The organism is Amycolatopsis sp. NPDC049868 (assembly GCF_044461365.1).
Taxonomy (GTDB): Bacteria; Actinomycetota; Actinomycetes; order Mycobacteriales; family Pseudonocardiaceae; genus Amycolatopsis.
In genome coordinates this window covers 1-57280 of the sequence record NZ_JBITKV010000003.1, presented here as the reverse complement: position 1 = coordinate 57280, position 57280 = coordinate 1, and the positions used below count along the sequence as shown (strand labels likewise).

General features: G+C 68.4%; 50 protein-coding genes and 1 tRNA gene (1 of these 51 cut by a window edge). 21 read left to right on the top strand and 30 right to left on the bottom strand.

Annotation, left to right across the window (positions count from 1 at the left end; genetic code table 11):
- Positions 1 to 952: the 3' portion of a copper resistance D family protein gene (locus tag ACIBTM_RS13640; protein ID WP_395876841.1), read on the top strand. It extends 80 nt beyond the left edge of the window; only the last 952 of its 1032 coding nucleotides appear in the window; its start codon lies beyond the left edge, outside the window; it ends in the stop codon at positions 950 to 952.
- Here ACIBTM_RS13640 and ACIBTM_RS13635 read toward each other — a convergent pair.
- Positions 949 to 1515: a dihydrofolate reductase family protein gene (locus tag ACIBTM_RS13635; protein WP_395876840.1), complete on the bottom strand. Its 567-nt coding sequence runs from the start codon at positions 1513 to 1515 to the stop codon at positions 949 to 951. The two genes, ACIBTM_RS13640 and ACIBTM_RS13635, sit on opposite strands and share 4 nt — an antisense overlap.
- 280 nt (positions 1516 to 1795) lie before the next feature.
- Here ACIBTM_RS13635 and ACIBTM_RS13630 point away from each other — a divergent pair, with 280 nt between their 5' ends.
- Complete coding sequence (locus ACIBTM_RS13630) at positions 1796 to 3805, top strand: tetratricopeptide repeat protein (protein ID WP_395876839.1); 2010 nt, start codon at positions 1796 to 1798, stop codon at positions 3803 to 3805.
- 212 nt (positions 3806 to 4017) lie between these two features.
- Here the strand turns inward: ACIBTM_RS13630 and ACIBTM_RS13625 are convergent, their stop codons facing one another.
- Both ACIBTM_RS13625 and ACIBTM_RS13620 read right to left on the bottom strand, forming a co-directional pair.
- Entirely contained in the window at positions 4018 to 4956 is a 939-nt protein-coding gene (locus tag ACIBTM_RS13625; RefSeq protein WP_395876838.1) for a phosphotransferase family protein, read from the bottom strand.
- Positions 4916 to 6328 carry a tetratricopeptide repeat protein gene (locus ACIBTM_RS13620; protein WP_395876837.1) on the bottom strand — a complete coding sequence of 471 codons (1413 nt, stop codon included), beginning with the start codon at positions 6326 to 6328 and terminating at the stop codon, positions 4916 to 4918. Before ACIBTM_RS13620 ends, ACIBTM_RS13625 begins: the two co-directional genes overlap by 41 nt.
- Positions 6329 to 6646: 318 nt before the next feature.
- On the opposite strand from ACIBTM_RS13620, the gene ACIBTM_RS13615 reads away from it, so the two are divergent.
- Together ACIBTM_RS13615 and ACIBTM_RS13610 are read left to right on the top strand one after the other, a co-directional pair.
- Positions 6647 to 7021 (top strand): hypothetical protein, encoded by a 375-nt coding sequence (locus ACIBTM_RS13615; protein ID WP_016330535.1) that lies wholly within the window; start codon positions 6647 to 6649, stop codon positions 7019 to 7021.
- A gap of 13 nt (positions 7022 to 7034) precedes the next feature.
- On the top strand, positions 7035 to 7460 hold the full coding sequence (locus ACIBTM_RS13610) for a hypothetical protein (RefSeq protein ID WP_037333828.1): 426 nt from the start codon (positions 7035 to 7037) through the stop codon (positions 7458 to 7460).
- A 312-nt stretch (positions 7461 to 7772) separates the two neighbouring features.
- Here ACIBTM_RS13610 and ACIBTM_RS13605 read toward each other — a convergent pair whose 3' ends face one another.
- Both ACIBTM_RS13605 and ACIBTM_RS13600 read right to left on the bottom strand, forming a co-directional pair.
- On the bottom strand, positions 7773 to 9029 hold the full coding sequence (locus ACIBTM_RS13605; protein ID WP_395876836.1) for an MFS transporter: 1257 nt from the start codon (positions 9027 to 9029) through the stop codon (positions 7773 to 7775).
- Complete coding sequence (locus ACIBTM_RS13600; protein WP_395876835.1) at positions 9022 to 10344, bottom strand: GH1 family beta-glucosidase; 1323 nt, start codon at positions 10342 to 10344, stop codon at positions 9022 to 9024. Before ACIBTM_RS13600 ends, ACIBTM_RS13605 begins: the two co-directional genes overlap by 8 nt.
- Positions 10345 to 10470: 126 nt before the next feature.
- Between ACIBTM_RS13600 and ACIBTM_RS13595 the strand changes: the two genes are divergently transcribed.
- A complete protein-coding gene (locus tag ACIBTM_RS13595) occupies positions 10471 to 11115 on the top strand; it encodes a TetR/AcrR family transcriptional regulator (protein WP_016330531.1) in 645 nt (214 codons plus the stop codon).
- Between the two features lie 377 nt (positions 11116 to 11492).
- Here the strand turns inward: ACIBTM_RS13595 and ACIBTM_RS13590 are convergent, their stop codons facing one another.
- Complete coding sequence (locus ACIBTM_RS13590) at positions 11493 to 12677, bottom strand: amino acid deaminase/aldolase (RefSeq protein ID WP_395876834.1); 1185 nt, start codon at positions 12675 to 12677, stop codon at positions 11493 to 11495.
- Positions 12678 to 12780: 103 nt separating this feature from the next.
- On the opposite strand from ACIBTM_RS13590, the gene ACIBTM_RS13585 reads away from it, so the two are divergent.
- Positions 12781 to 14085 (top strand): D-arabinono-1,4-lactone oxidase, encoded by a 1305-nt coding sequence (locus tag ACIBTM_RS13585; RefSeq protein WP_395876833.1) that lies wholly within the window; start codon positions 12781 to 12783, stop codon positions 14083 to 14085.
- On the opposite strand, the gene ACIBTM_RS13580 is transcribed toward ACIBTM_RS13585, so the two are convergent.
- The 5 genes from ACIBTM_RS13580 to ACIBTM_RS13560 all read right to left on the bottom strand — a co-directional run bounded on the left by ACIBTM_RS13580 (position 14082) and on the right by ACIBTM_RS13560 (position 21220).
- Positions 14082 to 15029, bottom strand: a complete 948-nt coding sequence (locus ACIBTM_RS13580) for a ribose-phosphate diphosphokinase (RefSeq protein ID WP_395876832.1) — start codon at positions 15027 to 15029, stop codon at positions 14082 to 14084. The genes ACIBTM_RS13585 and ACIBTM_RS13580 overlap by 4 nt on opposite strands.
- 50 nt (positions 15030 to 15079) lie before the next feature.
- Entirely contained in the window at positions 15080 to 15730 is a 651-nt protein-coding gene (locus ACIBTM_RS13575; RefSeq protein WP_395876831.1) for an NAD(P)H-binding protein, read from the bottom strand.
- A 19-nt stretch (positions 15731 to 15749) separates the two neighbouring features.
- A complete protein-coding gene (locus ACIBTM_RS13570; protein ID WP_395876830.1) occupies positions 15750 to 16400 on the bottom strand; it encodes a hypothetical protein in 651 nt (216 codons plus the stop codon).
- A 351-nt stretch (positions 16401 to 16751) separates the two neighbouring features.
- Positions 16752 to 19019 (bottom strand): serine/threonine-protein kinase, encoded by a 2268-nt coding sequence (locus ACIBTM_RS13565; protein ID WP_395876829.1) that lies wholly within the window; start codon positions 19017 to 19019, stop codon positions 16752 to 16754.
- Positions 19010 to 21220: a serine/threonine-protein kinase gene (locus ACIBTM_RS13560; protein ID WP_395876828.1), complete on the bottom strand. Its 2211-nt coding sequence runs from the start codon at positions 21218 to 21220 to the stop codon at positions 19010 to 19012. The genes ACIBTM_RS13565 and ACIBTM_RS13560 overlap by 10 nt, the downstream gene beginning before the upstream one ends.
- A gap of 118 nt (positions 21221 to 21338) precedes the next feature.
- On the opposite strand from ACIBTM_RS13560, the gene ACIBTM_RS13555 reads away from it, so the two are divergent.
- The 4 genes from ACIBTM_RS13555 (at position 21339) to ACIBTM_RS13540 (ending at position 25094) form a co-directional block, all read left to right on the top strand.
- Positions 21339 to 22409, top strand: a complete 1071-nt coding sequence (locus tag ACIBTM_RS13555; RefSeq protein WP_037333861.1) for a CoA ester lyase — start codon at positions 21339 to 21341, stop codon at positions 22407 to 22409.
- The gene (locus ACIBTM_RS13550; protein ID WP_395876827.1) at positions 22406 to 23260 is read left to right on the top strand and encodes an HpcH/HpaI aldolase/citrate lyase family protein; all 855 of its coding nucleotides are present in this window, start codon (positions 22406 to 22408) and stop codon (positions 23258 to 23260) included. Before ACIBTM_RS13555 ends, ACIBTM_RS13550 begins: the two co-directional genes overlap by 4 nt.
- A gap of 66 nt (positions 23261 to 23326) precedes the next feature.
- Positions 23327 to 24439, top strand: coding sequence for an AAA family ATPase (locus ACIBTM_RS13545; protein ID WP_395876826.1), 1113 nt, complete (start codon positions 23327 to 23329; stop codon positions 24437 to 24439).
- Positions 24432 to 25094: a DUF4276 family protein gene (locus ACIBTM_RS13540; protein WP_395876825.1), complete on the top strand. Its 663-nt coding sequence runs from the start codon at positions 24432 to 24434 to the stop codon at positions 25092 to 25094. The genes ACIBTM_RS13545 and ACIBTM_RS13540 overlap by 8 nt, the downstream gene beginning before the upstream one ends.
- Before the next feature lie 5 nt (positions 25095 to 25099).
- On the opposite strand, the gene ACIBTM_RS13535 is transcribed toward ACIBTM_RS13540, so the two are convergent.
- The 8 genes from ACIBTM_RS13535 to ACIBTM_RS13500 are packed head-to-tail and all read right to left on the bottom strand — an operon-like array spanning position 25100 to position 33422.
- Positions 25100 to 26497: an amidase gene (locus ACIBTM_RS13535; RefSeq protein ID WP_395876824.1), complete on the bottom strand. Its 1398-nt coding sequence runs from the start codon at positions 26495 to 26497 to the stop codon at positions 25100 to 25102.
- 11 nt (positions 26498 to 26508) lie between these two features.
- Complete coding sequence (locus ACIBTM_RS13530) at positions 26509 to 27267, bottom strand: SDR family NAD(P)-dependent oxidoreductase (RefSeq protein ID WP_395876823.1); 759 nt, start codon at positions 27265 to 27267, stop codon at positions 26509 to 26511.
- Positions 27264 to 28685 (bottom strand): aldehyde dehydrogenase family protein, encoded by a 1422-nt coding sequence (locus ACIBTM_RS13525; RefSeq protein ID WP_395876822.1) that lies wholly within the window; start codon positions 28683 to 28685, stop codon positions 27264 to 27266. The genes ACIBTM_RS13530 and ACIBTM_RS13525 overlap by 4 nt, the downstream gene beginning before the upstream one ends.
- Positions 28678 to 29448, bottom strand: a complete 771-nt coding sequence (locus ACIBTM_RS13520) for an ATP-binding cassette domain-containing protein (RefSeq protein ID WP_360957471.1) — start codon at positions 29446 to 29448, stop codon at positions 28678 to 28680. The genes ACIBTM_RS13525 and ACIBTM_RS13520 overlap by 8 nt, the downstream gene beginning before the upstream one ends.
- The gene (locus ACIBTM_RS13515) at positions 29445 to 30182 is read right to left on the bottom strand and encodes an ATP-binding cassette domain-containing protein (protein WP_395876821.1); all 738 of its coding nucleotides are present in this window, start codon (positions 30180 to 30182) and stop codon (positions 29445 to 29447) included. The genes ACIBTM_RS13520 and ACIBTM_RS13515 overlap by 4 nt, the downstream gene beginning before the upstream one ends.
- The gene (locus tag ACIBTM_RS13510; RefSeq protein ID WP_395876820.1) at positions 30179 to 30991 is read right to left on the bottom strand and encodes an ABC transporter permease; all 813 of its coding nucleotides are present in this window, start codon (positions 30989 to 30991) and stop codon (positions 30179 to 30181) included. The genes ACIBTM_RS13515 and ACIBTM_RS13510 overlap by 4 nt, the downstream gene beginning before the upstream one ends.
- Positions 30991 to 31935, bottom strand: a complete 945-nt coding sequence (locus ACIBTM_RS13505) for an ABC transporter permease (protein WP_395876819.1) — start codon at positions 31933 to 31935, stop codon at positions 30991 to 30993. The genes ACIBTM_RS13510 and ACIBTM_RS13505 overlap by 1 nt, the downstream gene beginning before the upstream one ends.
- Positions 31932 to 33422 (bottom strand): ABC transporter substrate-binding protein, encoded by a 1491-nt coding sequence (locus ACIBTM_RS13500; protein WP_395876818.1) that lies wholly within the window; start codon positions 33420 to 33422, stop codon positions 31932 to 31934. The genes ACIBTM_RS13505 and ACIBTM_RS13500 overlap by 4 nt, the downstream gene beginning before the upstream one ends.
- A 60-nt stretch (positions 33423 to 33482) precedes the next feature.
- On the opposite strand from ACIBTM_RS13500, the gene ACIBTM_RS13495 reads away from it, so the two are divergent.
- Both ACIBTM_RS13495 and ACIBTM_RS13490 read left to right on the top strand, forming a co-directional pair.
- Positions 33483 to 34226 carry a FadR/GntR family transcriptional regulator gene (locus ACIBTM_RS13495; protein WP_395876817.1) on the top strand — a complete coding sequence of 248 codons (744 nt, stop codon included), beginning with the start codon at positions 33483 to 33485 and terminating at the stop codon, positions 34224 to 34226.
- 21 nt (positions 34227 to 34247) lie between these two features.
- A complete protein-coding gene (locus ACIBTM_RS13490) occupies positions 34248 to 35303 on the top strand; it encodes a patatin-like phospholipase family protein (RefSeq protein WP_395876816.1) in 1056 nt (351 codons plus the stop codon).
- Positions 35304 to 35375: 72 nt separating this feature from the next.
- Here the strand turns inward: ACIBTM_RS13490 and ACIBTM_RS13485 are convergent, their stop codons facing one another.
- The 6 genes from ACIBTM_RS13485 to ACIBTM_RS13460 form a co-directional block, all read right to left on the bottom strand.
- Entirely contained in the window at positions 35376 to 35972 is a 597-nt protein-coding gene (locus ACIBTM_RS13485; protein WP_395876815.1) for a class F sortase, read from the bottom strand.
- Between the two features lie 4 nt (positions 35973 to 35976).
- Complete coding sequence (locus ACIBTM_RS13480) at positions 35977 to 36654, bottom strand: hypothetical protein (RefSeq protein ID WP_395876814.1); 678 nt, start codon at positions 36652 to 36654, stop codon at positions 35977 to 35979.
- Between the two features lie 439 nt (positions 36655 to 37093).
- Positions 37094 to 37426: a hypothetical protein gene (locus tag ACIBTM_RS13475; protein ID WP_395876813.1), complete on the bottom strand. Its 333-nt coding sequence runs from the start codon at positions 37424 to 37426 to the stop codon at positions 37094 to 37096.
- Positions 37427 to 37435: 9 nt separating this feature from the next.
- A complete protein-coding gene (locus ACIBTM_RS13470; RefSeq protein ID WP_395876812.1) occupies positions 37436 to 38476 on the bottom strand; it encodes a trans-sulfuration enzyme family protein in 1041 nt (346 codons plus the stop codon).
- Positions 38477 to 38547: 71 nt separating this feature from the next.
- Complete coding sequence (locus ACIBTM_RS13465) at positions 38548 to 39366, bottom strand: hypothetical protein (protein ID WP_395876811.1); 819 nt, start codon at positions 39364 to 39366, stop codon at positions 38548 to 38550.
- A gap of 54 nt (positions 39367 to 39420) precedes the next feature.
- Positions 39421 to 42657: a penicillin acylase family protein gene (locus ACIBTM_RS13460; protein WP_395876810.1), complete on the bottom strand. Its 3237-nt coding sequence runs from the start codon at positions 42655 to 42657 to the stop codon at positions 39421 to 39423.
- A 141-nt stretch (positions 42658 to 42798) separates the two neighbouring features.
- Here ACIBTM_RS13460 and ACIBTM_RS13455 point away from each other — a divergent pair, with 141 nt between their 5' ends.
- Positions 42799 to 43173, top strand: a complete 375-nt coding sequence (locus tag ACIBTM_RS13455) for an FKBP-type peptidyl-prolyl cis-trans isomerase (RefSeq protein ID WP_395876809.1) — start codon at positions 42799 to 42801, stop codon at positions 43171 to 43173.
- Positions 43174 to 43362: 189 nt separating this feature from the next.
- Here the strand turns inward: ACIBTM_RS13455 and ACIBTM_RS13450 are convergent.
- Positions 43363 to 43445 (bottom strand) — tRNA-Leu (locus ACIBTM_RS13450).
- Between the two features lie 129 nt (positions 43446 to 43574).
- On the opposite strand from ACIBTM_RS13450, the gene ACIBTM_RS13445 reads away from it, so the two are divergent.
- The 7 genes from ACIBTM_RS13445 to pknB all read left to right on the top strand — a co-directional run bounded on the left by ACIBTM_RS13445 (position 43575) and on the right by pknB (position 53036).
- The gene (locus ACIBTM_RS13445; protein WP_395876808.1) at positions 43575 to 44831 is read left to right on the top strand and encodes a DUF3662 and FHA domain-containing protein; all 1257 of its coding nucleotides are present in this window, start codon (positions 43575 to 43577) and stop codon (positions 44829 to 44831) included.
- 160 nt (positions 44832 to 44991) lie between these two features.
- Positions 44992 to 45459, top strand: a complete 468-nt coding sequence (locus tag ACIBTM_RS13440) for an FHA domain-containing protein (protein WP_007030429.1) — start codon at positions 44992 to 44994, stop codon at positions 45457 to 45459.
- Entirely contained in the window at positions 45456 to 46829 is a 1374-nt protein-coding gene (locus ACIBTM_RS13435; RefSeq protein ID WP_395876807.1) for a PP2C family protein-serine/threonine phosphatase, read from the top strand. The genes ACIBTM_RS13440 and ACIBTM_RS13435 overlap by 4 nt, the downstream gene beginning before the upstream one ends.
- Positions 46829 to 48307, top strand: a complete 1479-nt coding sequence (locus ACIBTM_RS13430) for an FtsW/RodA/SpoVE family cell cycle protein (protein ID WP_395876806.1) — start codon at positions 46829 to 46831, stop codon at positions 48305 to 48307. Before ACIBTM_RS13435 ends, ACIBTM_RS13430 begins: the two co-directional genes overlap by 1 nt.
- Positions 48304 to 49767 (top strand): peptidoglycan D,D-transpeptidase FtsI family protein, encoded by a 1464-nt coding sequence (locus tag ACIBTM_RS13425; RefSeq protein ID WP_395876805.1) that lies wholly within the window; start codon positions 48304 to 48306, stop codon positions 49765 to 49767. Before ACIBTM_RS13430 ends, ACIBTM_RS13425 begins: the two co-directional genes overlap by 4 nt.
- Before the next feature lie 3 nt (positions 49768 to 49770).
- Positions 49771 to 51078, top strand: a complete 1308-nt coding sequence (locus ACIBTM_RS13420; protein ID WP_395876804.1) for a protein kinase — start codon at positions 49771 to 49773, stop codon at positions 51076 to 51078.
- On the top strand, positions 51075 to 53036 hold the full coding sequence (pknB, locus tag ACIBTM_RS13415; RefSeq protein WP_395876803.1) for a Stk1 family PASTA domain-containing Ser/Thr kinase: 1962 nt from the start codon (positions 51075 to 51077) through the stop codon (positions 53034 to 53036). Before ACIBTM_RS13420 ends, pknB begins: the two co-directional genes overlap by 4 nt.
- A 51-nt stretch (positions 53037 to 53087) precedes the next feature.
- Here the strand turns inward: pknB and ACIBTM_RS13410 are convergent, their stop codons facing one another.
- From ACIBTM_RS13410 to ACIBTM_RS13395, 4 genes are read right to left on the bottom strand one after another with little or no spacing between them, the layout of a single operon-like run.
- Complete coding sequence (locus tag ACIBTM_RS13410) at positions 53088 to 53627, bottom strand: AAA family ATPase (protein ID WP_395876802.1); 540 nt, start codon at positions 53625 to 53627, stop codon at positions 53088 to 53090.
- Positions 53627 to 54271, bottom strand: a complete 645-nt coding sequence (locus tag ACIBTM_RS13405; RefSeq protein ID WP_395876801.1) for a hypothetical protein — start codon at positions 54269 to 54271, stop codon at positions 53627 to 53629. Before ACIBTM_RS13405 ends, ACIBTM_RS13410 begins: the two co-directional genes overlap by 1 nt.
- The gene (locus tag ACIBTM_RS13400) at positions 54259 to 55071 is read right to left on the bottom strand and encodes an ABC transporter ATP-binding protein (RefSeq protein ID WP_395876800.1); all 813 of its coding nucleotides are present in this window, start codon (positions 55069 to 55071) and stop codon (positions 54259 to 54261) included. The genes ACIBTM_RS13405 and ACIBTM_RS13400 overlap by 13 nt, the downstream gene beginning before the upstream one ends.
- The gene (locus tag ACIBTM_RS13395) at positions 55068 to 55712 is read right to left on the bottom strand and encodes an aminodeoxychorismate/anthranilate synthase component II (RefSeq protein WP_395876799.1); all 645 of its coding nucleotides are present in this window, start codon (positions 55710 to 55712) and stop codon (positions 55068 to 55070) included. Before ACIBTM_RS13395 ends, ACIBTM_RS13400 begins: the two co-directional genes overlap by 4 nt.
- Before the next feature lie 111 nt (positions 55713 to 55823).
- On the opposite strand from ACIBTM_RS13395, the gene ACIBTM_RS13390 reads away from it, so the two are divergent.
- Positions 55824 to 57143: an FAD-dependent oxidoreductase gene (locus ACIBTM_RS13390; protein WP_395878050.1), complete on the top strand. Its 1320-nt coding sequence runs from the start codon at positions 55824 to 55826 to the stop codon at positions 57141 to 57143.
- Positions 57144 to 57280 lie beyond the last annotated feature (137 nt).

The following is a 57280-nucleotide window of genomic DNA, read 5'->3' as shown; positions in this document are numbered from 1 at the left end:
GATCGGTGTCGCGCTGACGGCGACCGCCCCGGTGCCCGGGGTCGCGCAGGTCAGCGAGGTGGTCTCGGTCTCGATCCCGATCGTGCGGGTACTGCTGGACATCTCGGCGGTGGCGACGATCGGGCTGGCGCTGCTTTCGGTACTGGTCGGCTACGACCGGCCGAAGCTCTCCGAGCCGATCATGCGGGTCGCGCGGCCCGCGAGCGTCGCGGCCGCGCTGGTCTGGGCGACCACCGCGCTCGTCGCGCTGATCCTGCAGACCGCCGAATACCGGCCGGGGTCCAGCACGCTGTCGATTTCGGACGTCGGGAGCTACATCGCCGACGTCGGCGCCGGGAAGGCGCTGCTGATCGTCGCGGTACTGGCCCTGCTGCACGCGGGGCTCGGGATCCTCGCGCTGAAGCACGGCGAGAAGGTGCCGGCCGAGGTCCGCGTCGGGCTGGGACTGTTCGCGCTGCTTCCGCTGCCGGTCACCGGGCACGCGTCGAACTGGAACTACCACGACTACACGATGATCTCGATGGAACTGCACGTGATGAGCGCCGTCGCCTGGACCGGCGGGCTCGGCGCGATGGCGGTGCTGCTCGTCGGGAACCGGACACTGCTGGCGCACGCGCTGCCGCGGTTCTCCAAACTGGCGACGCTGTGCCTGATCCTCGGCGCGGCGACCGGGCTGTTCAACGGGCTGATCGAGATCTCGCTCAACCCGTCGCTCGGCTTCTGGGAAGGCGTCTTCACCACGCCGTACGGGCAGTTGGTGCTGTTGAAGCTGTTGTGCACCGGTGTGATCGCGGGCCTCGGCGCGTACACGCGCTGGAAGCTGATGCCGCGGATCGTGCGGCACAACCGCACGGCACTGGCCGCGTGGGCGACGCTGGAACTGACGGTGATGGGGCTCGCGTTCGGCTTCGCCGTCGTCCTCACGCGAGCCCCGGTCGTCCCGACGACCTAGTTCTCCACCGCGTACCGCAGGATCACCACGCCATTCTCGAACGCGGTGGCCTCGATCGGCTTCAAGTCCCGCCGGTCCTCGAACAGGCGCGTCCCCTTGCCGCGCGACACCGGACTGACCATCAGCCGGAACTCGTCGACGAGACCGGCGTCCAGCAGCGACCGCATGAGCGTCAGGCTGCCCCACAGCCAGAGGTCCTTGCCGCTCCGTTCCTTGAGTTCGCGGACGGTGGCGGCCGCGTCGCGCGTCACGGTCGCGGCGGGGAAGCCGCCCCAAGGTGCGTCGTCCAGCTTCGACGAGGCGACGACCTTGGTGAGGTTGTTGACCTTCTCGCCGTATTCGCCCTGCTCTTCGGCGTGGGGCCAGTAGTCCTTGGCCATGGCGTAGGTGTTCGCGCCGAGGATCATCGTGTCGACCGAATCGACGAGCCCCATCACGCTCGCCTTGAACGCCGGCTCGGTCTTCTCGGAGAAGGGCTCTCCCGACACGAAGCTCAGCCCGCCGTCCTCCTCCGCGACGATGCCGTCGACCGTGACCCACTGCTGAACGATGAGCTTGCGCATGACTTGTCCTCCCGGCAGGTGCGGCCACTCCGGCCGCGATCGCCCCGGGGACGAAGCCGCCGAGGCGATCTGTACATCCCTCGCTCGACTTTCTCGGGAGCTGTTACACACCTTGCTCCATACGGCCGCATTTGACCGGTTTCGCTGTCCTCCCCGGAGCTCCACCGGGATGCTCTACGCGTTCGCTGGGGTTAACCCGAAGAGGGGATGGTTGATGGGCGGCCCGTTGCCGGGTGAAAGTGAAGTCAGCACGCCACAGGTACCGCGGCAGCGATCGGCGGTGAGGCTCACCAGGCAGGTGAGTTCGGGCCCGCGCCAGCTACCGCCCGCGCCGGCGCATTTCACCAACCGCACCACCGAACTCGCGCTGCTCGAACAACTGCTGACCCAGCACGACACCGACGGACCGGCCGTGCAGCTGATCAGCGGCCAGGGCGGCATCGGGAAGACCGCGCTGGCCACCGCGTGGGGCCGTCACCTCGGTGACCGTTTCCCGGACGGGCACCTCTGGGCGGACCTCGGCGGGTTCAGCACGAACGGACCGCTCTCGGTGAGCGAAGCGCTCGGCCGGTTCCTCCGCGCGCTGGGTGTTCCGCCGGAGGGGCTGCCCGCGGACGTCGAGGAGCTCACCGCCCTGTACCGCACGACGACCGCCGAACGGGCGTTGCTCGTGCTGCTGGACAACGCGGGATCGACCGAACAGGTACTGCCGCTGCTGCCCGCCGGCGGGGGAAGCCTCGTGATCGTGACTTCGCGGCGCCGTCTCGGCAGGCTCCAGACCGAGCATCGGGCGCGGCTGGTCGAGCTGGCCCCGTTCGGTTCCGTGCACAGCGCCGAACTGCTGAGCCGCGCGGTCGGCGCGGAGCGGGTCGGCGCCGAAGCCGCGCGGGCGCGGGACATCGCCGAGCTGTGCGGCGGCCTGCCGATCGCCCTCACCACGGTCAGCGCGAAGCTGGCCGGACGGCCGAAGATGTCGCTGGAGAAGATCGCCACCGAACTGGGGAAGGAATATCGTCGACTGGCCACGCTGTCGACGAAAGAGGCGCAATCGGTGGAAGCCAGCTTCAACCTCTCCTATGACGAGCTTCCCTCCGACGCGGCCGCGCTGTACGCGGCGCTCGGGCTCCACCCCGGCCCTGATTTCGGGGCCGGCGTGGCGGCCGCGTCGATCGCCGTCCGCGAAGAGGTCGCGGAAGACCTGCTGGACCAGCTCGTCGACGTCGGGCTCCTGATCGACCGCGGCGACGACCGGTACACCTTCCACGACCTCGCGCGGCTGCACGCCAAGGAGAAGACGGCGGGCAACGAGTACGACCGCGACATCGCGGTGCGCCGCATGCTCGAGTGGTACCTCTTCACCGCGTCGAAGACCACCGTCATGACGGTCCCCGACCAGGACCCGATCCCGTACCGCTACGAGTACCGGCCACCATCGCCGATGTCGTTCGCTTCCCCCGACGAGGAACTCGCCTGGCTGGAACTGGAACGCGAGAACCTCATCGCCGCCGTCAAAACCGCCGAGACGTGGCAGCTGCCCGAACTGGGCTGGCAGCTCGCCGCCGCGATGTGGCCGCTCTTCCTGCTGCGCAAGCACTATCCGGACTTCCTCGAGGTGAGCCAGGCCGGCGTGCGCTGCGCGCGGGCGTGGGGCAACGCGTCGGCGGAGGCGTTGATGCACAACCGCAGCGGCGCCGCCTGCCGCGGCACCGGCCGCTACGACGAAGCCGTCTCGCACTACGAAGCGGGACGCGAAGCCGCGCGACAGGCCGGGAACGAGGTCGTCGAGATCCGGTCGGTGGAAGGCCTCGGCCTGGTCGCGCTGGCGCAGGGAAGGCTCGACGACGCGGTGCGGTGGTTCACCGAAGACCACCGGCTGAGCGAACGCCAGAACCGCACGCACGACGTCGGGCTCGCGCTGATCAACCTCGGCTCGGCCCAGCTCAAGGCCGGACGGCCGGAACCCGCGATCGAACACCTCACCCGCGCTCGCGAGGTACTGGCCGCCGACCCCTACAACGTGGCCCGCGCCCGGACCGATCTCGGCCGCGCCCTCACCGCGACGGGGGATCTCGCGGCCGCCCGCGCCGAACTCGAAGCGTCGCTGGGCACCATGGAGGCCAGCGGGTCGAGGTTCGAGGTGGCCAGGGCCCTGTCCGCGTTCGGCGAGGTCGCGGAGGCGGAAGGGAAACCCGACGAGGCGAGGCGGTACTACGACCGCGCGTTGCCCATCCTCGTCGGCCTCGGCCGACCGGAGGCTGACGCTCTGCGCACACGGCTGGAACAGCTGTGACCCCACGGCACCGATCGGTACCCGGCTACCGAGTGAACTCGCCGAGTCGAATGACTCAGCGTAGCTGCAACTTGCACATTTGGGGGAGCATTGGGCCAGGAGAAGTGATTAGTCCGGGCGAATTCGTCACCGTTTGATCGACGAATTCGGACAAGCGACGAACGGTCATTCGCCGTCGGCGAATGCACGTGCAGATGGCTTTCCCGGGTGAGTCAGCGATACCGGTTCCAGCGGGCCCCGGTACGCCCGTTCCGAAGATCGTTCAATCGTTTTCGCAGCTCATCCCGCACGCTGGGATGACTCCGGAGAATGGGAAGAACACTAGTCGTGAGCTTCAGTTCACGGATCGCGCGCAGTACCGAGAAGCCGGACCACGTGGTCACGTCGAATCCGTACCGCTGCGCGAACACGCGATAGCGGGCCGGTGGATCACCGAACCGTTCATGGCCGACGGCGAGTGGCGTCAGATCCCATTCCGGCGGCCCGACACAGGACGAATCGAAATCGCACAGCACCGGCCCGTCCGGCCCGGGGATCACGTTCCCGGTATGCGCGTCCCCGTGGACGAGGCCCCTGGGCAGGGGGAAGTCGAGGTCCGCGAGCGCGGCTTCGACCTCGGCGCAGCGGTCGAGCAGGAACCGCCGGTCGCCCTCGTCCAGCTCCTCCGCGTCCGAAACCCGGGCGCGGACCGCGGCGAACGGCGCCCATTCGGCGAGCCCCTCGGGCGGCGGGAGCGCGTGGACGCGGCGCAGCAGCGCGGCGAGGTCGGCCGACTTCGCCTTCCGGCCGGTCTCGGGCACCTTCCACCAGACCGTCACGAGGTGTTCGCCGACCGGCAGCGGCTGGTCGAAGCCCGGAACGAGGCGGATGGCCGGCACTGAGTGCCGTTCGAAGTGCCTCGCGACCTGCACGACCGTGCCGACGCGATGCCGCAGGCGGGTGGAACCGACGATCCGGACGACGAACGGCGCGCTCGCCAGCTCGTAGACGGCGTTGTTGGTGAACCTCAGCAGGCGGGCGCCTTCGGCGTCCACGCCCAGCAGATCGCACGTCCGCCCGAGGGCGTCGCGCAGGATGTCGGGCGTGAACCGGCCGCCCGGACCGATCGGCTCAGGCGGCGTAGAAGGAGTTGAGGCGATCGGCGAGGTCACGGGCGTCCGCGTTGTTCCGGCGGCGCTCCGCCTCGACCTGCAGTGGCCGCATCCGGTCCTTCACCCGCTCCGACTTGATGCCCTCGGCACAGTCGACGGCCTTCGAGCCCACCTTGGCGCCGTGGTCGAGATCGCCTTCGAGCAGGTGGTTCGTGGCCAGGGCGCTGAGCATGAACGTCTTGCTGCGGGCCATGTCGTCGGTGTAGGACTCGACGGCCTTCGTCAGCGCCGGGATCGCGTACTTGGTGTGCTCGGCGTTCTTCGCCGCGAGCACGGTGTGCACGGTGCCGATCATGGCGTAGACGTCGGTCTCGGTGAAGAACTTGACCCAGGATTCGGCCTCGGCCAGGTTGGCGCGGGCGAACTCGTCCTTGCTCCGGCCGAGCAGCTTCACGGCCTGTTCCTCGTTGCCCATCATCGCGTAGGCCCAGGCCTCGTTGGCGCAGAGCACGGCGACCGCCAGCTCCGAACCCGATTCCTGGGCGGCGATCTGGCCGAGCTGGAACAGTTTCAGCGCGTCGTTGGGCGCGTCCTGGTGCAGGTAGACGCGGCCCATCCGGTAGAGGACGTTGGCGACCAGCGGATGGTTGTCACCCTGTTTGGCCAGGTCCAGCGCGTTCGCGAAATGTCCGCGCGCGGAATCCATGAGGCCGGTGTCGAAGGAGGTCCAGCCGGCCAGGCTGTGCAGGTCGGCGAGGGCGACGTACAGGCGGTTCTTGACCATCTCGGTGCCGTTGGACTCGAGCATCTGCTGTCCCCAGGACAGCTGCGCGACCACGGCGTCGCGGCAGAAACCGCCGCCGTACTGGTAATCGAGGGACCGGAGTGCTCTGGTCGCGGCTTCCACCTGCCGGACGTCGGTCATGCCGATCCGCCCGGGGGCGGGCGTCTTCGCGGGCCCTGCCGACCACGTACCCGATTCCGGACCGAACACCGCCGCACCCATCGTGACCTGGGCGGCGTGCGCGAGGAACCTCCGTCGCTTCACGGACTCGTCCTCCTCCGCCTGCTGGCCGTCGGCAGCGCCGACGACCTTTATCGCTGTCGCCTCGTCATAGGCGAGACCCATGTATCCCCTGGGGACACCAAGGCCGTCAGCGATGCGGGTGAGCACGTCGTACGCCATCACCTGGCGACCTTTGAGGATCTCGGACACCTCGGACTGCGACTGGCCGGTCATCGCGGCGATCTGGCGCTGCGAAACACCGTGCTTGCGCAACAGCCGGTACACGGAGGAGATCTCCCGTGTGGCCAGTGCGGCTCGCATCTCCGGCTGCTCCCAGGCATCCGGCGGCACGGGGTGACTCTGGCGACCCGAACCGCTTGCAGCGTCCGAGCCGGCGACAGTGCCGCCACCGATACTGGCGTCCATTGCGCCCCCTCACAGTTCCGTTGGGGTCGAGAAACAGCGTAGGCACACCTATTCAACCGTGCGAAACACCGGATCGCCCGTCGTGATCGGCCCGGCAGAAGTCGTTTGACCGCTTACCGTGAAACCTCGTCCGGTCACCGCTATGACGGCGGTTCGACCTTCTATCGCACTCGGTTTCACATCACTGTAGTTGTCAGATCTCCGTGACCGACCGGCCACCGGCCGCGATCACAGAGAGCTACCAAGTCTCCGAACCCCCTACAGGTGCGGACACGCGGATACGAAGACGACGTGGAACGAGAGAGCGGAGAAGAGCCAGTGGAGTTCGTGGACTCGATCGCAACAGGCTCCATCACCGCGGGACGGCCCGGTATGGCCACGCGCCACCTGCGTGCGGCCGGCCCCGCCGGTCAGCAGACGGTCGCGGTCGCCCCCGGCGCGAACCGTCCGGTCTCCCCTTCCGCCCCGGTCGACCCCCGTACCGCGAGCGTGCGCCGCTACGAAGGCGGACAGCTGGTCTGGCGGGTGCAGTGCGGCGATCTCATCAGCCGTGAACGCGCCGTCACCGTGTTCGTCGAAGACAACCAGGTGGTTCTCGTCTCGCCGCCAGGAGAGACCGCGCGCCTGACGTCCGGCCAGCTCGGACAGCTCAGGGCAGCGCTCAACGAAGCCGCCAAAATGGCGGAAAGGTAACGGTGAGTTCTCCGTGGATCAGGTCCTAGGGCAAGTCCTCCGCAACGCGGTTTGGGAACGCCTCGACATGCTCTCCGATCTCGCGAACCGGGCCGACGCGCAGTCGCTCGTCTCGGTCGCCCGCTCGGAGCTCCCCCGGCTGGCCGAAGGGTGGCGCGCGATGCTCCAGGCGCACGAGCCCGACGAGCGCGGGGACTGCCCCACCTGCTCGACCCGTTGGCACAAGTGCAAGGCCCCCTGTTCGGTATGGCAGGTCGCGCACGAGCACCTGGTCGCCGGCGGCCTCGCCCCCCAGCAGATCGCGGCCACCCAGGACCACCGGCGCGAAAGCCGCCGCCGCGTCCCCGGGCAGAGCCGCGGCGTGAGCCCCGCCGAAACCACCGGCAGGCACGCGCTGGTCAACCCGCGTCGTGCCGCCATCGGCGGCGTGCACGCTTGAGAAGCCAGGCGAGTGAACGGCGGTCCGAGCAGCCCCCTCGGCAACCACGCCACGATCTCGCCTTCGCCGGCGGCGGTTCACGCGTACCCCCGAACGCGATGAACCGCTCTCGGTAATCACTCCGGTCCCCACCGCGATTAATCGAAAAATATCGGCAGAACACCTAGCGAAGGCAGTAATCGGTCGCTAGGTTGATGATCACAAACGCAGCGCGATACCTGCCCCGGAACGCGCTGTCATCCCCCGAACCCCGCGGGCCGGTGCCGTTGCACTCCCCTCCCCCGACCGGCACCGGTCCGCGGTCTCCAACCTTCAGCTGACGCCCTTCACCCGCGTGACGAGTACCGCGGCGATGACGGTGGACAGCGCCGAAGCCGCGAAGAGGCTCGGATATCCGCCCAGATAGGCCAGGATCGGCGCGGTCAGCATCGGCGCCACCACCTGTGGCAGCGAGTTCGCGATGTTGATGACCCCGAGGTCCTTCGCCCGGTCCTGCGCGGCGGGCAGCACCTGCGTGAGCATCGCGAGCGCGACGGCCATGTACGCGCCGAAACCGACTCCCAGCAGCGGTGACGCCGCGAGCGCGGCGGTCCAGTTCTGCCAGACGACCAGCAGCAGGGCGGCGACGGCCATCACCGCCGACGCCGCGAGGACGTACGGCTTCCGGCGTCCCGTCTTGTCGGAGAAGTGCCCGGCGATGAGCGCGCCGACGATGAGCGCCGCGCCGTAGAGGCCCATCATGATCAGCAGTCCGGTGTCCGGGTCTTCGTAGTGCACCGCGTCCTTGAGGAAGAACAGCAGGTACAGCGTCCCGAAGGCGTTGCCGAGCCCGATCATGAAGTGGCAGCCCCACGCCCAGGCGAAATCCGGATGCCTGCGCGGGGAGATCCACAGATTCGCGAGCACGTCCCGGATACGGGCGGACGGCCGGAACGCGACCGGCAGCCGCGCGTCCGGCGTGCGCAGGACGAACGCCGCCGCGCCCGCCAGCACGATGGCCGCGCACACCGCGTATCCCAGCGGGAGCCCGGCGAGGTCGAGCATCACCACGACCACCACCGCGCCGAGCACGGTCCCGAGCATCTGCGCGATGCCGACCAGCCCGCCGACCTGAGCGCGCTGCGGCACGGGCACCCGGTCGGCGATCGCCGAGACCAGCATGGCGAGCATTCCGTTCAAACCCGCCTGGACCAGGCACCAGCCGAGCACCATGACCGCGACGTTCGGCGCGAAGGCGAGGACGAGCAGTCCGGCCGCGGCGACCGCCGCACCGGCGGCCGTCCAGGGATGACGACGGCCGCGGGCGTGGCAGGTGCGGTCCGAGAGCAGGCCGACGACCGGGTTGGCGATCAGCGCGACGACCGCACCGATACCGGTGACCAGGCTGAACACCGCTTCCTTGTTGGCGGCGTCCAGCAGTTCGGCCTGTTTGGGCAGGAGGACCTGGATGGGCGCGTAGATTCCCAGCCAGAGCGCGATGTTCGCGAAGAACAGCAGGCTCATCCACCCCGCGCGGACCCTGGCGGCCGGCTCGGCGAGCGCCTCGGGCAGGTCCCGGACCTCACTCATGGCGGATCAGTTCCCGGTACCAGCCGAAGGAGTCCTTCGGCGTGCGCTTCTGCGTCTCGTAGTCGATGTGCACCAGACCGAAGCGCGGCTGGTAGCCCTTCGACCATTCGAAGTTGTCCATCAGCGACCAGACGAAGTACCCGCGGACGTCGACACCGGCGTCCATCGCTTCGCGCACCGCGACCAGATGGCTGTCGAGGAAGTCGATGCGTTCCTGGTCGTGGACGTGGCCGTCTTCGGCGACGACGTCGTCGAAACTGCAGCCGTTTTCGGTGATGTAGACGGGCGGGAGGTGCTCCCGGTAGCGCTCGTGGAAGCCGACGAGCAGCTCGCGCAGCCCGTGCGGAACGATGGGCGAATCGTTGGTGGTCATGGGATATCCCTCGATCGCGCGAAGCTCGAAGGGCAGCGGATTGCCTTCGCCGGGCGCGGCGACGCCCTGCGGCTCGTAGTAGTTCACCCCGTAGAAGTCGAGGGGCTGCGCGATGGTCGGCAGATCGTCGGCGAAATCCGACGGGAGATGCGCGACGACTTGTTCGGGATATCGGCCGAGCAGCACCGGATCCGCGTAAGTGCGATTGATGAGAGCGTCGATCCATTCGCCCGCGGCCTTGTCCTCCGGTGAATCGGAGGCGGGCCAGATCGGCGAATGATTGTTGGCCGTACCGACACCGCGGGCACCGGCCGCGCGCAACGCTTGGACCGCGAGACCGTGCGCGAGATTCTGGTAGTGCGCGGTGGGCAGGGCGTCGAGAAGGAGCGTCTTGCCGGGCGCGTACTCGCCGATGGCGTAGCCGAAGATCGACATGACCATGGGCTCGTTGAGCGGGATCCACATTTTCACCCGATCGGAGAACCGCTCGCCCACGATGGCGGCGTACTCCCCGAACCGTTCGGCGGTGTCGCGAGCGAGCCAGCCGCCCTTGTCTTCGAGCGCCTGCGGGAGGTCCCAATGGAAGAGCGTCCCGGTCGGCGCGATGCCCGCGGCGCAGACCTCGTCGAGCAATTTGTCATAGAAGGCAAGGCCTTCGGCGTTGGGCTTGCCTTCGCCGCCGGGCTGGATCCTGGGCCAGGCGAAGGACATGCGGTAGGCACCGACGCCGAGTTCGGCCATCAACGCGATGTCCTCGGAGTAGCGGTGGAAGTGATCGGCCGCTACCTTGGCGTGCTCAGCCCGCGCGATCTTTCCCTCCGTTTCGGTGAACGTGTCCCAAATGGACTGTCCCCGGCCGCCTTCCCCGGTCGCCCCCTCGATCTGGAAGGCGGAGGTCGAAACACCCCACAGGAATTCGGACGGGAAGGTCGGATTCTCCACCGGCGGCACACCTTTCCTCTTCAGACACGGCCGAACATGAAAAGTTCTCAGATACTATGCCTTCACTCGACCGGGGGGAACCCTGTCGGCACGATAAAGTCGCAGATCAGCGAAGGAGGAGCCCGAGTGTCCGACATCCAGGCCGCGAAACCGCAAGCGGAGACGACTCCGCTCCGGCGGCAGCCCGTTCAGCAGCGCAGCGCCAAGCGGGTGGAGCAGATGCTCGACGCCAGCGCCCAGCTGATCGACGAACTCGGTTACGACGCGTTGACGACCACACTGATCGCGAAGCGCGCAGGGGTGGCCGTCGGTTCGCTGTACCAGTTCTTCCCCGACAAGCGGGCCGTGGTGCAGGCGCTGACGCAGCGGAACCTCGAACGGTTCGTCGCGTCGGTGTCGGAAACCCTGAACGAGCTCGCGCCCGAGCACTGGTGGGACGTCGTGGACTCGATCCTCGACATCTACTTGGCGATGCACCGCGAGGTCCCCGGCTTCTCGAAGGTCCACTTCGGTGACGTCGTGGACAGACAGCTCCTCGACGAGACGCGCGACAACAACGCGGTCATCGTCGACGCGCTCACCGACGTGCTTTCCGCGCGGATCCAGTCGCCGCCGGACGACATCCGGTTCGCGCTGACGATCGCGAACGAGACCGCCGACGCGCTGCTGAAGCTGGCGTTCCGCCGTGACCCGCGAGGGGACGAGCGGATCGTGGCGGAGGCGAAGTCGGTGGTGAAGGGTTACCTGGCGAGCAAGTTCGGGGAAGCCTGAGGTTTGTTCTGCCCACGTCCATCCATTGTGGACTCCCGGTGGCGCTTCCCGAGCGGCTTGGTGATGTCCTGAAGGCCCCCTTTGAGACGTTGAATGTCTCAAAGGGGGCCTTCAGGACACCGCCGGTTCCCCGCTGCTCCATTCGTGTCCGCCAGCGCCCGAACCCGCCGTCCCACCAGTCACACGATTCCCAGCAACCACGCCCACAAGCCCGCCGACCTGGCCTTATCCGGTTGTCCACATAAGTTGTCCACACCCACCCACAGTTGTGGACAACCTGCCCCCTCACCCCTCCGAACCCGATTCCCCGACACCCCCTCCCGATACGCTGGTGCAGGGCACGCCCCCAGGGACGGGTGGGGGTGGGGTCGCGGGGCTCAGCCGAAGTTTTGGGATTCGCCTCGGTAGGTGGGGACGGTCCGGTCGACGCGGTCGCCGACGACGACGTGGTAGTGCGTGAAGCGTTCGGCCAATTCGCCGGCCTTCGCGTGGCGCAGCCAGACGCGGTCGCCGAGCCGCAGGTGGCGGGCCGCTTCGCCGGAGACGGGGGTTTGGACTTCGCCGGCGCCTTCGAATCCGAGTAGCGAGAGACCTTCTGGCAGGTAGGGCGTCGGAAGTCGCGAAGACTCCGCGGGGCCTGAAGCGATGTAGCCGCCGGAGAAGAGCGTCGCGACCTTCGGCGCCGGACGGCGGACCACGGGGAGCGCGAACAGCGCGGCCGGGCGCGGCGAGAAGTGCGCGTAGCCGTCGAAGAGCGTCGGCCCGATCAGGCCGGAGCCCGCCGCGATTTCGGTGACGGCCGCTTCGGCACCGGTCGATTCCACACTGCCGCTGCCGCCGCCGTTGACGAACTCCAGATCCGCCAGCGCGCGGACGGCCCGAACGGCGGCCGCGCGGCGCTTCGCGATTTCCACAATGGACTTTCGCTGCATCCAGCCGACGAGCGAGTTCTTGACGCCGCCGCCCGCCGCGTCGCCGAGCCCGGCGATCTGGCCTTCGTAAGCCATCATCCCGACAAGCCGGAAACCCTTGCGGGACAAGATGGTCCGAGCCAGGTCCGCGGCCTGCCGCGGACTGAACACCGGCGAACGCCGGGTGCCGACGTGCACTCCGGGCAGTGGCCGCCACGAAGCGTCGAGCTCCAGGCAGACCCGGATTTCGGGGTGCCCCTGTCCCAGCGCGGCATCGACCAGGTCGAGATGTTCGGGCGAGTCGACCATGATCGAGATCGCCGCCCGCGCGCGGTCGTTCGCCGCCAGCCTCCGCAGTGCTCCGTGGTCGGCGGTCGGGTACGCCACCACGATGTCCTCGGACGTCCCCTGCTCGACATGCCAGACGGCTTCGGCGAGCGAGTAGCACATGAGGCCTTCGAAACCGGGCCGCGCGAGGACCCGTTCGAGCAGATACCGGCAGCGCACGGATTTGCTGACCACGCGGATCGGCTTGCCGTTCGCCCGCCGAAGCAGGTCGGCGCCGTTCGCGTCGAACGCATCCAAGTCGACAATCGCGAACGGAGGATCCAGGTCCTTCGTCGCCAAGTCGTACACCGTCGCACTGGTCACCCGAACTAAGGTACGACAGAAGGGCTTGAAACGCGAATACTATTCACTTACTGTTTCGGCACTCGGACAGCTCAAGGGCAGCAGCTCACGAAACGGGTGGCTCATGACACGGTGGAGCAACTGGGCCGGCACCGCGACGGCGTCGCCGCTGCGCGTGCACCGGCCGCGTGACACGGACGCGATCGCCGAGGCGATCGGCCGGTCCACCGCGGACGGACGGCGCCTGCGCCCGCTCGGCAGCGGCCACTCGTTCACCGCGATCGCCGCCGCGAACTCGGACGCCATGGACCTGACCGGCTGGACCGGAATCGCGTCGGCCGACGTCGCGAAAGGCCTGGTCACGGTCCGTTCGGGGACCACGCTCAAGCAGCTCAACGCCGAACTCGACGCACTGGGCCTGGCGATGACCAACCTCGGCGACATCGACGCGCAGACCGTCGCGGGCGCGATCTCCACTGGTACCCACGGCACCGGGGCCCGGCTCGGCGGGCTCGCCACCCAGATCGCCGCGCTCGAACTCGTACTCGCCGACGGCACCGTGGTCACCTGTTCGGCGGACGAACGCCCCGACCTCTTCGCCGCGGCGAGGGTCGGGCTGGGCGCGCTCGGCGTCATCAGCACGGTCACCCTGCAGTGCGAACCGTCGTTCCTGCTCTCCGCCCAGGAGCGGCCGGAACCACTCGAACAGGTCCTCGAAGGCTTCGACCGGTTCGCCGACGAGAACGACCACTTCGAGTTCTACTGGTTCCCCTACGGCAAGAACGCCCTGGTCAAGCGCAACAACCGGCTTCCCGCGGGTAGCGAACGCCGGCCGCTGAGCAAGCTGAAGGAGTTCGTCGACTACGAGGTCACGGAGAACGTCGCGTTCGGCGGACTGTGCCGTCTCGGCCGCGCGGTGCCGAAGCTCGTGCAGCCGCTCGGCCGGTTCGCCTCGAACATCCTCTCCGCCCGCGAGTACAGCGACACGTCGCATCGCGTCTTCGTCACCCATCGCGGTGTGCGGTTCGTCGAGTCGGAGTTCGCGATCCCGCGCGAAGCGCTGCACGACGTCTTCTCCGAACTCCGCGCGTTCGTCCCGAAGCTGGAGAACCCGGTCGCGTTCCCGGTCGAGGTGCGCGTCGCCGCGGCGGACGACATCTGGCTCTCGACCGCGAACGGCCGCGACTCGGCCTACATCGCGATCCACCAGTTCGTCGGCATGCCCTACCGGGAGTACTTCGCCGGATTCGCGTCGATCGTCGGCGAGGTCGGCGGCCGCCCGCACTGGGGCAAGATGCACGACCTCGACGCCGCGACGCTGCGCTCGCGGTACCCGCGCTTCGACGACTTCCTGCGGGTCCGCAAGGAGGTGGACCCGGCCGGGGTCTTCACGAACACGTACCTCGACCGGGTCCTCGGCACTCCCTAAGCTGTTTCAAACAGCGCGCTGACCGACTCTCCGTTGTGGATCCGGCGCATCGCCTCCGCCAGCGCGGGCGCGATCGACAGGACCCGCAGCTTCGGGCTCTGCTCCTCCGGCGGGATGGGCACCGTGTTCGTGCAGACGACCTCCAGCACGTCGGGCTGGCTGCCGATCCGCTCGAGCGCGCCGCTGGAGAAGAGGCCGTGCGTGCAGGCGACGCGGATCGAACGCGGCTTCAGTTCCCGGAGTTTGCCGAGCAGTTCGATCACCGTGCTGCCCTTGGCGATCTCGTCGTCGAGGACGATCACGTCGCGGCCGGTGATCTCGCCGATCACAGAGCTGATCTCGACCCTGTCATCGGCGAAGCGCTGCTTCGCGCCCGCTGCGACCTGAACGCCGAGCAGGCGGGCGAAATGCGCGGCCTCCTTGGCGTTGCCGAGATCCGGCGAGACCACGGTGGTCGCGGACAGGTCGTACTGGCGGAAATGCTTCGCCAGTTCCTGCAACGCGTGCAGGTGATCGACCGGGACGCTGAAGAACCCATGGACCTGCGGCGAGTGCAGTGTCATCGCGAGGACGCGATCGGCGCCGGCGGTCGCCATCAGGTCGGCGACGAGACGGCCGCCGATCGAGATCCGCGGCGCGTCCTTCTTGTCCGACCGGGCATACGAATAGTGCGGCATGACGACGGTGATCCGCTTCGCCGAAGCACCCCGCGCGGCGTCCAGCATCAGCAGCAGCTCGACGAGATGTTCCTGCACCGGCCGCACCAACGGCTGGATCAGGAAGACGTCGCGCTCGCGGCAGTTCGCTTCGAGCTGGACTTCGAGACAGTCGTTGGCGAACCGCTGCACCTTCACCGGATACAGGGGAACACCGAGATGGGCGCAGATCTCTTCGGCGAGCTCGGGATGTGCGCTGCCACTGAAGACCGCGATGTCCTCGCGCAAGGACCTTCTCCGTTCAGTCAAAAGACGGATTACGTCCACACACTAGAGTTTCACAGAGCGGAAACGGCCTGAGAGATAGGAGTATCACCCGCGATCGTGGTGAGGATACGTCCCGCCGTCGACGGATCGTCGAGCAGCGCGACGAGGACCGCGGCGACGTCCTGACGGGGAATGGGGCCACGCTCGGTGGATTCGGCGATCAGGATCTTGCCGGTGCCCTCGTCGTTGGTGAGCTGCCCCGGCCTCAGGATCGTCCAATCGAGATCGCGGGCACGCAGATCGTCCTCGGCCGCTTTCTTGGCTTTGAGGTACATCCGGAAATCGTCCGGTACGTCCGCGGTCTCCCAAACGTCGGCGTTGATGGAGCCGACCTGGATATGCCGCCGCACGCCCGCCTGCTCGGAAGCCGCCGCGAAGAGTGCCGCGGCCGCCCTGTCCACAGTGTCCTTACGGGCCGTCCCGCTGCCGGGCCCGGCGCCTGCCGCGAAGATGGCGGCGTCGGCGCCGTCGAGCACCTTGGCGACGGCGTCCACATCGGACTTTTCCAGATCGAGGACGACCGCTTCGGCACCAGCCGCTTCGAGATCGGCTACGTGGCCGGGGTTCCGTACGATCCCCACCGCCTGATCACCGCGCGCGGAGAGCAGTTTCTCCAGCTTCAGCGCGATCTGTCCGTGTCCACCCGCAATGACTACTCGCATGGACCCGACCGTAGCGCGTTCAGTCCACTTCGGCAGGAAGCTCGGTCTCCCGAAGCAGCTGGTCGTAGACGATCTCGTTGACCAGGCGCGAGACCGGGTCCTCGTCGAGGATCATGCGCTCGCTGTGGCCCTCGAGGTCGAGGTCGGCCACGGCGTTGGGGTCGGCGGTGACGATGCCGAGCCCGTACGCGCGGGCGCGCGGCAGGCAGTTGCCGACGTAGTCTTCCGTCAGTACGGCTGGCGATGGGAGCACCATCGCGGCCTCGCCGTAACGTGCGAACGGAACCGCGGAGGCCATCGCGGTGCGCCAGTGCCGGGCGACCGCGAGGACGCCGATGATCTCGGCGGCCGGCGCGGGTGCGGTCGCGGCCAGCTCTGGCCATGTCCAGGTGTCGACGGTGGCGCGATCGACGACGGGACCCATGCCCATCGCGATGCGCTCCGCGTGCACGTCGGTACGGAGCCGGGCGACCACGCAGATCTTGCGGCCGAGCACGGTGGTCTCCGGCAAGACGATGCCGTTCCAGCCGAGCAGGGCCGCCGCCTTGCGCGAAAGCTCCCCGACGCTCGCGGGCAGTTCGATCGGCGGCACCACCCGGCTCGGCAGTGACCGGCTGCGCTTCGCGCCACCGGCGACCGTCGAGCTCTCCATGTTCGGTGTAGCCGCCACGTTCCGCCTCCTTCGAACCTGGTTTCCCTAGGGCTCGTCATCCCGTGCCACCTCGGTGGAAGCGGCACATGACCTGTCTAACAGGGCGGGGAGGCGGCGGCGCCGGACAACGGGAGTGGCTGCGATCGGCGGCGCCTTGTCATCGGTGACCGGTCGGTAGGCGGTCATCGGACTTCAGTCCGACCGTGCCGCCAACCGAGTGAGGGAGAGGTAAGTGGTGTTACCCGGCGTCTCCGAACGGTCACGAGTACGGACTGATCGCCACCGAACATCGGCGTGGCAAGCGAAGTAGTGCGTTAGGCCATTCAGCCCAATGAATACTTATTCCACTTTGGACCTTCGCAGGTCAGGTCAAGAGATCGTCGCGGTACGAAGAAGTTCTTCGACGCCCGGCGTCCGCCACTCGTCCATCACCACGATTTGCCTGTCCGCAAGGAACCAGATCCGCTGAGTCACTCGCGCCTCGCCGCTTCCGCCCGTCTGTCCACGAGGAACACACTGGATCGTCCACTCCTCGTAGGTCGCCGTCGCGCCGCCGACCGGTGCGGTGGCGGAAGCCGTCCGCGCGGCGTCACCCTCTTGGCGGAGGTCCTTCCGCCCGGCGGCGTTGCAGGCCCGTCCGCCCGCGCTGCGCCGGTAGAACTCCCCCGGCCGGTACGGCGGCTGCTCGGCGGACCGCTGGGTGTTGTCCGTGAGGAGGACGTACTTGCAGTTGAAGTACTTCTTCGGATCCGGACAGCCTGGCCCGACGAGCACCTTCTCCAGCCCCTGCGAGACCACGGACCAGTCCTGCGGCAGATGCAGGGTGAGCGCGCCCGCCGAAACGTCGGTGACACCCTGCGCGGGCGGAGCGGACGACGTGCCTTTGAGCACCTTTCCGCTGGTCACGCCGTCGACAAGGGCGGGGTTCAGCAGATCGGCGACTTTGTCGTAGGGCAGTGTGAGGTCCTGGACGCTGCAGGCGGTGGTGAAGCCCAGGTCGGTCATGTTCGCCGTGACCTCGAGGGCGGTCGGCGCGAACGCGAGCCACACCTTCGGGTCTCCGGTGAGGTCGGCTGCCTGGAGCGGCCGGTACGGGAAAATTGTGCTCGGAGGGCCGCACTGCTCCTTGTCAGGCCAGAGCCGCTCGGTCAGTTCTCGCAGGCCCTCGTCGGTGAACTTCCCGGGGGCGAACAGTTCGGCCGGCGTGAGCGCCTTGCCCTCCTTGAGGTCGATCGTCACCGTCGCGCGGCCGTGCCCCCAGGTCGGATGCGGTTTGTTCACGAGGTCGCTGGTGTAGCGGACGGAGAGGTACCGCTCGTTCTCCGAGCGGATGTCGGCCTTGGTGGTCAGCGTGTACGGGCCGCGTTCCGGCTCCAGCTTGGCGGCGCCGGGGCCGGTTTTGCGGTTCCAAGCGTCGATCGGCGCCATCAGCGCGTCGTTGACCCGTTTGAGCCAGGCTTGATCGGGCGAACCGGTCACCACCGGGTGGTCGCCGGTGTAGGCGAGGGTCGTGCCGGGCACCGTCCCGGACTCGGTCTTCATGGCGACCTTGAGCGCGACGGCCTGCTGCGTGGTCGGCGGCGGCGGTGACGGGGTGCTCGCGTCGGAGAAGACGACCACCGAACCGACCACGGCGGCCGTCGCCGCGATGACCCCGGCGGTGATCTTCAGCCCGACCGCGATCCCGCCGGTCGACGCGGCCGCCGCACCCGTTCCGGCGGCGGCGACGCCGGGCGCGGCCGCCGTACCGGCGCTGAGCAGGACCAACGGCGTCGCCGCGGCGAGCACGCCCGCCGCCTTCGCCAGCCGTGACCAGCCCTTGCGTTCCCATTCGTCGCCGTACCCAGCGCGGGCGACGCGTTCCAGCTCGCTGACGAACACGAGCGCGTCGACCGGTCGTTTGGACGGGTCCTTCGCCATGCCCAGCGCGACGATCTCGTGCACCGGCTGGGGGACTTCACCGAACGGGATGGGCGCGTGTTCGTGCAGCGTGCGCAGCACTTCGGTCTGCTCGGCCTCGTACGGCCGGTGCCCGGCGACGCAGTGGAAGAACACGCAGGTCGCGGCATAGACGTCGGTCGCGGGAGTGGCCTGCCCGCCGGACCACTGCTCGGGCGCCATGTACGCGGGCGTGCCGACGGACGGGCCGCGTTCACCCGCCAGGACGGCCGTGCCGAAGTCGACCAGCTTGCTCTCGCCGGTGTCGGCGACGAGGACGTTGGCCGGTTTGTAGTCCCGGTGGACGACGTTGGCGGAGTGCGCCGCGGCGAGCCCGAGCAGCGATCCCTTCAGGACGGCGAGGGCGGCTTCGGGTTCGAGAGCGCCTTCGGCCTGGAGCACGGAACGCAGGGAGACGCCGTTGATCGCCTCCATGACGATCGCCGCACCCTGCGGCGTCTCGAAGAACTCGTACAGCTTCACGACATGCGGACTCGACACCCGGTGCAGCGCCAGCGCCTCCTGGCGGAACGCGTCGAGATAGGCGGGCTCGGCGGCGAAGCGGGAGAAGAGGTACTTGATCGCGACGACGTGACCGGTGTTCTCCTGGCGCGCGAGCACCACTCGGCCGAAGGTGCCGGTGCCCAGCTGCTCCAGCTCTGTGAAGCCGGGCAGTCTCCACTCGTCGCTTAGTTCCACTTTGCCTCTTCCAGGATCTTGTCGAGGCCTGGAGTGTTCCACTCGTCCACGATCACGAGCTGCGTTTTCGGCAGGAACCAGACCCGCTGAGTGACGCTACCGCCACCAGAACACGTGAGCCTCCACTCTTCGTAGGCCGCCTTCTTCGTCCCGATCGAACGAAGTTCCTTCGTCTGGAGGACAGGCGCCCCTTGGGTCTCCCCCGGTGCCCCGAGGGAGTGACACGGACGCGGGCCGTTGGACCGGTTGTAGGGCTTGCCCGGTTCATACGCCGGCGTGGCCGGATCGACCCGCGAGTTGTCGCTGAAGACCACGCCCGCGCAATGGAACGGCTGCGTGCACTGGTCGGCGGTCACCAGGTAGCGCTCGATGGGGTCACCGGAGAGCAGCCGCCAGTTTTCCGGTGTGGTGATGGTGAAGGCGCCGACGTTGTCCTCTTTGGACCGTTTGCCCTGCGTACCGCCGAGCAGATACGCGACCGCGGGACTCAGCAGGCCGCGCAGCCGTTCGTAGGGCACGGTGACGGTCGTCGGATTGCAGACCATCGGGTAGCCGAGCGCGAAGGCGGCGACGCGGAACTCCATCCCGTTCGCCGCGGGCGCCGCCTGCACGATCGCCCCGTCCTGGGTGTACCGGTCCGACATCGCTCCCGCGGGAAGGTGCTCCGGTTCCGACGGCGGCGTGGCGAGGCACTCGCCCGGTTTGGCCGAGGCGTACATCCGGTCTTCCACCATCCGCATCCGCCCGGCGTTGCCGTCGACGTCGTCGAACAGGTCGGCCGTCGGGATCACGTCGCCGTCGGACAGGTCGATCACGAGGGTCCGGACGGCGTAGCCGCCGTGGTTCCCGAGCTGGACCGTTTCGACCGAACGTTCGTAGACGACCGAGATCAGCTTGTCGTCCTGGCGCAGGACCTCGGCGGTGGTGGACATATGCGGGATGTCGCCGTCGGGTTCCTTCTCCGGCGGCTCGCCCGGCGGCCAGATGTTCGTGAGCCAGCCGTCGATCGGCGCCATCAGCGCCTTGTTGACCCGCTCCTCCACGGCCTTGTCCTTCAGCCCGCTGATCCGGACGTATTTCCCGTTGAAGTCGAAGCCGTCGAGCTTCTCGGTGCGGGTGAGCAGCTCGACCTTCATCGCGGCGACGGTCGCCGTCCGTGGCGGCACTTCGTCGTCGCTGTTCGTGCCGACCACCACGACCGTCCCGACGGCGACCGCGGTGGCGGCGGCGACCGCGGCGGTGATCTTGAGGCCGAGCGCGATCCCGCCCCCGGCGGTGGCCGCGACCCCGCCACCCGCGAGGACCGGTGCGGCCGCGGTACCCGCGCCGAGCAGGGCCAGCGGGGACAGGGCGACCAGGACACCGGCGCCCTTGGCGAGCCAGTGCCAGCCGTTGCGCTCCCAGTCCTCGCCGTACGCCTTCCTGGCGGACGCCTCCAGCTCCGTGACGAACTCGGCCGCGCCCGACGGCCGCTGGGCGACGTCCTTCGCCATGCCGCGCGCGATGAGGTCGCGGACCGGTTCGGGGACCTCGCCGAACGGGATCGGGGCGTATTCGTGCAGCGTGCGGAGCACTTCGGTCTGCTCCGCCTCGTACGGCCGGTGTCCGACGACGCACTGGAAGAAGACGCAGGTCGCGGCGTAGACGTCGGTCGCGGGGGTGGCGACGCCGCCCGCCCACTGCTCGGGCGCCATGTACGCGGGCGTGCCCGCGGCGACCCCCGTCTGCCCGGCGAGCACGGCGATGCCGAAGTCGACGAGTTTGCTCTGCCCCTCACAGGTGACCAGGACGTTGGCCGGTTTGTAGTCGCGGTGGACGGTGCCCGCGGCGTGCGCGCCGGCGAGACCGAGCAGCGAACCCTTGAGGATGGCCAGCGCGGCTTCGGGTTCGAGCTTCTCCTGGCGGGCGAGGATCTCTTTCAGGGAAATTCCGTGAACGGCTTCCATGATGATCGCGGCCCCTTGTGGGGTCTCCACGAACTGGTGCAAACGGGCGATGTGCGGCCCCGAAACGCGGCTCAGGATCTGCGCCTCATGGCGGAACTCGGCCAGCCGCTGAGGGTCGGCGGCGAACCTCGCGTACAGGTATTTGATGGCCACGACCTGCGCGGATTCGTCGTGGCGGGCCAGCACGACCCGCCCGAATCCACCTTCGCCCAGCGACCCCAGCTCGGTGAAACCCGGCAAGGCCCAGTCGTCCACAGATTCCTCCGCGATTCCCGATCGTGTCCCCTTGGAGGTGAGCTGCGCCGCAGCGGTTCCCCGCCTTCCGGGTTTAGGGTTACCCGTCGGTCACTTAGCCCGTAGCGATGGAGGAACGATGCGTTCGCCGAAGGATTTCTTCGCCCCACTCGCGGTGGGGGCGCCGGAACCGCTCCGCCAGATCCCCGTGCCTCCTTCGCGGATGATCCATTTCTTCGATCCCAGCAACGAGAAGATGGCCGCCAAGGTCCCGGACATCGCCAAGAAGGTCGACGTCCTGCTCGGCAACCTCGAAGACGCCGTGCGCGCCGACCGCAAGGAGGCCGCGCGGAACGGGCTCGTCTCCATCGCGAAGTCGACCGACTTCGGCAAGACGCAGCTGTGGACGCGCGTCAACAGCCTCGACTCGCCGTGGGTGCTCGACGACCTGATCACGCTGGTCACCGAGATCGGCGACAAACTCGACGTGATCATGGTGCCGAAGGTCGAAGGCGCGCAGGACATCCACTACGTCGACAGGCTGCTCGCGCAGCTCGAAGCGCGGGCCGGGCTGACGAAACCGCTGCTGGTGCACGCGATCCTGGAGACCGCCAGCGGCGTCGCGAACGTCGAGGAGATCGCCGGCGCCAGCCCCCGGATGCAGGGCATCTCGCTCGGCCCGGCCGACCTCGCCGCGAGCCGCCGGATGAAGACCACCCGGGTGGGTGGCGGGCACCCCGGTTACCTCGTGCGCACAGACCCGACCGGCGAGGACCTGAACGAGGGACGCACGACCTACCAGCAGGATCTGTGGCACTACACCGTCGCGCGGATGGTCGACGCCTGCGCGGCGAACGGGATCCTGCCGTACTACGGGCCGTTCGGCGACATCCGCGACGTCGTGGCCTGCGAGGACCAGTTCCGCAACGCGTTCCTGCTCGGCTGCGTGGGCGCCTGGAGCCTGCACCCGGTGCAGATCGACATCGCCAAGAAGGTGTTCTCGCCTTCGCCCGAGGACGTCGCCTGGGCACGGCGCGTGATCGCCGAGATGGGCGATGGCACCGGTGCGGTGATGATCGACGGCAAGATGCAGGACGACGCCTCGGTGAAGCAGTGCCGGGTGGTCGCCGAACTCGCCGACGCCCTCGCCGCCGACGACCCCGAACTCGCCGCCGCGTATGACGCCGCGACCAAGGAGGCTTCCGCATGAACCCCCGGCGTTCCGTCCTCTACATGCCCGGCGCGAACGAAAGAGCGCTGGAAAAGGCCAAGACGCTGGACGCGGACGGCCTCATCCTCGACCTCGAAGACGCCGTCGCGCCCGACGCGAAGGAAGCCGCACGTGAACGCGTTTGCGCCGCCGCTTCGTCGAAGGAGTACGGCTCGCGCGAGGTGACCATCCGCATCAACGGCCTCGACACCGAATGGCACGACGCCGACCTTCGCGCCGCCGCGCAGGCGGGCCCGGCCGCGATCGTGGTGCCGAAGGTGAACTCGGCCGCCGAAGTGCACAACATCGAGCGCGCGCTGGAACTCGGCGGCGCGCCGGACCACACGAAGATCTGGGCGATGGTCGAAACCCCGGTCGCGATGCTGCACGCCGAGGAGATCGCCGCGGCGTCCGAGCGGCTGACCGTGCTGGTCATGGGCACGAACGACCTGGCGAAGGAACTGCACGCCGAGTTCGTCCCCGGCCGCGCGCCGCTGCTGGGCGGGCTTTCCCTCGCGCTGCTGGCCGCGCGCGCGACCGGCAAGGCCATCCTCGATGGCGTCTACAACGACGTGAAGGACCTCGAAGGCTTCGAGGCGGAATGCTTGCAGGGACGTCAGTTCGGCTTCGACGGCAAGACGCTGATCCACCCGGCGCAGCTGGAGCCGTGCAACCGGATCTTCGCGCCGTCCGAGGAGGAGATCACGCGGTCGCGCAAGATCATCGCGGCGTTCGAGGAGGCGCAGGCGGCCGGGCAGGGCGTGGTGACCGTGGACGGGCGGATGATCGAAAACCTGCACGTGGAGAACGCGCGGCGGATCCTGGCGCTGGCCGAGGCGATCGGCGGCTGACGCAACCACCTATCGATACCCACTTTCGAAACGGCCTAGAGTAGGCGCGTGGCTGATCAACGACGGTTGACGTCGATCGAGATCGAGGGCTTCACCTCGATCCGCTCGGCGCGCGTCGAGCTGGGCGCGATGAACGTGCTGATCGGCGCGAATGGCGCTGGCAAGAGCAACTTCGTCCAGGCCTTCGAGCTGTTGGGCAGGATCAGCGAAGACCTGCTGAACCTGTTCGTCGGCCGAAATGGCGGGGCGTCGGCGCTGATCAACGACACGGCCGACACGAGGCAGATCAGCTTCAAGCTGAGTGCGCCTCCGGACAGCTACCAAGCGCAGCTCGGTGCGGCCCCTGGTGAAGAGCTGATCTTCGAATACGAATCAGTCTCTACCTACGACGAGAAAGAGCAGGCTCCGCGGAGACTGTCGGCAGGCCGTGGTCATCGAGAGAGCAAACTGGGTAACTTCGCGGCCAGACCCGAAGCGGCTCAGGTGGCGACGAGGATTATCGAGCTTCTGCAAGGTTGCCGCGTCTACCACTTCCACGACACCAGCGTCGACGCGCCGGTGAAGCGCCTTTCCCCGACCGCCGACGACCTGGCCTTGCGCGCGGACGCCGGGAACATCGCCGCAGTTCTCCTTCGGCTACGGGACAGCTCAGACCGGGCGGACAAGGTCGCGTATCGCCGGATCGTCGGCGCGATCCGGCTCGTCGCCCCTTTCTTCCGCGACTTCGTCCTCCAACCGGACAGCACCGACCGCATCCTTCTTCGCTGGCAGCGGCAGAATTCCGAAACCGTTTTCTCGGCGAATCAGATGTCCGACGGGACACTGCGTTTCGTCTGCCTCGTCACCCTGTTGCTGCAACCGGAGCTTCCGGCGCTGGTCGTGCTCGACGAACCCGAACTCGGCCTGCACCCGATGGCCATCGTCCAGCTGGCGGACATGCTGCGCTCTGCCTCGACCCGCAGTCAGGTCCTGATAGCGACCCAGTCGGTGACGTTGATGAACCAGTTCTCCGCCGAGGATCTGATCGTCGTCCAACAGCGGAACGGCGATTCGGCCTTCACCCGGCCCAACAAGGCCGCGCTGGCAGCCTGGCTCGACGAGTACTCGCTTGGCGAACTCTGGGAGAAGAACATCATCGGCGGGCAGCCGGGCTCGATGGGCAGCGTTCTCGATGCCTGACCCGAAACGTCTGCACTTGCTGGTGGAAGGCCAGACGGAGGCGAACGTTGTCCGGGATGTGCTGTCCGGTCACTTCCAACGGCGAGGCTGGTTCGTCACCTATTCGACCGTCCGCACGCACACCTCGTCCGTCACCTACCGCGGCGGCGTCACGTCCTGGCCGAAACTGCACCGGGAGATCAAAGAACTCCTGGCCAGCCCGCGTCTCGCCGTGCTGACGACGCTGTTCGACTACTACGGTTTCCCGTCGGACGCTCCGGGTATGGCGACACGTCCGGCAGGCGCCGCCACCGGCAAGGTCGAGCACGTCGAGCGGGCACTCGGTACGACCATCGGCGATCACCGATTCGTTCCCCATCTCGTCCAGCACGAGCTGGAATCCTGGGTGTTCGCCGCCAGTGACCAGCTCGCTTTCCTTCGCGACGATCCCGCGGTCGCCGAACGGATCAAGCAGGATTGCGCCGAAGCCGGCGGGCCGGAACTCGTCAACGACGACCCGAAGAACGCGCCTTCGAAGCGACTGGCCAGGTATTGCCCTGGTTATGTGAAGACTCTCGAAGGTCCCTTGGCGATCGCCGATCTGGGCGTTGAAGGTCTGCGAGCCCGGTGCCCGCACTTCGCCGCGTGGCTGGCCGAGCTCGACTCCAGGCTCTGACGCATTTAGTCCTCTGAATGCGCGAGGGGCCAGGGGCGCGGAGTGGGGCGAAGGGTTTCGTAAGCGGCAGCGGCGCGAAGGACGTCGAGGTCGGCGAAGCGGCGGCCGCTGATTTGCAGGCCGATCGGCTGGTCGTCGCTCGTGTAGCCGCAGTTGATCGAGACCGCGGGCTGGCCGGACATGTTGTACGGCACGGTGAACGCGATGTGCTCGAACGGGCGGCGCGGGTCGTTGGTCGGCGAGGGCCAGTCGGCGGGTGGGGCCGAGACCGGGCAGGTCGGGGACAAAACGACGTCGAAACGTTCGGTCGCCCGCAGGGTCGCGACGGCGATGGCGTCGATCTGCGCGAAGCCGCGGTAGGCGTCGACACCGCTCACGTCGGCGCCGCCTGCCGCCCAGTCGGCGATGTACGGCAGCACCTTCACACGGCGGTCTTCGGGCAGGGCCGACATGTCCGACCAGGCCCGGACGCGCCAGAAGGTATCGAGTCCGTCGAGCATTTCCCGGCGCAGGAACGGCGAAACCGGCTCGACGACGGCGCCCGCTGCCGCGAAGACACGTGCGGCTTCGGTGACGGCGGCGATCGTCTCCGGCAGCACGGGAAGCCCGACGCCAGGGTCGAGGTGCAGCCCGATGCGCAGGCCCTTGACCTCGGCCGAAAGCGAAGCCCAGTCGAGCGACGAAGGCGGCAGCGAAAGATGATCGCGACCGTCCACACCGGACAGAACGCTCATCAGCAGCGCGGTGTCGGCCACGGTCCGCGTCATCGGCCCGGCGACACGGCCGAGGAACGGCGGATCCACCGGCACCCGGCCGAAGCTCGGCTTCAGCCCGACCAGGCCACACCAGCCGGCGGGCAGCCGGATCGAGCCGCCGATGTCGGTACCGACGTGCAGCGGGCCGTAGCCGGCGGCGGCCGCCGAACCGGCACCGGCGCTGGAACCGCCGGGCGTGCGCGTGGTGTCCCACGGATTCCGCGACGCGGTGTGGAAACTCGACAGCCCGGACGTCAGCATCCCGTAGTCCGGCATGGTCGTCTTGCCCAGCAGGACCCCACCGGACTCACGCACGCGAGCGCCCGCCGGGGCGTCTTCGGGCGCGGGTGTCAGCGAGGTGGCGGCCGTGCCGAGCGGGACCGGGGTGCCGCGCGTCGCGATGTTCTCCTTGAGCGTCAACGGAACACCGTCGATCGGGCCGAGCGGTTCGCCCGCGTGCCATCGGGTTTCGGACGCCTTCGCGTCTTCGCGCGCACCGTTCGGGTCGTACGCGTAGAGCGCGTGCAGCTCGGGCTCGCGCGCCTCGACGCGGGCGAGAACCGCTTCGGTGACCTCGACCGGCGACAGCGTCTTCGCGCGGTACTGGGCGATCAGTTCGACGGCGGTCAGGTCGGGCAACTCCGGCACGGAAGGGCTCCTTACGTCGCGGGCGGTTCGAAGCGGCCGTCGACCGCGGTCCAGCCGCCGTCCACCGCCAGCACGGAGCCGGTGACGAACGACGACGCGTCCGACGCCAGGTAGACGACGGCGCCCGCGAGTTCGCCGGGACGCGCCCAGCGGCCGAGCGCGCCCTTGGTCGCGTACGCGTCGTACCAGGCCGGATTCGCCTTGATCTGCGCCGTCAGCGGGGTTTCGACGACGCCGGGCGCGATCGCGTTGACCCGCACCCCCGCCGGGCCGAACTCCGCCGCGGCCGTGCGGAACAGCTGCACCAGCCCGGCTTTCGTCGCCGCGTACGGACCTTGGCCGGGCTCGACGGTGGTGCCGCGGATCGACGAGAACCCGACGATGCTCCCCCGCCCGCGCTCGACCATCCCGGCGCCGAACGCGCGGACGACCTCGAAGGTCGCGCCGAGGTTCAGCGCGATCACCCGGTCGAATTCCGCGCGCGAGTACTCCAGCAGCCGTTTGCGCACGTTGGTGGCGGCGGTCAGCACGACGACGTCGATCTCGCCGAGTTCCTCCGCCGCCCGCGCGGCCGCACCCTCCGAGAGCAGGTCGATCTCGTACGCCTCGCCCACGCCGGTTTCCTTGGCGGCGGCGACATCGCGGTCCGCGACGATCACCTCGGCGCCGTGCGCGGCCAGTGCCTTCGCGGATTCGCGGCCGATCCCGCTGCCGCCGCCGAGGACGACGGCGCGCTTCCCGTCGAGCCGGAACAGGTTTTCGTACGTCACGGGCGCAGCACCGCCATCCTCGTCACGGTCAGTTCTTCGACCGCGAATCGCGGCCCTTCCCGCCCGATCCCGGAGTCCTTCACGCCGCCGTACGGCATGGTGTCGGACCGGAAACCGGGCACCTCGTTGATCACCACACCGCCGACTTCGAGCTCGTCGAGCGCGCGGAACGCCGTCTTCAACGACGTGCTGAACACCGAGGCGTGCAGCCCGTAGCGCGACGCGTTGACGGCCTCGAACGCATCGTCCACAGAGGACACGGTGCGGATGCAGACCACGGGGCCGAAGATCTCCTCGTCCCAGCATTCGAGGCCGTCGGGCACGTCGAGCAGCACGGTCGGCCGGATCACCGTGCCGTCGACACCGCCCCCGACGAGCCGCGCACCGGCCGAAGTCGCTTTGTCGACCCACTCTTGAACGCGCTTCGTTGACCCCGGATCGATCAGTGCCGACACCCGCGTCTTCTCGTCGCGAGGATCACCGGTGACGACCTCGCCGAGCCGCGCCAGCACCCGTTCGGTGAATTCCTCGGCGACGGTGTCGACGACCAGTACTCGCTGCACCGAGATGCAGGCCTGCCCGGACGCGTAGAACCCGCCGCGCAGCACAGCGTCCGCCGCCGCGTCGAGATCCGCGTCCTCCGCGACCACCAGGGCCGCGTTGGAACCCAGCTCCAGCAACGTCTTCGTGGGCGCGGCGTCGCGCGCGATCCGGTGCCCGACCAGCGCGGATCCGGTGAACGACACCGCGCCGACGCGCCGATCCGTGACCAGCGCCGAGCCCACGGCCGCATCGCCGGTGACCAGCTGGACCATCGCGGGCAGGTCGGTCAGCGAGCGCACCAGATGCACGAGCCACAACGTCGCCAGCGGCGTCTGCGGCGCGGGTTTCACCACCACCGGGCAGCCCGCGGCGATGGCGGGCGCGATCTTGTGCGACGCCAGGAGCAGCGGATAGTTGAATCCGGCGATGCCGACCACCACCCCGATCGGCTTGCGTTTCCAGAACCCGACCAGCCCGTCCCCGGACGGCAGCAGGTCGAGCGGGACGGTCTCGCCGTGCAGCCGCGAGACCTCCTCGGCGGCGGCCTGCCAGGTGACGATCGTGCGGGCGACCTCGACGCGGCAATCGACCAGCGGCTTTCCGGTCTCCAGCACCAGAAGCCGCTCGAAGTGGGAGCGCTCGGCCTCCAGAGCCGCGGCGACGTCGTTCAAAAGCGAACGCCGGGTCCGCGACGGCAGGGCCGCGACCTGCTTGAACACCGCGACCGCCTCGTCGATCGCCCGCGTGGCCAGCTCCGGCGTCCCGACCGGCGCGTGGACGATCTCGCTCCCGTCGTACGGGAACACGACCGGCTCAGTGTCCACAGTCGGCACCCAGCCGTCGCCGATCGGCAGGCCTTCCGGATATTCAGGCATCGTCCCCTCCCCGCAACCGCGCCAGTTCGGCCCGCAGATTCGGCGCGGCCGCCAGCAGTTCCCTGGTGTACTCGTGCTCCGGCGCGTCGTAGACCTGGTCGACGTCGCCCATCTCGACGATCTCCCCGCGCCGCATCACCGCGACCCGGTCGCACACGTGCCGCACGACGCCGAGATCGTGCGAGACGAAGATCAGCGTCAGCGAGTACAGCTCGACCAGCGACGCGAGCAGGTCGAGGATCTGCTTCCGCACCGAGACGTCGAGCGCGCTCACCGGTTCGTCCGCGATGAGGACGCTCGGATTCGGCGCGAGCGCCCGCGCGATCGAGATGCGCTGCCGCTGCCCGCCGGAGAACTGGTGCGGATAGCGGCCGGCGGCGTCTTCGGGCAGGCCGACGGCCTTCAGCAGCTCCGAGACCCGTGCGGGATCCCGGCGGCCCAACGGTTCGGAGATGATGTCGCGCACCCGCATCCGGGGGTCGAGCGAACCCATCGGATCCTGGAAGACGATCTGCAGTTCCGACCGCAGGAAGCCGAGTTTGCGTTCCGGCAGGGTGTCGACGCGCTTGCCCTGGAACGAGACGCTGCCCGCCGTCGGCTTGTCCAGCGCGGCCAGCAATCTGACCAATGTGGACTTTCCCGAGCCGGATTCGCCGACGATGCCGAACCGCTGACCGGCTTCGACGTCGAACGACACGCCGCGCAGCGCATGGACGTCACGCCGGGTGTAGCGACGTTCGAGATCCCGCACCGAGATCATCATCGGCTCGCCTCCAGATCCGAAGCGGCCAGCAGCTTCTTCGTGTACTCGTGCTGTGGCGCGGTGAGGACGTCGCGGGTGGTGCCGGCTTCGACGATCTCGCCGTCGAGCATCACCAGCACCCGCTCGCACACCGACGCCACGACGGCGAGGTCGTGCGTGATGAACAGCAGCGCGCTCTCCCGGTCCCGCACGCCGTCGAGGATCAGTTCCAGGATCTGCGCCTGCACGGTGACGTCGAGCGCCGTCGTCGGCTCGTCGCAGATCAGCAGCTTCGGGTCGTTGGCCAGCGCGATCGCGAGGACGACCCGTTGCCGCTGCCCGCCGGACAGCTGATGTGGATACGCACGAGCGACGCCGGGCAGTCCCACGGAAGCCAACAAAGCCTCGGGATCCTTTCCACCGTTTCGGTGGATCCGCATCGGCTCGGCGACCTGCGCGCCGATCCGCATCGCCGGGTTCAACGCGGTCATCGGTTCCTGGAACACCATCGAGAGTTCGTTGCCGCGCAACCGCGACAGCTCCTTCTCCGGCGCGCCCAGCAGCTCGCGGCCGTCGAGTTTCACCGAGCCGGAAGCGGCGAGCTCTTCGGGCAACAGCCCCATGATCGACAACGCCGTCAACGACTTCCCGGAACCCGACTCGCCGATCAGCCCGACGCGCTCACCGCGCGCGATGCCGAACGAAACATCGCGGACCAGCCCGGAGATGCCGAGACCATGGACTTCGAGGGTCATAGCCGCGCCGCCAATCGGGGGTCGAGGCGGTCTCGGAGGCCATCACCGAGCAGGTTGAAGCCGAGGACGGCGATGGCGATCGCGACACCGGGCACGAGCGCGAGCCTCGGGTGCAGGGTCAGGAACACCTGGGACTCCTGCAACATCCGGCCCCACGACGGCGTCGGCGGCCGGGTGCCGAAGCCGAGGAACGACAACGCCGCCTCCGCGAGCACGGCGATCGCGAACGACACCGACGCCTGCACGATCAGCAGCCCGGAGATGTTCGGCAGCACGTGCCGCGCGGCGATGTTCGGCCGTGACCGGCCCGCCGACCGCGCGGCCAGCACGAACTCGCTGCTCATCACCTGCAACGTGCCCGAACGCGCGATCCGTGCGAACGACGGGATGGTCGCGATGCCGATCGCCACCATCGCGGTCAGCGTATCCGCCCCGAACACCGCGCCGAACATGATCGCCAGCAGCAACGCGGGGAACGCGAGCACGAGATCGTTGACCCGCATGACGAACTCGCCGAGCCATCGCGACGACATCCCGGCGAGGATCCCGAGCGGCGTCCCGATCAGCGCGGCGATCCCGACCGCGACCACCCCGACGTACAACGTCGTCCGCGCGCCGACCATGAGCTGGCTGAGCACGTCACGACCGAAGCTGTCGGTGCCGAGCGGGTTCGAGCCGCTGAAGTCGTGCAGCCGGTTGGCCGCGTCGACCTTGACCGGGTCGAACGGCGTCCACACGAACGAAAGCACCGCGGCGAGCACGATCACCGCGACCAGGACACCGCCGACGAGGAGACTGCGGTTACGCATCAGGAACCCCGCAATCTCGGGTCGAGCACCGTGTACAGGACGTCGACCACGAAGTTCACCAGCAGCACGCCGACCACCAAGACCAGCACGATCCCCTGCACGGACAACAGATCCCGCGACGCCACCGAGTCGAGCAGCATGCTGCCCAGCCCCGGCAGGACGAACACGCGCTCGACGACGACGGCGCCGATCAGCAGGGTCGACAGTTGCAGCCCGAGCACCGTCACCACCGGCACGGCGGCGTTGCGCAGTCCGTGGCGGAACAAGGCTTGGAACGGCCGCAACCCCTTGGACCGCGCCGTGCGCAGGTAGTCCTGTCCGAGCGTGTCGAGCACGGCGGACCGGACATAGCGCGTCAGCACCGCGCCCTGCACGAGCCCCAGTGACAGGGCGGGCAGAACGAGCCCACGGAGGAATTCGCCCGGATCCTGTACCGGCGGGGTCCAGCCGCCGGAGGGCAGCCAGCGCAGCTGCACCGCGAAGATCTGCACCAGGATGATGCCCGCCAGGAACGCGGGGATCGCGACGCCGATCTGCGACAACCCGGAAAGCGCGGTGCCGTCGGCCTTCCGGTGCCGCACCGCGGCGAACGTCCCGGCCGGCACGGCGATCACCAGCGCCACCAGCATCCCGGCGCCGACCAGCCACAACGTCACGCCGAGGCGGTCGGTCAGCGCCGGGCCGATCTCCTCGCGGGTGACGTACGAGCGGCCGAAGTCGCCGTGCAGGACACCGCCGATCCAGTCGAAGTACTGCGTCACGAGCGGCCTGTCGATGCCGAATTCGGCGCGGGTCTTCGCGACCAGCTCCGGGGTCGCGTTGACGCCGAGCGCGACCTGCGCCGGATCGCCCGGCAGCACGGCCATGAACAGGAACACCACGATGGACGCGACCAGCACACTGGCCACCAGGATCGCCACGCGGCGCACGATCTTGACCGTCATCGCGGCGCCAATCCCGTGAGATCGAAGGACTCGCTGACCTGGTTGCGGACGAACCCGGTCACCTTGTTCTTCGCCACGATCACGTTGGGGAACAGGAAGAGCCAATCCGCGGCGGCGTCTTCGGACAGCCGCCGCGCGACCTGGCGCATCGCGTCGATCTGTTCCTGGGGTGTTCCGGCGTCGGCCTTCGCCAGGTTCTGCTGGACGGGCTTGCCGTCGTAACCCCAGTAGTACTTCGGCCTGCCGAAGGTGACGATGTCGCGCGCCTCGACGTGCTGGATGATCGACAGGTCGTAGTCGTGGTCGGTGAAGACCTGCTTGAGCCACACCGCCGGGAAATCCAGCGGCTCGATCGTCACAGTGACCCCGACGTCCGCCAGTTGTGAGGACACCACCTGCGCGGCCGACACCGCGTACGGCAGGTTCGGGATCCGCAGCCGCAGCGTCGGATGGGGTTGCCCCGCTTCGGCGAGCAGCACTTTCGCCTTCGCGGGATCGAACGGATACGCGTTCGACAGGTCTTCGTACCAGGGATCCGTCGGCGGGACCATGCTGCCGATGAGCGTGCCACGACCGGCCCAAGCCGTGTCCAGCAACGCTTTCCGGTCGATCGCGTACGAGAGCGCTCGCCGCACGCGGACGTCGTTCAGCGGTGGGCGCGCGTTGTTGAACGCGAGCGTGACCTCGCTGTTGGTCGTGCCTTCGACGACGGTGAACCGGTCGTCGCTCTGGAACTGCGGGATCGAGTCCGGCACGGTGATCGCGGAGATGACGTCGATCCCGTTGCTGAGCAAGGCGTTGTTGAGCGCCGTCGGATCCTTGATGTACTTGAGGACCACGGTCGAGTAGGCCGGTTTCGTGCCCCAATAGTCGGGATTCCGCTTGAGCACGATGGAGTCGCCACGACGTCGCGAAGACACCGTGTACGGCCCCGTGCCGACCGGTTTGTTCGCCAGATCCGCGACCCCGGTCGGGCTGAACATCGCGCCGAGGCGGCTGGTGAGGCTGAACAGCCAGCCGTTGCTGGGTTTCGTGAGCACGACCCGCGCGTGGTCCGGCGCCACGACGTCGACCCGGTCGACGACGTCCATTGTGGACTTGATCGACACGGTCCAGCCGGTCTTCACGCGCATCAGCGAGAACTTGACGTCCTCGGCGGTGAACGGCGCCCCGTTGCTGAACTTCGCGTTCTTCCGGAGCTTGAAGTCGTAGGTCTTGCGGTCTTCCGACACCGTCCACGATTCGGCCAGCAGCGGCACGATCTTCGCGTTCGCGTCGAGCTTCACCAGACCCTCGTAGACGTTGTAGAGCAAGGCCTGCGGAATGGCGGCGCCGTCCGTACGGGTGAAGTCGAAGTTCGCGGGTTCGGCGGTGTACCCGATGGCGAGCGTGGCCGGATCCTTGGCCACCGTGGCACTCGAACCGGCCGAGCAGCCGGACGCCACCAGCAGCGACGCAACCACTGCCGCGTGAATCCGGGCTTTCATCCTGCCCCCTGACCGGTAGACTGGTCCGACCAGTAAACCAGACGAGACGGCAGGGTCAAGATGGAATTCGAGCCGGTCGCCCCTGTCCGCGCGTACCAGCGTGTCGTCGAACAGATCGAGGAAGCCGTGTTCAGCGGCCGGATCAAACCGGGCGACCGGCTGCCGAGCGAACGCGAGCTGATGGTCCAGTTCGACGTCGGCCGCTCGACCGTGCGCGAGGCGCTGCGCGTGCTGCAAGCAGCCGAAATGATCCGCTCGCGGCCCGGAGACCCGCGCGGTCCCGAAGTTCTGGCCGCCTCCCCCGCCGCGTTGCACCGGTCGATGCACCGGCTGGCGCGGGCCGACCATCTCGGGTTGTCCGAACTCCTGCAGTTCCGCATGGTGCTCGACGGTTCCGCACATCTGCTCGCCGCGCAGCTCAGGACGGAGGACCATCTCGCCGAACTGGACGCCGCGCTGGAGGCGATGCGCGAGGGCGTCTCGAAAGGGTTCGCGGAGTTCTCCCACGCGGACGTCGCGTTCCACGAGGCCATCGCCCGCGCGACGGGGAATCCGCTGCTGGTGATCAGCGGCGAGGTCGTCCGCGGCGTCGTGCTGGAACTCATCGAGGACAAGCTGGAGCACGCCGACGACCGGACGGCGTTGATGCGCAACTGGCTGACGCATCACGAAGCGGTGCTCGGCGCGATCCGCGACTCCGACGGCGAACGCGCTTCACGGCTGGCGAAGCAGGCGCTCTACGACAACTACGCCGAGTACGTCCCCGAAGAGCAACGGCGTCTCTTGCGGCCACTGCTCGCTTGACCCTTCTCTACACTCGCTCAAGTGGGGGATACCAACAAACCTTCGACGACCCGGCAAGGCGTCGGTCTCGCACTGTCCGGCGGCGGCTACCGCGCGATGTTGTTCCACACCGGAGCCCTGTTACGGCTCAACGAACTCGGCTGGCTGTCGAGGATCTCGACGTTCTCCAGTGTTTCGGGCGGCTCGATCGCGGCAGGCGTGCTCGCGCACGCATGGGCGGACCTGAGATTCGAAAACGGTGTCGCGGCCAACTTCTCCGACAAGGTCGTCGCGCCGATCCGGAACCTGGCACGCAAACGGCTCGACATCCCGGTCACCCTGCTCGCCATGGCCGTTCCGTGGCGGAGCGCCGGTGAGGAGCTCGCGCGGGTGTACGCGAAACACCTGTTCGGCGACTGCTGTCTGAAGGACATCGACCCCACGGGCCCGCAGTTCGTCTTCACCGCGACGAACCTCCAGGACGGCTCGCTCTGGTGGTTCTTCCGGCAGAACGGGCCGCACGGGAACATCCCGCTCGCGACCGCGGTGGCCGCGTCTTCGGCGTTCCCGCCGATGCTTTCGCCCGTGGTGCTCCATAATCCGCTTTCCGAGGAGCGGAAGCGCAAGATCGTGCTGAGCGACGCCGGCGTCTACGACAACCTCGGCCTGGACCCGGTCGAAGGGCACGCGACGGTTCTGGTGAGCGACGCGGGCAAGCGGATGAAGGTCACGCCCAGGGTCAAACGCGACTGGGGACGGCAGCTGCTGCGCGTCCTCGACGTGATCGACAACCAGGTGCGCGAACTGCGGCGCGGCGCACTGCTGAAGTCTTATGTGGAGAAGCATTTCACCGGCGCCTACTGGGGGTCCTACGTCGATCTCGCGAACTTCCAGCTCGAAGATTCGCTGGCGGCGCCCGCCGAGCTCACGCACGAGCTGGCGGAAACCCCGACGCGCCTGACGAAACTGCCGGAAGTGCTGCAGGAGCGGTTGCTCAACTGGGGTTACGCGGCCTGTGACGCGGGGATGCGGAAGTGGGTCGACACCGAGGCGGCGGCTCCGGGCGGGTTCCCGTTCCCGGCCGCGGGGGTGGGCTGAGCGCGTCCCCGGATGCTATGAACGGTCCGTTCCTTGCAAATTTCGCAAGGAACGGACCGTTCATAGCGTTCGTCAGGCGACCAGGTTCGCGTAGACGATGATGTTGTCCTTGTAGCTGTGCTCTTCCTTGTCGAAGACACCGCCACAGGTGATCAGCCGCAGCTGCGGCTTGTCCGTGTTGCCGTAGACCGCTTCCTCGGGGAACTGGTCCTTGGGCACCTGGTCCTTCTTCTCGACCACGAACTTCAGGCTCTTGCCGTCACTGCGGTCGACGAGCACCTCGTCACCCGGGTTGACGTCCTTGAGCTTGTAGAAGATGCCTGGCTGCTTGTTGCCGTCGACATGGCCGAGCAGGATCGACGGGCCGACGTCGCCGGGCACCGGCGAAAGCCGGTACCACGCGGCCTGCATCGGATTCTTCGCCGACGGGACGGACATCTTGCCGTCCTTGCCGACGGCGACCGTGACCAGGCTCGATTCCGCGCCGATCTTGGGGATCTTCACGTTCGTCGGACGGGTCCCGTTGTACGGCTTGACGACCGGCGGAGCCGATTCCGACAGTGCCGCCGCGGCGGGCGGGGCGGGTTCGTCGGTGCCGCATCCCGTCAGCGCGAGGGAAAGCACAAGGGCGGCCGCGACCACGCGGCCGCCCTGCGTCAGGAGCTTCATCGGATCAGGCCGCGGTGGCGCCGAAACCGGTCTCGATGCCGCCCTTGGGCTTCAGCTTGACCTGCTTCTTCGGCTGCTCCGGCTTGGTGCCCGGCGCGGTCGAGCCGCCGCCGACCGTCTCGATCTCGATGTCACCCTTGCCCGGCTTGCCGTCGCAGGTCCAGGTGAAGGTGCTCGAGGTGCCCTTGAAACCGGGCTTGGCCTCGACGATGTAGATCCACAGGTAGGCGTCGCCACCGTCCTGGAACGAGTCGACGATGGTGAAGTCCGGCGCGGTGACGTCCGCGGGCTCCGAACCGCACAGGATCGCCAGCGCACCCTCGTTACCCTCGACGTAGCCGGCGCCGACGTTCAGCTCCGGCTTCGGCGGGGTGGTGGTGGTCGGCTTCTCCGAGCTGGAGGCCGACGGCTTGCCGGAAGTCGGCTTGCCGCTGGTCGAGGTCGGCGTGCTGCTCTCGGACGACGGCGGAACCGACGTCACCTTGCCGCCCGACCACTCGGGCGGGTTGCTGACCTGACCGCCGGACCACGAAGGCGAGGGCGCCGTGGTGGGCGTCTCGCTCGTCGGAGCGGGAGGCGTGGTCGTCGTTTCGGTCTGTGCCATCGCGACCGGCGTCACGGCCAGCGAAATGACGGCGCCGGCCAGCACCGCGCCCGCGAGGCGGCCCAACGTCTTCTTCAAAATGATCTCCCAGTGGAAAGCATCGCAACACACAGTGACCCCCACCGTGCGACCACCCGGGAAAGATTCCCACGTACGGGTGGCAGCGCGATACTGCCGGAAAACCGCTGGCCGGCGTAGCGAATAGACAGTGACAAGAGCCACCGTGAAAGCGGGTAACGCGAAGGGGGTCCAGCCCGATACAAGGGCCCGAAAGTCGCTCCGCCAAAGGAAAACTCGCGGCGACGAAGGAATGTTAACACCCGGAAGGCCCGAACGGTTGCCATGCGGAAGTATTTCTTCCCCGTCTGTCACGCGTCGCGAAAATGCCGCTTCTTCTGGGCGAATCCACTTCGTACCGCGACTTTGTCGCCGACTCCTTCACGCGTTCGGAGTACCTTCGGTGAAGTCCTGACCTTTTATGAGCGAATACCGGTGCCGGGCAACCTGAAGGTCACGATCAGAACACCAGGAACAGCGCCACGGCGAACGACAGCACACCGAAGAGACCCGCGACGGACACCCAGGGCTTCGGCGACGTCCGCTTCCGCACCGCCCGGCCGCCGCCTATTCCCGCGATCAGGAGGCCGAGGCCGAACCCGATCCCGGGGATGAAGGTGGCGAGAGTCCGGTTCTCCGCGTCGCAAACCCAGATGCCGTCACTCGGGCAGGGCGTCGCCGCGAGTTCGGCCAGCAGGCCCGCCGCGACGATCGCGACGAAGCCCAGCACCAGGAGCCAGAACAGGCCCCACAGCCATTGCCCGAGCCGCCGAGGCGGTTTCGTCTCGTCCACGTGCCCAAGCTAGCCGAGCGCGGAGGCCAGATCCGTCCAGAGATCCTCCGGATCCTCGAGCCCGACGCTGAACCGGACGAGCCCGGCGGGCACATGGGCGTCGCCCGCCATCCAGGCCCGCCGCTCGACCAGGCTCTCCACCCCGCCGAGGCTGGTGGCGGCACGGATCAGCCGCAGCGATCCGATGACCTTGTCCGCGGTCTCGGCGTCCGGGAGTTCGAACGCGATCATCGTGCCGGAGCCGGGATAACGCACCCGGGTGATCGCGGGGTGGTCGAGCAGCCGCGCCGCGAGCAGCGCCGCCGTGCGGGTCTGCTCGGCCAGCCGGACCGGCAGGGTCCGCAGCCCGCGCAGCGCCAGCCACGCTTCGAGGGCTCCCGGCGTCGCCCCCAGTCTGGTGCGCGCGTCGCGCAGGTCTTTCGCAACGCCTTCGTCGGCCGCGACGGTGAGGCCGAGCAGAAGGTCGCTGTGGCCGCCGATGAGTTTCGTCGCGCTGTGCACGACTATGTCGGCGCCGAGCTCCAGCGGCCGCTGCCCCAGCGGGGTGGCGAACGTGTTGTCCACCGCGACCAGGCCGTTCGCGGCGGCGGCGATCGTCTCGATGTCGATGACGTCGAGCGTCGGGTTGGTCGGCGATTCGAGCCAGAGCAGGTCCGCGTCCGCGGCGGCGACCCAGGCGGCCGTGTCCTCCGGCTCGATCTCGGTCACCACCAGACGGCCGGTGCCGTGCGCGTGCGCGAGCAGCCCGCGCGACCCCGCGTAGGAGAACGTCGGGACGCAGACCTTCGCCCCGACCCGCAGGGTGTCGACGACCGCGCTGAGCGTCGCGATCCCCGACGCGAACGCCGTGGCGTGCCCGCCTTCGAGCGCGCCGATCGCGGCTTCGAGGGCCTCCCAGGTCGGGGTGCCGTCCTGCCGCGAGTACGCGCGGTCGGCGCCGGCGTCGAAGGTGCTCGCCGCGACGATCGGCACGTTCAGCGGCTCGCCGGGCCCCTCCGGGCGTCCGGCGGCGACGGCGAGGGTGCGGGGTGACCAGTCGTTCTTGTCCACCCCGCCACCGTAAACCGTGCCTCCGCAGGACGTGGAGCAGTCGTTCCGGCGGCCATGCCCCTGCCTGTGTTCTAGGAGATGTATGTCCGGCTGGGGGCCGGCGTTGTCTCGTCGGTTCCGTAATCGCCGGGCGGCAGAGGGGGCCGTCGCGCGTCCCGCCAGTGCGCGCCGAGGGCCGTGACGGCCGCAACCACGGCGTAGCCCACCATCCACCAGGTGAAGCCCGGCGGCGACCGATGGCTGAACAGCGGGTCGATCAAGCTCGCGACCGGGAAGACCGCGGGCGAGAGGAACCGGCTGTCCTGGAAGCGCAACTCACTGTCGACGGCGATGGAGGCGGCGTCTTCGCCGCGGACCCGGCGGGTCACGGCCCAGACGAGGATCGTCGTGCAGCAGAGCGCCGCCCAGCCGAGGGCTGCCAGCCATGTCCAGGCGAAAGTGCGTGACTCGGTGGTGAAGTACATGGTCACGGCCAGCGTCGCGCCACCGCCGAAGGTGATCAGGAACGAGGCCAGGTACCAGCCGCCGAGGACCTTTGCGGGCGGGCGCCGGTTCCGCGCCGGAAGGCCGCCCAGCTGCTTTTCCCGATGGAGGATGGACGCCCAGTACCCGAGGGCGATCGAGGCGACCATGAAGTAGGAGTACCGGCTTTCGGGCATTTCCACGCCTCGCACGCCGGGAAGCTTCTGCAGCAGGCCGAACGTCATCGTGAGCGCGACGCTGACGAAGCAGGCGCCGATCAGCCACAAAATCCTGGTCGTGGTCGTCCTCGACTGCCGCGCGGCGATCCTGACCGTGAGCGGTCTGGACGGTATCCCGGCCCGGATGCCGCGTTTGCTCAGCCACGCCATGGCGTCGGCCGTTTCGATCGCGGTCGGTTGTCTCCCCATATCGGACGTACGCTCGCGACCCGGCCGAGGTTGCCCCGGCCGGGTCGCGATGGCTCAGTGGGCGTACACCTCGAACTCGTAAAGGGAGTAGCCGTACTTCGTCCCGCGCTGGACACCGGCCATCCGGACATAGCGGCCGTCCACCGCCTCGAAGGCGACGTTGTCCGTTCCGCCGTTTCCGTCCACTATGGACGCCGCGTCCCGCCAGTTCGTGCCGTCGGACGACACCTGCACCTTGTACGCCTTTCCGTACGCGGATTCCCACCGCAGGACCACCCGGGACACGCGCTGCACCGAGCCGAGGTCCACGGTGATCGACTGATCGTCACTCCAGTCGCTGGCCCAGCGCGTCGACAGGTCGACGTCGATCGCGTGGGACGGCGGCGAGTTGTACCAGCCGGTTTCGTGGCTGGTCGCGCTCACCGACCGGCCGGTGGCGAGGTTCGCGATGTTGTCGCCGCGTTTCGCCGGGAACTCCACGACCTGCTGGAAGGTCGGCCGGTTCTGGGTGCTCATCTTGTCCTGCGTGATACCGCCGAGGGCGCGGTGGATGATCGTGTCGGCGCACCACTGGTCGCCCGCGGCGCAATCGCCGTCGCCGGGGTACACGGTGTTCGCGGGCTGCGCGGCCGCCTGCGTCAGCGAGTCGAGCAGCACCTGACGGCACGCGTCGACGTCACCTCCACCGCAGTACTTCACGGCCAGCGGGCCGGCCACGTTCTGCCCGAGGACCGAACGGATGTCCTTGTGCACGTAGCCCCACCAGCCCGCCTGGTACGACGAACCCGCGTGCGACTGGCCGACGTGCTTGCCGGGAACCTCGTTCTGCCAGCCGGAAGGCGACTCGTTGATCTTCAGCACCCCGACCATGGCGCCGTAGGCGGCATCACCCATACCGGGTTTGAACTGGGCGTTGACCAGCAGCGGCCACCAGGCGTCCATGATGCGGATAGCGTCGGAATCGGCGTAGGCCTTGCTACCCGGTGAGGTCTCCGCGCGCAGACCGCCCGCGGCGAGCCAGGTCTTGAGCTTCGCCACCGCGTCGGCGGCCGGGCCGGTCACCGGCGCCTTGTCGATCACCTTGAACAGTTCCGGCAGCACCTTCTCCGCGCGGAGGTCGGCCAGCGCCGCCTCCTCCATGGCCTGCGTGAGGTTCACCCGCGTCACCTTGGTGCCACTGGAGACCATCTTCTTGACCCGCGCGTCGATCAGATCGCCGCGGTGCACGGAACTCTTGTCCGCGCCGCCGGCCGCGTAGCCGTTCGCCTGCGCGTTGTTCCAGCTGATGTAGTAGTCCTGGTTGATCGACTGCGGATGCTGCGACGACGGCGTGTAGTTCGCGAGGTTGCCGTCGGGGTTCCAGCCCTGCCAGTCGAATCCGGCGTCGGCCTTCACCGGCATGGCCGGGTCGACGTTCGGATCGCGGACCGGATTCGAGCCGGAGTTGAAGTACGCGACGTCACGCGAGTCGGCGTAGAACCAGTTGTAGGTCTGGTTGACGTCGGCCGCCGCGGCCTGGAAGTCCTGCGCGGATTTGATCGCGTCCGGGTCGTTGAACTTCTGGAAGCCGATGATCGTGTCGATCTCGTGCTGGAAGGTCGACCGCAGCGACGCGTACGCCACCGGTTTCCCGCCGACCAGCGCCCGGCTCGTCACCGGCCCGTACTTGGTGCGGAAGCTGCGCAGCGTGTACGAACCTTCGGCCGTCCCGTCGGCGACCGTGGGCTTCCACGCGTTCTTGCGTTCGACGATCTCGAACGGCAGGCACTGACCGCGGAAGCGATAGAAGCCGGAGTTCTTCGTCGGCGCGGAGCCGTTCTGCTCGCACAGTTCGACGGCGTAGGTGTCGGTGATGTCCTGCGACGCCGAGGTCGCGCTCCACGAGTAGTCCTTGCCGCGCCCGAGCAGCACGTACATGCTGATACCCGCGAACGAGGCGCCGCGCGCGCTGATGCCGGGGCCCTGGAGTTCCTGCAGCATCAGCAGTTGCGGTGCGAAGTAGCCGGCCTGCGGGCCGAAGACGGCGACCGGGTGACCGCTCGCGGTCTTGGCGCCGGACACCACCAGCGCGTTGGACATGCCGTGCTTTTCCGACAGCAGGTTCCCCGGCAGGACACCGTCGTCGAAGATGCCGCGGACCGCCTTCTGGTCCTCGGGCGCCGGAACGTCCACCTTGGCGGGCGTCGCCGTCCCGGCGGAACCGGTCGGGTCGAAGACCAGCTGCTGCCCGGTGACCGAACCCTTGTCCGGCATCGCCGCGCCCTGCGGATTCGACGGCGCCTTGCCGTAGTCGAAGGTCTGTCCATTGTGGAGGGTCTTGACGGTCTCGGGATCGTCCTCGGACCGCAGGCTCTTCCAGACCTTGTCGCCTTGTTCGAGACCGTACTTCTCCTGCATCGCCATCTTCGCGATGGCGTTCTGCACCTCGCCGCCACCGCCGGCGCCGAACTGCGCCCCGACGACGGCGGCGAGGACGACGAGGTCGGTGAGCTTGAACGGTTCGATGGTCCCGGCGTTCGTGATCGCGTCGACATGCCCGGTGAGCACGTACTCGCCGGGGAAGTAGCGGCCGCTGTGCGCGTCGGAGATGTACTTGTTGACGCCCTGCACGTAGGCCTCGGCGTCGGCCTTGCCCTGCGCGCCGCGCGGGCCACTGGCCGCGGCGTTGTCGATCTGCTTCTGCAGCTCCTGCTCGGTGTACGGCGCCGAAGCGAAGAAGCTCTGCTCAAGTTCGCGGTTGCCCTGCGCGCCGCCGGCGTACGAGGTCAGCTGGCCGCGGCCGACGCGGCGCATGATGTCCATCAGCCACAGGCGGTCCTGCGCGGCGGCGTATCCGGCGCCGTACATCGTGCCCGGCCGCGTCGTGCCGACGATCCGGGGCACGCCGATCCCCTTGTCGCGGGTGATCGTCACGTCCGAACGCGGTTTGATCGTGCTCTCGACCTGCCCGAACGGCACACCGAACGAGGCGTCGTTGAAGAACTGGTTGATCTTGTCCGTGGTCAGCGTCTTGTAGCCGTCGGCGAGCGAGGCGTACTTGCCGAGCTGATCGGCCGAATGCGCGGGCCGGGTGCCGAACGCCTTGTGCGCCAGGATCTCGGCGAGGGTGGCGTTCCCCTTGGTGCCGGGCGGGAGGATGTCACCGCACTGGCCGCCGCAGTAATCGTCGAGCGCGGCCGCCACCACCGAGTTCTGTGGCGCTTCCGCGGCGTTCGCCTGCAGTGCCGGAACGGTGCCCGCCACCAGCGTCAGCCCTGCCAGCGTCGTCAAGACCCGTATGCCTCGTCGCATGAAAGACCTCCGTCGTCGGAGAGTGACGAGGCGCACACTACCCACGGGTATCCAAATTTGTGAAGACTATTCGCGTTCTTGCCACCGTTCGGCGGAACACTCGCCCTGCGGACCCCGGACCTGCGCAGGTAGCTTGTGGGCATGTCTTTGCAGAAGCCCCAGATCGACCGCCCGGAGGGCCCCGCGCCGTCCGACCTCGAGAAGTCCGACCTCACCGTCGGCGAGGGCCAGGAGGCGAAGGCCGGCGACACCGTCTCGGTGCACTACGTCGGCGTCTCGCACTCGACCGGTGACCAGTTCGACGCCTCGTGGGACCGCGGTGAGCCGCTGCGCTTCGGCCTCGGCGCCGGTCAGGTCATCCCCGGCTGGGACCAGGGCGTGGCCGGGATGAAGGTCGGTGGCCGCCGCAAGCTGGTCATCCCGCCGCATCTGGCCTACGGCGAACGTGGCGCCGGCGGTGTCATCAAGCCGAACGAGACCTTGATCTTCGTCGTCGACCTCATCGGCGTGAACTGACCCACACGCACCTCAAGACCCGGCCCAGGCCGGGTCTTTTTCTTTGTTCTTTCGGGAACCCGACCACCATGCCAACCGCCGCGCACCGCACCGTGGGGGGTCCGGGGGGCTCGGCCCCCCGGGTACCGACGAGCGACGACCACACGAAAGAGGCCCCCGTCGCGGAGCGAAGGGGGCCTCGAACAGAAGTGGGCGAGGAGGGAGTTGAACCCTCACGTCCTTTCGGACACACGGACCTGAACCGTGCGCGTCTGCCATTCCGCCACTCGCCCGAGTGCTTCGTTCTCTGACAGCTCGCAAAGCGTAGCAGGCGGATTTCACGGGTTTCACCGGGGGCCGTGTCCGACTGGCCGTACCCGGATAGGATCGACGGGGAAGCACACGTGTGAGGAGGTTGCCCGGTGGGCCGCGTTGAGCGCTTTGATAGGCGGCTCGAGAACCTCGTGGGCAATACCTTCGCGCGCATGTTCGGTGGCAACGTCGTCACGCAGGAAGTGGCGGTGGCGCTTGAGCGCGAGAGCGAGGAGAACGTTCGTGAGCTGGCCGGTGGTCGACAGCTCGCTCCCAATCACTACATCGTGTCGTTGGGGCAGGCTGATCACGAACGCATGGCCGGAGACGAGCGTCGGGTCACTTCGGTGTTGGCGGAGGCGGTCAAGGAACACCTCGCCGAGCACGGATGGGACACCTATGGTGACGTCGTAGTTTCGCTCGAGCGCAATGAGGCGCTGCATACTGGACAGTTCAAGACCCGTTCGTCCGTCGATCCCGACGTCAAGCCCCACGGCGCCGAAGGTTCGTCACGGTCGGCACGACCCAGCAACGCAGGAGACCCAGCAATGAGCCAGCCCCCCGGCTACGGCCAATACGACCAGGGTGACCCGTACGGCCAGCAGGGCCAGTACGGCTACGGACAGCAGGCTGGCCAGCAGCAGCCCGGGTACGACCAGGGTTATGGCGGCCAGCAGCAGGGCGGCTACGACCAGGGTTACGGCGGCGGCGCACAGCAGCCCGGCTACGACCAGTACGGCGGCCAGCAGCAAGGCGGCTACGACCAGGGCTATGGCGGCGGCGCACAGCAGCCCGGCTACGACCAGTACGGCGGCCAGCAGCAAGGCGGCTACGACCAGGGTTACGGCGGCGGCGCACAGCAGCCCGGCTACGACCAGTACGGCGGCCAGCAGCAAGGCGGCTACGACCAGGGTTACGGCGGCGGCGCACAGCAGCCGGGGTACGACCAGTACGGCGGCCAGCAGCAGCAGGGCGGCTACGACCAGTACGGCGGTGGCCAGCAGCAGTACGGCCAGCCCGCCGCGGACCCGTACGCGCAGGGCGGCGGCTACGGCGGCCAGCCGGCGGCGGGCCGTCAGCTCACCGCGAGCCTCCAGCTGGACGACGGTTCGAACCGCTCGTACTCGCTCAAGCAGGGCGGGAACGTCGTGGGCCGCGGCCAGGACGCCGACTTCCGGCTCCCGGACACCGGTGTCTCCCGCCGTCACCTGGAGATCACCTGGGACGGCCAGAGCGCGACGCTCGCGGACATCGGTTCGACCAACGGCACGACCGTCAACGGCACCCCGGTGCAGACCTGGCAGCTGGCCGACGGCGACGTGATCCGCGTGGGCCACTCGTCTCTCGTGTTCCGTACGCAGGGCTGACCGGCGGCGTCCGGAGGGGGTATCGCAGAATTGCGGTGCGGGACCTGTGGTGGATCGGCACCTCGGGTCGTACGCGGAGAGCAAGGCCGTTCGGAGCCGACCATCCCGGACGGCACGCGCTCTCCGCGGCGTACAGGAGAAACGGGAGCGGACACAACAAGTGCCAGAGCTGGTCGTTCAACTCACCAGGGTGGGCTTTCTCGTGCTGCTCTGGCTCTTCGTGTTCGCCGCGTTGCGTGTCGTCCGCTCGGATCTGTACGCGGCCTCCGGGCTGCGCGTGGCCGTCCCGACGTTCGGTCGCAAGAAGAAGGAAAACAAGAAGCCGCGCGGCGGGAAATCGCCGCAGCAGCTGCTCGTGACCCATGGTGCGCTGGCGGGAACCAGGATCGCCTTGGACGGCAGGCCGATCCTGATCGGCCGCGCCGACGACTCGACTCTGGTGCTGGACGACGACTACGCGTCGACCCGGCACGCCCGGATCGCCCTGCGCGGGGAGGATTGGTACGTGGAAGATCTGGGTTCGACGAACGGGACGTACCTCGACCGGGCTAAGGTCACGGCACCCCTCCGGGTCCCGCTCGGAGTCCCCATCCGGATCGGCAAAACGGTGATCGAGCTTCGCCCATGACTCTCGTCCTCCGCTACGCGGCTCGCAGCGACCGGGGCCTGGTGCGTTCCAGCAACCAGGACTCCGTGTACGCAGGTCCCCGCCTGCTCGCCCTCGCCGACGGCATGGGTGGGCACGCAGCGGGTGAGGTGGCCAGCAAGGTCGTCATCGCCTCCCTCGCGCCCCTCGACGACGACGACCCCAGTGACGACCTTCTCGCTCAGCTGCGTGAGGCCGTCCAGAACGGCAACGCCGCCATCGCCGAGCTCGTCCAGCAGGACCCGGACCTCGACGGGATGGGCACGACCCTGACCGCCGTGCTGTTCGCCGGTTCGCGGATGGGTGTCGTGCACGTCGGCGACTCGCGGGCGTATCTGATGCGCGGCGGTCAGTTCTCGCAGATCACGCGGGACGACAGCTTCGTCAACGAACTTCTCGAACAGGGCCGGATCACGCCGGAAGAGGCCGCGGTGCACCCGCAGCGGTCGCTGCTGCTGAAGGCGCTCACCGGGCACGAGGTCGAGCCGAGCCTCACCGTGCGCGAGGCCCGCGCCGGCGACCGGTACCTGATCTGCTCGGACGGCCTGTCCGGCATGGTCAGCGACGAAACGCTGTCCGAGGCGATCCAGATCCCGGATCCGCAGGCCTGCGCGGACCGGATGATCGAGCTCGCGCTCAAGGGCGGCGGCACGGACAACGTCACGGTGATCATCGCCGACGTCGTCGACGTCGACTTCGGTGAGGACGCGCCCATCGTGGGCGGCGCCGCCGGGGACGGCAGCGACGAATTCCACCAGGGCGACTCCCCCGCCGCCCGCGCCCGTGCGCTGACCCAGCCCGCGCCGCAGCCGCGGCCCGAGGTCCAGCCCCAACAGGAGGACCCGAAGGTCAAGCGCCGGAGGCGATTTCGCTGGCTGGCGGGAGCGGTGGTCGTCCTGATCGTGCTGGCCGCGGCGGCGATCGCCACGCGGTATTTCGTGCTGAGCCAGTACTACGTCGGCGAGGGGCCCGGCGAGGAGGTCGTGATCTACCGCGGCGTCCCCGGCAGCATCCTCGGCATCGACCTGCACGCCTACGAGCAGGGCTCGTGCCCGCCGGGCGGGTTGTGCACCGACAAGCTGCTGGTGCCCGCGCTGCAGGAGGACGCGCGGATCGCGGTGAAGAACGGCGTCAAGAAGGACAACCTCGACGACGCCCGTAAGTACATCGACGACTTCCTCCGGCCGCACAAGCAGCTGGCCGACTGCAAGCAGGCCACCAGCTCGACCTCCACGCCGCCCGTCGAGTCCTCGGCTCCCCCTTCTACCCCCGCTTCGCCGAGTTCGGCGAACCAGCCAGCGGGGAGGGACTGCTCGACGCCGACCACGGCAGCACCAGGGGGCGGTAACTGATGAGCACGCCGCTCGCCGATCCGGCTTCGGCCCAGTTCGCCACGAACCCTCCGCGCGAGCTGCCCAAGCGGCGCGGGACGGAACTCGTCCTGCTGGCGTTCGCGACGTTCATCGTCACCGTCGCGCTCGTGCTGGTGGAGGCGAACCAGGAGCAGGAGCTCACCAGCTCGATCATCTGGCTGGGGCTGTCCTACCTCGGGGTGCTGACGGCGGCGCATCTGGCGGTCCGCCGCTGGGCGCCGTACGCGGATCCGGTGATCCTGCCGTGCGTCGCGCTCCTGAACGGGCTTGGCCTGGTGATGATCCACCGGATCGACCTGGCGCTCGCGGAACGCGCGGTCCAGCAGGGCAAGGAGTACACGCCGGACGTCACCAAGCAGGTGCTGTTCACGGCGATCTCACTGGTGCTGTTCGTGGTGGTGCTGGTCGTGATCAGCGATCACCGCACACTGACCCGCTACGGCTACACCTGCGGTCTGGTCGGCATCGTGGCGCTCGCGCTGCCCGCGGTGCTGCCGTCGAGCCTTTCCGAGGTCAACGGCGCGAAGGTCTGGATCAAGCTGCCGTTCTTCTCGATCCAGCCCGGCGAGTTCGCGAAGATCCTGCTGATGATCTTCTTCGCTTCGTTCCTGGTGACGAAACGGGACCTGTTCATGGTCGCGGGCAAGAAGATCGTCGGCGTCGAGCTGCCGCGCGCCCGTGACCTCGGCCCGATCCTGATCGCGGCGGCCGCCTGCCTCGGCGTGCTGGTGTTCGAGAAGGACCTCGGGACGTCGCTGCTGTTCTTCGGCGTCACGCTGATGATGTTGTACGTCGCGACCGAGCGGATCATCTGGGTGGTGCTGGGCGTCGGGTTCTTCGCCGCCGGCGCGATCATCGCCTACAACCTGTTCACGCACGTCCAGCAGCGCGTCCGCAACTGGATCGACCCGCTCGCCACCTACGACGACGCGGGCGGCGGCTACCAGGTCGCGCAGGGGCTGTTCGGGCTCGGCACCGGCGGGGTCGGCGGCACCGGCCTCGGCGCCGGACGGCCGGACATGGTCCCCGAGGCCAAAACGGACTTCATCACCACCGCGATCGGCGAGGAACTGGGCTTCATCGGTCTCGCCGCGATGCTGATGCTGTACCTGATCCTGGCGATGCGCGGGATGCGCAGCGCCCTCGCGGTCCGCGACACCTTCGGCAAACTTCTCGGCGGCGGCCTGTCGTTCGCCCTGGTCATGCAGGTCTTCGTCGTCGTCGGCGGCGTCACGAACCTGATCCCGAACACCGGGATCACCGCCCCGTTCCTCTCCCGCGGTGGTTCTTCACTGCTCGCGAACTACATCCTGGTGGCCCTCCTGCTCCGAATCTCCGACGCCGCCCGCAAACCCGCGGTGCGGCCGAAGCCGCAGCAGCCGCAAGCGCCGCTCGCCGAAGCGCACACGGTGATGGTCCAGCGGCCGCCCGTGACCGGTGAGGGGAGCGCTTCGTGAACACCCCGCTCCGCAAGGTGGGCGTCGCCATGCTCGTCATGGTGGTGCTCCTGCTGGCCAACGCCACCTACATCCAGGTGGTCAAGGCGGACGACTACCGCACGGACTCGCGCAACCTGCGGGTGCTCTACGACGAGTTCTCGCGTCAGCGCGGGCTGATCGTGACGCCCGACGGCGCCGCGCTCGCGAAGGTCGACCCGTCGAACGACAAGTACAAGTTCATCCGGTCCTACGTCGACGGCCCGATGTACGCGCCGGTCACCGGCTACTACTCGATCAACTACGGCGCGGGCGGCCTGGAACGGTCCGAGGACGACGTCCTCAACGGTTCCGACCCGCGGCTGCTCGTACGGCGCCTGTCGGACCTGGTCACCGGCCGCGACCCGCGCGGCGGGAACGTGCGGCTGACGATCAACCCGGCCGTGCAGAAGGCCGCGTACGACCTGATGACGCAGAAGGGCTACACCGGCTCGGTGGTCGCGATCGAGCCGAAGACCGGGCGCATCCTGGCCATGGTCTCGACGCCGTCGTACGACCCGAACAAGCTCGCCTCGCACGTCGGCAAGGAGCAGATCGCGGCCTGGGGTCAGTGGCGCGACGATCCGAAGAAGCCGATGCTGAACCGCGCGATCTCGGAGACCTACCCGCCGGGTTCGACGGCCAAGCTGCTGGTGACCGCGGCCGCGCTCGAGAACGGCAAGACGGCGGACATGCCGGTCAACACCGCGCCCAACGTCAAGCTCCCCGGCACGCAGACGACGCTGGAGAACTACGGCGGCGCGGCCTGCAAGGGCAGCACGCTGAAGGAAGCGCTGCGGTACTCCTGCAACGTGCCCTTCGCCGAACTCGCCGGCGAACTCGGCAAGGACAAGCTGAACGCGACGGCGAAGAACTTCGGTGTCGGCGAGGACCTGGCCGTGCCGATGCGGGTCGCCACGTCGTCCCTCGGCCCGCTGGACTCGAAGGCGGCGCTGTTCCAGAGCGCCATCGGGCAGCGCGACGTGCGGCTGACCCCGATCCAGGACGCCCTGCTTTCGGCGACCATCGCCAACAACGGGATGGCGATGAAACCGCAGCTGGTGCAGTCGCTGCTGGCGCCGAACCTGTCGACCATCGAGGACTACACCCCGACCGAGCTGACCGGCGACGCCGCCATGTCCAGCGCGAACGCCGCGATCCTGCGCGACATGATGCTGGCGTCGGAGGAGAACACGAAGGGCGCGGGCAAACGAGGCGACATCCAGATCGCCTCCAAGACCGGCACCGCCGAGCACGGCAACGACCCGAAGAACACCCCGCCGCACGCCTGGTACACCGGGTTCGCGCCGGCGATGGACCCGAAGATCGCCGTCTCGGTGATCGTCGAGTCCGGCGGTAACCGCGGGCTCGAAGCGACCGGTGGCACCGTGGCCGCGGAGATCGGCCGCGCCGCCGTCAACGCCATGCTCGGGGGTGGATAGCGGATGCTGTCCTCGGGTCAGCTGCTGGCCGACCGGTACAAGCTGACGAACCGGATCGCCGTCGGCGGGATGGGCGAGGTCTGGCAGGCCAGTGACACGCGGCTGGACCGGACGGTCGCGGTCAAGATCCTCAAGGCGGAGCTGTCCGGCGACGCCGAGTTCCTGCACCGGTTCCGGACCGAGGCGCGGATGACCGCGTCGCTGAACCACCCCGGCATCGCCGCGGTGCACGACTACGGCGAGACGGTCGCGGACGATCTGTCGATCGCGTATCTGGTGATGGAGCTGGTCGAAGGCGATCCACTGGCCGCGATCATCACCCGCGAAGGACGGCTGAACGCCGAGCGCACCCTGGACATCCTGGAGCAGGCCGGTAACGCGCTGCAGGCCGCGCACGAAACCGGTCTCGTGCACCGCGACGTCAAACCGGGCAACATCATGGTGACCCCGGCCGGGCAGGTGAAGATCACCGACTTCGGTGTTGCGAAGGCCGCCGACGCCGCCCCGGTGACCAGGTCCGGCATGGTCATGGGCACCGCCCACTACATCGCCCCCGAGCAGGCGCTCGGGCACAACGCCGAACCGGCGAGCGACGTGTACTCGCTGGCCGTCTGCGGCTACGAATGCCTCACCGGGCACCGGCCGTTCCTTTCGGAGAACGCGGTGACGGTCGCGATGATGCACATCCGCGACCTCCCGCCGCCGCTGCCGCCGGACGTGCCGCCGGGTGCCCGCGCGGTGATCGAAGCGACCCTGATCAAGGATCCGAGACAGCGGTACAACAGCGGCGGCGAGTTCGCGGCCGCCGTCGCGGCGGTCCGTGCCGGGCTGCCCCTGCCGACGCCGTCCGGGCTGGTGAACGTGGCCTACTCGGCCGGTCAGCCCGTGCTGCCGCAGCAGGTGCCGCCCGGCCCGCACTCCCCGCCGAACCCGATGGCGGCGGTGGGACCGGCGTCGCATCCGGCGATGCACCCGGTCACCGGCCCGCCACCGATGGCGGTCCGCCGTCTGCCCGGCAGACGGCCACAATGGGGCTGGTGGCTGCTGCTCGCGGTGATCCTGATCGCAGTACTGGTGGCAGGAGCCTTCCTCATCGTGAGACTGGTCGGTTCGGGCAACGGACCGCGGTCGGGCGGCGTGGAAACGAGTGAACACGCGCCGGCTCCGGGTAAGAAGTCCGAAGGTCCTCCGCCGACATCCGCGTACCCCGCGGTTCCGACGGAGGGCGGCACCGAGGAGCCGGCCGGACAGGCGAATCCAGGAATGATGAGCAGCAAACCTTGGACGGAATGGAACGGCACGCAGAGATGAGCACACCAAGACTGCTCAGCAACCGCTACGAGCTGGGCGAGACGCTCGGCTACGGAGGCATGTCCGAGGTCCACCACGGCCACGACGTGCGCCTGGGCCGGGAGGTGGCGATCAAGATCCTGCGTGCCGACCTGGCGCGGGATCCCCAGTTCCAAGAACGTTTCCGTCGCGAGGCACAGAACGCGGCGGCACTGAACCACCCGGCGATCGTCGCCGTCTACGACACCGGCGAGACGAACACCGAGTTCGGCCCGCTGCCCTACATCGTGATGGAGTACGTCGAAGGACGGACTCTGCGCGACATCGTGAAGACCGAAGGCCCGATGTCGCAGAAGCGGGCCATGGAGGTCATGGCCGACGTCTGCGCGGCACTGGACTTCTCGCACCGGCACGGCATCGTGCACCGCGACGTCAAACCGGCGAACGTGATGATCACGAAGAACGGCGCCGTCAAGGTGATGGACTTCGGTATCGCGCGCGCCATGCACGACGGGCAGTCCGCGATGACGCAGACCGCCGCGGTGATCGGCACGGCGCAGTACCTCTCGCCGGAGCAGGCCCGCGGTGAGTCCGTCGACGCGCGTTCCGACGTCTACGCCGCCGGCTGTGTGCTGTACGAACTCATCACCGGCGAGCCGCCCTTCACCGGCGACTCGCCCGTGGCGGTGGCGTACCAGCACGTCCGGGAAGACCCGAACCCGCCGTCGTCGGTGAACCCGGCCGTGGCGCCCGAACTCGACGCCGTCGTGCTCAAGGCGCTCGCGAAGGGCCCGGCGAACCGCTACCAGTCGTCCGCGGAGATGCGTTCGGACCTGGTCCGGACGCTGTCCGGTCAGCGGCCGGCCGCGCCGATGGTGATGTCGGAGGACGAGCGCACCCAGGTCATGGACTCCGACCGCCGGGTGCCGCAGCGCTATGACCAGTACGAGGACGAAGACGAGGATCCGGCCGCGAAGAAGAAGCGCCGGGCCTGGCTCATCGCCGGTCTCGTGGTCTCGCTGGCCGCCGTGGTGCTGCTGATCATGTGGCTGTCGAACGCCTTCAGCACCACCGGAGGCGAGAGCAAGGCGATCCCGAACGTCCTCAACCAGAGCGAAGCCTCGGCGAAGGACACGCTCCGGGGCGCGGGGTTCAACTCGTTCGAGCCCACCAAGAAGGTCCCCTGCACCGGTGAGGCCGTCAATGGCCTGCCCGCCTGCGACGAGAACGACATCGACAAGGTCATCGCGATCAGCCCGAACCAGGGGCAGGTGACGCCGACCACGGAAAAGATCACGCTGACCGTCGGCGCGAAGCCGGGCAAGGTCAAGGCCCCGGACCTCAAGGGCAAGACCGCGGCCGAGGCTCTCGCGGCGCTGACCGAAGCCGGTCTGAAGCTCGGTGTGACCACCGAGGAAGAGACCGAAGACCCGAACCAGGCAGGCAAGGTCATCTCGCAGAACCCGAGCTCGCAGGCCGAGGTCGATCAGGGTTCGAAGGTCGACATCACGGTCGGCAAGTCCAAGGAACTGAAGACGGTCCCGAACTACAAGGGCAAGACTCAGGCCGAGGCCGAAGCCGGGTTGAAGACGGCCGGGTTCACCCCGCAGGTCACCAACGTGGACTCCGACCAGCCCAAGGGCACCGTGATCGACCAGACCCCGAACGGCGGCAAACTGCCCGTCGGCAGTGTGGTCAAGCTGTCGGTGTCGAACGGCAACCAGGAGACCTTCGACATGCCGAACCTGAAGGGCATGACCGAGGACCAGGCGACGCGGCAGCTGCAGCAGCTGGGCTGGAACGGCCAGCTGGACACGCAGGCCGACAAGAACGGTGACCGGGATCTGGCGGGCAAGGTCAGCAAGACCAACCCGCAGGCCGGTACGAAGATCGCGAAGAACGCGCCGATCACGCTGTTCATCGTCGAAGGCGACGAGACGCCGACGTCGTCGAGCTCGCGGCTCTTCCCGCCTCCGTGATCCAGCGCTGACGTGAGAAAGGGCCCCGCACGGTTTCGTGCGGGGCCCTTTTCATGTCAGTTGTTCGAGCAATCCTTGGTAGGCCTGCTGGATCCGCCCGGCGCTGGTCCGCACCACGACCGCCTTCGGCCGCGTGGCGATGAGCGCCACGAGCCGGTCGTACATCTCCGCCAGCCGGTCAGGCCCGCCCAGCATCTCGTGCGCCTCGACGTGTTCGGGCTCCGCCGCCGCGCGCGTGCGCTCGGCGAACCGTCGGAGAACGTCGTCCTTGGTGTCGAGGAGAACGATCTCGTGGAACTCCGCGGCCGTTTCCCCGGCGAGCGTTTCGAGGCGTTCGAGGAGGTCGGCGCGGCCGAGGAATTGCGGGACGATCACGTCGTGGCCCGCGAGCAGATGGGTGCGAGCGGCGCTCACAGCGAGGTCGCGGGCGAGCGTTCCGGCCTTCGCGGCGTCATCGCGCCAGGCGCCGAGCAGGCCCCGGAGCCGGTCGATGTCGAGGTTCAACGTCAGCGGATGGTCTTCGGCGTACAGCCGGGCGAGGGTCGACTTCCCGCAGGCCGGCGGGCCGTTGAGCACGATGAGCCGCGGCATCAGGCGTTGCGCCGGAGCAGATACCCGACGGCCGTGGCGCTCACCAGCAAGGCGGCGACCGCCGCCACGACGGCCACGACGAACGGCCCGGTCAGTGGTTGTTGCGAGGTCAAGGCACGCAGCAGCGGGTTGGCCAGCGGCAGCCACTTCACCAGGAGCACGGCCGCGAGGGCGAAGATCGCGGCCAGGACCGACCAGCCGACGCGCGGGACCAGCAGCCGTGAACAGGGCAGGCCGATCGCGATCCCGAACAGCGCGCAAAGCCCGTGCGCCCCGGCCCCGAGGGCGAAGACGCCGATCGAGAAGCCGCCGGTCCGGAGGCCCGACCACAGCACTGTCACGAGGGTGAGCACGGTGGCGCAGCCGAAGACGGCCAGTGTGGCGCCGCCGAGGACCGATCGCCGGCGCCGGGCGTGGCTGAAGGTCACCAGCCGCTGGACCGGGTCCTCGACGTCGAGCATCGCGATGGTCAGCCAGCACGAGACGACGAGGAGCGAGCCCGCGCTGATCCCGTATTGCGGCAGCAGCGGCGACTTCGGATCGGTGTAGAGCACGGTGTTCACCGCGACGTAGGCGAGGATCGCGGGCAGGTAGCGCTGGGAGTGGCCGAGCAGCGCGAGGTAGTAGCGGGTCATGGCGAGCACGGCGCCACCTCCCGGACCGAAAAGCCGCGGTTGAGCGCGCGCAGCAGGACGGCGTCGGCGTGCCCGGCTTCGACCGTCAGGACGACCTTCCCGTCCTCGGCCACGACCTGGCTCACACCAGGCTCCGAAGACCAGTCGCCGCTGGGGCCGTGGAGGACGATCCTTGTCGCGCTCTCGGTTTTCTTCGCCGTTTCGACGCGGCTCAGCAGGCCGTCGTCGATCCGGTAGACGTCGTCGGCGTGGGCGTGCACGACGGAGGCGCGGTGGTCGGTGAAGACCACGCTCGCGCCCCGTTCCTTGGTCTCGGCGACGAGTTCGCCGAGCACGGTGTGGGCTTCGACGTCGAGACCGGACCAGGGCTCGTCGAGGATCAGCAGGTCCGGCCCGGCGAGGACCGCCTGGGCGAGGCCGACCTTCTGGGCGTTGCCCTTCGACAGGGTCCGCAGGGGCGCGTCCGGGCCGCCGACCAGCGCCAGCCTGTCCAGCAGGGAATCGATCGCCGACAAGTCGACATGGCCGTCGATGCGGGCCATATGCCGCAGGTACGCCCTGGCGCTCATCCGCTGTCCCGCCGGGAAGCGGTCCGGCAGGTAGCCGACGCGCGGACCGCCCACGACGGTTCCCGAGGTCTCACGGGAAAGTGCGGCGAGGATCCTGAGCAGCGTCGACTTGCCCGAGCCGTTCGAGCCGAGGACGCCGATCACGCGGCCCGCCGGGACGTCGAGGTCGACGTCGGCGAGCACGGGTTCACCGCGGCCGTAGCGCTTCCCGACTCCTTCGAGCCGGATCAGCGAGGTCACGCAGCAGCGGCCTTCTGCAGCGCGCGAGTCGCTTGTTCGAGTTCGTTGACCGTGGCGTCGGAGACCGGGTGCCCGGCGGAGGCCATCCAGTTCGCCAGCATCCGATGCCCGCCCTGGGTGAGCACGGACTCGGGGTGGAACTGGACGCCTTCGAGCGGAAGCTCGCGGTGCCGCATGCCCATCACGACACCGGACTCGGTACGGCCTGTGATCTCGAACACGGTCCCGTCGATGGTTTCCGGCAAAACGGTCAGCGAGTGATACCGCGTGGCGGTGAATTCCGGAGGAAGCCCGGCGAGTACTCCGTCGCCCGAATGGTGGACTTGACTGGTCTTGCCGTGCAGCAGTTCCGGGGCGCGGTCGACCGTGGCACCGAAGACCACGCCGAGGGCCTGATGGCCGAGGCAGACGCCGAGCATCGGGATGCGTTCCTCCGCGCATTTGCGGATGACATCCATGCTCTGACCAGCGCGTTCCGGGGTTCCGGGGCCGGGAGAGACGAGGACCGCGTCGAACTCGCCGAGCTTGTCGAGCTCCACGACGTCGTTGCGCCAGACGGTGCAGTCGGCGCCGAGCTGGGCCAGATACTGGACCAGGTTGTAGACAAAACTGTCGTAGTTGTCGACGACGAGCACGCGCATGAAGCCAGCTTAGCGGCTCCCACCAGGTGGACCGTACGCCAGATCACAATGATTGTTAGGGCTGCCTAACTTACCGTGGTAGGAGTGAGCCGTTCTCTTCGTGTAGCCATCGTGGGTGCCGGTCCGGCCGGCATCTACGCCGCCGACATCCTCGACAAGTCCGACGCCGACGTGACGATCGACCTGTTCGAGCGCATGCCGGCGCCGTTCGGGCTGATCCGGTACGGCGTCGCGCCCGACCACCCCCGGATCAAGGGCATCGTCACCGCCCTGCACAAGGTGCTCGACAAGCCGAACATCCGGCTGCTGGGCAACGTCGACTACGGGACCGATCTGAAGCTCGACGACCTGCGCCAGTTCTACGACGCGGTGATCTTCTCGACCGGCGCCATGGCCGACCGCGCGCTCGACATCCCCGGGATCGACCTCGACGGCAGCTACGGCGCCGCCGACTTCGTCTCCTGGTACGACGGGCACCCGGACGTGCCGCGCACCTGGCCACTGAACGCGACCTCGGTCGCGGTCCTCGGGGTCGGGAACGTGGCGCTCGACGTGGCGCGGATCCTCGCGAAGACCGCCGACGAGCTGCTCACCACGGACATCCCGGACAACGTCTACCAGGGTCTGAAGGCCAGCCCGGTCACCGACGTGCACGTGTTCGGGCGCCGCGGCCCGGCTCAGGCGAAGTTCACGCCGCTGGAGCTGCGCGAGCTGGACCACTCGCCGAACGTCGAGGTCATCGTCTACCCCGAGGACATCGAGTTCGACGAGGGCAGCATCGCCGCGCTGCGGGCGTCGAAGCAGATCGACATGGTCGTGAAGACGCTGCAGGAGTGGGCGATCCGCGACCAGGGCGACCGGCCGAAGCGGCTGCACCTGCACTTCCTGCACTCGCCGTGTGAGATCGTCGGTGAGGACGGCAAGGTGACCGGCCTGCGGACCGAGCGCACCGAACTGACCGGTGACGGCAACGTGCGCGGCACCGGCGAGTTCCACGACTGGGACGTCCAGGCCGTCTACCGCGCGGTGGGCTACCTGTCGTCGCATCTGCCGGAGATCCCGTTCGACCACACCACCGGGACCGTGCCGAATCAGGCGGGCCGGGTGCTGGACATCGACGAGGACCAGGTGCCGGGCGTCTACGTGACCGGCTGGATCAAGCGCGGGCCGGTCGGCCTCATCGGCCACACCAAGGGCGACGCGGCCGAAACCATCGCGAGCCTGCTGGCCGACGCCGACAACCTCACGGCTCCGGCCGTCGAGGACCCCGACGCGATCCTCGGCTTCCTGACCGAACGCGGCGTTCCCTTCACCACTTGGGAAGGCTGGGGCAAACTCGACGCCCACGAGAAGGCGCTCGGCGTCCCGCACGGCCGGGAACGCGTCAAGGTCGTGGAACGCGACGAAATGACCCGCATTTCGCGAGGCTGAACCAACTGCGCGTGAAGGCCCCCTTCCCTCGACTCAGCCGAGGGGGCGGATTTCAGGGGTCGTTGCAACACGGGTGATCAACTGGTTTGGGTGAGGAGTGTAGTGAGGCGCTCGGCTGGGGTGTCCCAGTCGAGCGT

What these genes read in the sequence shown, in the direction of transcription:
- ACIBTM_RS13635 (WP_395876840.1), bottom strand. Translation starts at nt 1,515, where the DNA reads ATGCGCAAGCTCATCGTTCAGCAGTGGGTCACGGTCGACGGCATCGTC.
- ACIBTM_RS13620 (WP_395876837.1), bottom strand. Translation starts at nt 6,328, where the DNA reads ATGGACGCCAGTATCGGTGGCGGCACTGTCGCCGGCTCGGACGCTGCA.
- ACIBTM_RS13605 (WP_395876836.1), bottom strand. Translation starts at nt 9,029, where the DNA reads ATGAGTGAGGTCCGGGACCTGCCCGAGGCGCTCGCCGAGCCGGCCGCC.
- ACIBTM_RS13585 (WP_395876833.1), top strand. Translation starts at nt 12,781, where the DNA reads ATGACACGGTGGAGCAACTGGGCCGGCACCGCGACGGCGTCGCCGCTG.
- ACIBTM_RS13575 (WP_395876831.1), bottom strand. Translation starts at nt 15,730, where the DNA reads ATGCGAGTAGTCATTGCGGGTGGACACGGACAGATCGCGCTGAAGCTG.
- ACIBTM_RS13555 (WP_037333861.1), top strand. Translation starts at nt 21,339, where the DNA reads ATGCGTTCGCCGAAGGATTTCTTCGCCCCACTCGCGGTGGGGGCGCCG.
- ACIBTM_RS13550 (WP_395876827.1), top strand. Translation starts at nt 22,406, where the DNA reads ATGAACCCCCGGCGTTCCGTCCTCTACATGCCCGGCGCGAACGAAAGA.
- ACIBTM_RS13540 (WP_395876825.1), top strand. Translation starts at nt 24,432, where the DNA reads ATGCCTGACCCGAAACGTCTGCACTTGCTGGTGGAAGGCCAGACGGAG.
- ACIBTM_RS13525 (WP_395876822.1), bottom strand. Translation starts at nt 28,685, where the DNA reads ATGCCTGAATATCCGGAAGGCCTGCCGATCGGCGACGGCTGGGTGCCG.
- ACIBTM_RS13520 (WP_360957471.1), bottom strand. Translation starts at nt 29,448, where the DNA reads ATGATGATCTCGGTGCGGGATCTCGAACGTCGCTACACCCGGCGTGAC.
- ACIBTM_RS13515 (WP_395876821.1), bottom strand. Translation starts at nt 30,182, where the DNA reads ATGACCCTCGAAGTCCATGGTCTCGGCATCTCCGGGCTGGTCCGCGAT.
- ACIBTM_RS13510 (WP_395876820.1), bottom strand. Translation starts at nt 30,991, where the DNA reads ATGCGTAACCGCAGTCTCCTCGTCGGCGGTGTCCTGGTCGCGGTGATC.
- ACIBTM_RS13505 (WP_395876819.1), bottom strand. Translation starts at nt 31,935, where the DNA reads ATGACGGTCAAGATCGTGCGCCGCGTGGCGATCCTGGTGGCCAGTGTG.
- ACIBTM_RS13500 (WP_395876818.1), bottom strand. Translation starts at nt 33,422, where the DNA reads ATGAAAGCCCGGATTCACGCGGCAGTGGTTGCGTCGCTGCTGGTGGCG.
- ACIBTM_RS13495 (WP_395876817.1), top strand. Translation starts at nt 33,483, where the DNA reads ATGGAATTCGAGCCGGTCGCCCCTGTCCGCGCGTACCAGCGTGTCGTC.
- ACIBTM_RS13485 (WP_395876815.1), bottom strand. Translation starts at nt 35,972, where the DNA reads ATGAAGCTCCTGACGCAGGGCGGCCGCGTGGTCGCGGCCGCCCTTGTG.
- ACIBTM_RS13465 (WP_395876811.1), bottom strand. Translation starts at nt 39,366, where the DNA reads ATGGGGAGACAACCGACCGCGATCGAAACGGCCGACGCCATGGCGTGG.
- ACIBTM_RS13460 (WP_395876810.1), bottom strand. Translation starts at nt 42,657, where the DNA reads ATGCGACGAGGCATACGGGTCTTGACGACGCTGGCAGGGCTGACGCTG.
- ACIBTM_RS13455 (WP_395876809.1), top strand. Translation starts at nt 42,799, where the DNA reads ATGTCTTTGCAGAAGCCCCAGATCGACCGCCCGGAGGGCCCCGCGCCG.
- ACIBTM_RS13435 (WP_395876807.1), top strand. Translation starts at nt 45,456, where the DNA reads ATGACTCTCGTCCTCCGCTACGCGGCTCGCAGCGACCGGGGCCTGGTG.
- ACIBTM_RS13430 (WP_395876806.1), top strand. Translation starts at nt 46,829, where the DNA reads ATGAGCACGCCGCTCGCCGATCCGGCTTCGGCCCAGTTCGCCACGAAC.
- ACIBTM_RS13420 (WP_395876804.1), top strand. Translation starts at nt 49,771, where the DNA reads ATGCTGTCCTCGGGTCAGCTGCTGGCCGACCGGTACAAGCTGACGAAC.
- pknB (WP_395876803.1), top strand. Translation starts at nt 51,075, where the DNA reads ATGAGCACACCAAGACTGCTCAGCAACCGCTACGAGCTGGGCGAGACG.
- ACIBTM_RS13410 (WP_395876802.1), bottom strand. Translation starts at nt 53,627, where the DNA reads ATGCCGCGGCTCATCGTGCTCAACGGCCCGCCGGCCTGCGGGAAGTCG.
- ACIBTM_RS13395 (WP_395876799.1), bottom strand. Translation starts at nt 55,712, where the DNA reads ATGCGCGTGCTCGTCGTCGACAACTACGACAGTTTTGTCTACAACCTG.